At 72.5% G+C, this 56,997-nt stretch carries 52 protein-coding genes (2 of these 52 cut by a window edge); 32 read left to right on the forward strand and 20 right to left on the reverse strand.

Features of this window, described 5'->3' with window-relative positions; all coding sequences use genetic code 11:
* Both HOO61_RS09350 and HOO61_RS09355 read left to right on the forward strand, forming a co-directional pair.
* Window positions 1-800, forward strand: partial view of a universal stress protein gene (locus tag HOO61_RS09350; protein ID WP_172258448.1) — the 3' portion only. Its footprint begins 31 nt before the window's first position; the window shows 800 of its 831 coding nt (coding positions 32-831); its start codon lies off the left edge, out of view; the stop codon is at window positions 798-800.
* A gap of 34 nt (window positions 801-834) precedes the next feature.
* Window positions 835-1,677, forward strand: coding sequence for a hypothetical protein (locus HOO61_RS09355; protein WP_172258449.1), 843 nt, complete (start codon window positions 835-837; stop codon window positions 1,675-1,677).
* On the opposite strand, the gene HOO61_RS09360 is transcribed toward HOO61_RS09355, so the two are convergent.
* From HOO61_RS09360 to HOO61_RS09395, 8 genes are all read right to left on the reverse strand, one after another.
* Window positions 1,655-3,346, reverse strand: a complete 1,692-nt coding sequence (locus tag HOO61_RS09360) for a copper resistance protein CopC (protein ID WP_172258450.1) — start codon at window positions 3,344-3,346, stop codon at window positions 1,655-1,657. The genes HOO61_RS09355 and HOO61_RS09360 overlap by 23 nt on opposite strands.
* Window positions 3,343-4,077: a YcnI family protein gene (locus HOO61_RS09365; RefSeq protein ID WP_172258451.1), complete on the reverse strand. Its 735-nt coding sequence runs from the start codon at window positions 4,075-4,077 to the stop codon at window positions 3,343-3,345. Before HOO61_RS09365 ends, HOO61_RS09360 begins: the two co-directional genes overlap by 4 nt.
* 60 nt (window positions 4,078-4,137) lie before the next feature.
* A complete protein-coding gene (locus tag HOO61_RS09370) occupies window positions 4,138-4,680 on the reverse strand; it encodes a hypothetical protein (protein ID WP_172258452.1) in 543 nt (180 codons plus the stop codon).
* Window positions 4,681-4,723: 43 nt separating this feature from the next.
* Window positions 4,724-5,125 carry a DUF1707 domain-containing protein gene (locus HOO61_RS09375; RefSeq protein ID WP_172258453.1) on the reverse strand — a complete coding sequence of 134 codons (402 nt, stop codon included), beginning with the start codon at window positions 5,123-5,125 and terminating at the stop codon, window positions 4,724-4,726.
* Window positions 5,126-5,142: 17 nt separating this feature from the next.
* Entirely contained in the window at window positions 5,143-5,859 is a 717-nt protein-coding gene (locus HOO61_RS09380; protein WP_172258454.1) for a PadR family transcriptional regulator, read from the reverse strand.
* Between the two features lie 157 nt (window positions 5,860-6,016).
* Window positions 6,017-7,501, reverse strand: coding sequence for a hypothetical protein (locus tag HOO61_RS09385; protein ID WP_172258455.1), 1,485 nt, complete (start codon window positions 7,499-7,501; stop codon window positions 6,017-6,019).
* A gap of 87 nt (window positions 7,502-7,588) precedes the next feature.
* Window positions 7,589-8,302, reverse strand: a complete 714-nt coding sequence (locus HOO61_RS09390; protein WP_172258456.1) for a peptidase E — start codon at window positions 8,300-8,302, stop codon at window positions 7,589-7,591.
* Window positions 8,303-8,352: 50 nt separating this feature from the next.
* The gene (locus HOO61_RS09395) at window positions 8,353-9,555 is read right to left on the reverse strand and encodes an LCP family protein (protein ID WP_172258457.1); all 1,203 of its coding nucleotides are present in this window, start codon (window positions 9,553-9,555) and stop codon (window positions 8,353-8,355) included.
* Between the two features lie 25 nt (window positions 9,556-9,580).
* On the opposite strand from HOO61_RS09395, the gene HOO61_RS09400 reads away from it, so the two are divergent.
* The 9 genes from HOO61_RS09400 (at window position 9,581) to HOO61_RS09440 (ending at window position 21,559) form a co-directional block, all read left to right on the forward strand.
* Entirely contained in the window at window positions 9,581-10,087 is a 507-nt protein-coding gene (locus HOO61_RS09400; RefSeq protein WP_172258458.1) for an acyl-CoA thioesterase, read from the forward strand.
* A 112-nt stretch (window positions 10,088-10,199) separates the two neighbouring features.
* Window positions 10,200-11,759, forward strand: a complete 1,560-nt coding sequence (locus tag HOO61_RS09405) for an LCP family protein (protein WP_172258459.1) — start codon at window positions 10,200-10,202, stop codon at window positions 11,757-11,759.
* A gap of 31 nt (window positions 11,760-11,790) precedes the next feature.
* Window positions 11,791-12,720, forward strand: coding sequence for a glycosyltransferase family 2 protein (locus tag HOO61_RS09410; RefSeq protein ID WP_367650100.1), 930 nt, complete (start codon window positions 11,791-11,793; stop codon window positions 12,718-12,720).
* Window positions 12,717-13,637 carry a glycosyltransferase family 2 protein gene (locus HOO61_RS09415; protein WP_172258460.1) on the forward strand — a complete coding sequence of 307 codons (921 nt, stop codon included), beginning with the start codon at window positions 12,717-12,719 and terminating at the stop codon, window positions 13,635-13,637. The genes HOO61_RS09410 and HOO61_RS09415 overlap by 4 nt, the downstream gene beginning before the upstream one ends.
* A gap of 36 nt (window positions 13,638-13,673) precedes the next feature.
* Window positions 13,674-14,894, forward strand: a complete 1,221-nt coding sequence (gene glf, locus HOO61_RS09420; RefSeq protein WP_172258461.1) for a UDP-galactopyranose mutase — start codon at window positions 13,674-13,676, stop codon at window positions 14,892-14,894.
* The gene (locus HOO61_RS09425) at window positions 14,891-16,915 is read left to right on the forward strand and encodes a glycosyltransferase (protein ID WP_172258462.1); all 2,025 of its coding nucleotides are present in this window, start codon (window positions 14,891-14,893) and stop codon (window positions 16,913-16,915) included. Before glf ends, HOO61_RS09425 begins: the two co-directional genes overlap by 4 nt.
* Window positions 16,916-16,922: 7 nt before the next feature.
* Window positions 16,923-17,831, forward strand: coding sequence for an ABC transporter permease (locus HOO61_RS09430; protein WP_367650101.1), 909 nt, complete (start codon window positions 16,923-16,925; stop codon window positions 17,829-17,831).
* The gene (locus HOO61_RS09435; RefSeq protein WP_172258463.1) at window positions 17,831-18,601 is read left to right on the forward strand and encodes an ABC transporter ATP-binding protein; all 771 of its coding nucleotides are present in this window, start codon (window positions 17,831-17,833) and stop codon (window positions 18,599-18,601) included. The genes HOO61_RS09430 and HOO61_RS09435 overlap by 1 nt, the downstream gene beginning before the upstream one ends.
* A 240-nt stretch (window positions 18,602-18,841) precedes the next feature.
* A complete protein-coding gene (locus HOO61_RS09440; RefSeq protein ID WP_172258464.1) occupies window positions 18,842-21,559 on the forward strand; it encodes an FG-GAP-like repeat-containing protein in 2,718 nt (905 codons plus the stop codon).
* A 21-nt stretch (window positions 21,560-21,580) separates the two neighbouring features.
* On the opposite strand, the gene HOO61_RS09445 is transcribed toward HOO61_RS09440, so the two are convergent.
* The 4 genes from HOO61_RS09445 to cofD are packed head-to-tail and all read right to left on the reverse strand — an operon-like array spanning window position 21,581 to window position 25,169.
* Window positions 21,581-22,312, reverse strand: a complete 732-nt coding sequence (locus HOO61_RS09445; protein WP_172258465.1) for a TIGR03089 family protein — start codon at window positions 22,310-22,312, stop codon at window positions 21,581-21,583.
* A 10-nt stretch (window positions 22,313-22,322) separates the two neighbouring features.
* A complete protein-coding gene (locus HOO61_RS09450; RefSeq protein WP_172258466.1) occupies window positions 22,323-23,060 on the reverse strand; it encodes a DUF3105 domain-containing protein in 738 nt (245 codons plus the stop codon).
* 52 nt (window positions 23,061-23,112) lie between these two features.
* Complete coding sequence (cofE, locus tag HOO61_RS09455) at window positions 23,113-24,132, reverse strand: coenzyme F420-0:L-glutamate ligase (protein WP_172258467.1); 1,020 nt, start codon at window positions 24,130-24,132, stop codon at window positions 23,113-23,115.
* Window positions 24,129-25,169: a 2-phospho-L-lactate transferase gene (gene cofD / locus HOO61_RS09460; RefSeq protein WP_172258468.1), complete on the reverse strand. Its 1,041-nt coding sequence runs from the start codon at window positions 25,167-25,169 to the stop codon at window positions 24,129-24,131. The genes cofE and cofD overlap by 4 nt, the downstream gene beginning before the upstream one ends.
* A 145-nt stretch (window positions 25,170-25,314) precedes the next feature.
* Here cofD and HOO61_RS09465 point away from each other — a divergent pair, with 145 nt between their 5' ends.
* The 3 genes from HOO61_RS09465 (at window position 25,315) to HOO61_RS09475 (ending at window position 29,940) form a co-directional block, all read left to right on the forward strand.
* A complete protein-coding gene (locus HOO61_RS09465; RefSeq protein WP_056605988.1) occupies window positions 25,315-25,572 on the forward strand; it encodes a WhiB family transcriptional regulator in 258 nt (85 codons plus the stop codon).
* Window positions 25,573-25,646: 74 nt separating this feature from the next.
* A complete protein-coding gene (locus HOO61_RS09470; protein WP_172258469.1) occupies window positions 25,647-28,562 on the forward strand; it encodes a glycosyltransferase family 2 protein in 2,916 nt (971 codons plus the stop codon).
* Window positions 28,555-29,940 (forward strand): DUF5719 family protein, encoded by a 1,386-nt coding sequence (locus HOO61_RS09475; RefSeq protein ID WP_172258470.1) that lies wholly within the window; start codon window positions 28,555-28,557, stop codon window positions 29,938-29,940. Before HOO61_RS09470 ends, HOO61_RS09475 begins: the two co-directional genes overlap by 8 nt.
* Before the next feature lie 8 nt (window positions 29,941-29,948).
* Here the strand turns inward: HOO61_RS09475 and HOO61_RS09480 are convergent, their stop codons facing one another.
* Window positions 29,949-30,386 carry a metallopeptidase family protein gene (locus HOO61_RS09480; protein WP_367650102.1) on the reverse strand — a complete coding sequence of 146 codons (438 nt, stop codon included), beginning with the start codon at window positions 30,384-30,386 and terminating at the stop codon, window positions 29,949-29,951.
* A 49-nt stretch (window positions 30,387-30,435) separates the two neighbouring features.
* Here HOO61_RS09480 and HOO61_RS09485 point away from each other — a divergent pair, with 49 nt between their 5' ends.
* From HOO61_RS09485 to HOO61_RS09495, 3 genes are read left to right on the forward strand one after another with little or no spacing between them, the layout of a single operon-like run.
* A complete protein-coding gene (locus tag HOO61_RS09485) occupies window positions 30,436-30,798 on the forward strand; it encodes a DUF3499 domain-containing protein (RefSeq protein ID WP_172258471.1) in 363 nt (120 codons plus the stop codon).
* Between the two features lie 36 nt (window positions 30,799-30,834).
* The gene (locus HOO61_RS09490) at window positions 30,835-31,005 is read left to right on the forward strand and encodes a Trm112 family protein (protein WP_367650132.1); all 171 of its coding nucleotides are present in this window, start codon (window positions 30,835-30,837) and stop codon (window positions 31,003-31,005) included.
* Between the two features lie 35 nt (window positions 31,006-31,040).
* A complete protein-coding gene (locus HOO61_RS09495; protein WP_172258473.1) occupies window positions 31,041-32,072 on the forward strand; it encodes an SIS domain-containing protein in 1,032 nt (343 codons plus the stop codon).
* 9 nt (window positions 32,073-32,081) lie between these two features.
* On the opposite strand, the gene HOO61_RS09500 is transcribed toward HOO61_RS09495, so the two are convergent.
* Complete coding sequence (locus HOO61_RS09500; RefSeq protein ID WP_172258474.1) at window positions 32,082-32,432, reverse strand: HIT domain-containing protein; 351 nt, start codon at window positions 32,430-32,432, stop codon at window positions 32,082-32,084.
* A 77-nt stretch (window positions 32,433-32,509) separates the two neighbouring features.
* Complete coding sequence (locus tag HOO61_RS09505; protein ID WP_172258475.1) at window positions 32,510-33,202, reverse strand: isochorismatase family cysteine hydrolase; 693 nt, start codon at window positions 33,200-33,202, stop codon at window positions 32,510-32,512.
* 212 nt (window positions 33,203-33,414) lie between these two features.
* On the opposite strand from HOO61_RS09505, the gene HOO61_RS09510 reads away from it, so the two are divergent.
* The 12 genes from HOO61_RS09510 to HOO61_RS09565 all read left to right on the forward strand — a co-directional run bounded on the left by HOO61_RS09510 (window position 33,415) and on the right by HOO61_RS09565 (window position 48,815).
* Complete coding sequence (locus HOO61_RS09510; protein WP_367650103.1) at window positions 33,415-34,023, forward strand: GNAT family N-acetyltransferase; 609 nt, start codon at window positions 33,415-33,417, stop codon at window positions 34,021-34,023.
* Between the two features lie 109 nt (window positions 34,024-34,132).
* Complete coding sequence (locus HOO61_RS09515) at window positions 34,133-35,248, forward strand: DUF808 domain-containing protein (protein ID WP_172258476.1); 1,116 nt, start codon at window positions 34,133-34,135, stop codon at window positions 35,246-35,248.
* 92 nt (window positions 35,249-35,340) lie between these two features.
* Window positions 35,341-36,792, forward strand: a complete 1,452-nt coding sequence (gene ahcY / locus HOO61_RS09520) for an adenosylhomocysteinase (protein ID WP_216658764.1) — start codon at window positions 35,341-35,343, stop codon at window positions 36,790-36,792.
* Window positions 36,793-36,845: 53 nt separating this feature from the next.
* Window positions 36,846-37,544 (forward strand): MtrAB system response regulator MtrA, encoded by a 699-nt coding sequence (gene mtrA / locus HOO61_RS09525; RefSeq protein ID WP_172258477.1) that lies wholly within the window; start codon window positions 36,846-36,848, stop codon window positions 37,542-37,544.
* A gap of 16 nt (window positions 37,545-37,560) precedes the next feature.
* Window positions 37,561-39,156, forward strand: a complete 1,596-nt coding sequence (mtrB, locus tag HOO61_RS09530; protein WP_172258830.1) for an MtrAB system histidine kinase MtrB — start codon at window positions 37,561-37,563, stop codon at window positions 39,154-39,156.
* A 38-nt stretch (window positions 39,157-39,194) separates the two neighbouring features.
* A complete protein-coding gene (locus HOO61_RS09535) occupies window positions 39,195-40,913 on the forward strand; it encodes a GerMN domain-containing protein (RefSeq protein ID WP_172258478.1) in 1,719 nt (572 codons plus the stop codon).
* 58 nt (window positions 40,914-40,971) lie between these two features.
* Complete coding sequence (locus tag HOO61_RS09540; protein ID WP_367650104.1) at window positions 40,972-41,676, forward strand: ComF family protein; 705 nt, start codon at window positions 40,972-40,974, stop codon at window positions 41,674-41,676.
* Window positions 41,677-42,111: 435 nt separating this feature from the next.
* Window positions 42,112-42,726: a ribosome-associated translation inhibitor RaiA gene (gene raiA / locus HOO61_RS09545; RefSeq protein ID WP_172258479.1), complete on the forward strand. Its 615-nt coding sequence runs from the start codon at window positions 42,112-42,114 to the stop codon at window positions 42,724-42,726.
* 56 nt (window positions 42,727-42,782) lie between these two features.
* Window positions 42,783-43,463 (forward strand): response regulator, encoded by a 681-nt coding sequence (locus HOO61_RS09550; RefSeq protein WP_367650106.1) that lies wholly within the window; start codon window positions 42,783-42,785, stop codon window positions 43,461-43,463.
* Window positions 43,464-43,465: 2 nt separating this feature from the next.
* The gene (locus HOO61_RS09555) at window positions 43,466-44,701 is read left to right on the forward strand and encodes a winged helix-turn-helix domain-containing protein (protein ID WP_253942239.1); all 1,236 of its coding nucleotides are present in this window, start codon (window positions 43,466-43,468) and stop codon (window positions 44,699-44,701) included.
* Window positions 44,702-44,783: 82 nt separating this feature from the next.
* Window positions 44,784-45,446 (forward strand): hypothetical protein, encoded by a 663-nt coding sequence (locus tag HOO61_RS09560; RefSeq protein ID WP_172258480.1) that lies wholly within the window; start codon window positions 44,784-44,786, stop codon window positions 45,444-45,446.
* A gap of 54 nt (window positions 45,447-45,500) precedes the next feature.
* Window positions 45,501-48,815 carry a BTAD domain-containing putative transcriptional regulator gene (locus tag HOO61_RS09565; protein WP_172258481.1) on the forward strand — a complete coding sequence of 1,105 codons (3,315 nt, stop codon included), beginning with the start codon at window positions 45,501-45,503 and terminating at the stop codon, window positions 48,813-48,815.
* 30 nt (window positions 48,816-48,845) lie between these two features.
* Here HOO61_RS09565 and HOO61_RS09570 read toward each other — a convergent pair whose 3' ends face one another.
* A complete protein-coding gene (locus HOO61_RS09570; protein ID WP_172258482.1) occupies window positions 48,846-49,517 on the reverse strand; it encodes a hemerythrin domain-containing protein in 672 nt (223 codons plus the stop codon).
* A 186-nt stretch (window positions 49,518-49,703) separates the two neighbouring features.
* Between HOO61_RS09570 and secA the strand changes: the two genes are divergently transcribed.
* Window positions 49,704-52,544: a preprotein translocase subunit SecA gene (gene secA, locus HOO61_RS09575; RefSeq protein WP_172258483.1), complete on the forward strand. Its 2,841-nt coding sequence runs from the start codon at window positions 49,704-49,706 to the stop codon at window positions 52,542-52,544.
* A gap of 35 nt (window positions 52,545-52,579) precedes the next feature.
* On the opposite strand, the gene HOO61_RS09580 is transcribed toward secA, so the two are convergent.
* Both HOO61_RS09580 and HOO61_RS09585 read right to left on the reverse strand, forming a co-directional pair.
* Window positions 52,580-53,098 (reverse strand): Rv3235 family protein, encoded by a 519-nt coding sequence (locus HOO61_RS09580; RefSeq protein ID WP_172258484.1) that lies wholly within the window; start codon window positions 53,096-53,098, stop codon window positions 52,580-52,582.
* A complete protein-coding gene (locus HOO61_RS09585) occupies window positions 53,095-53,781 on the reverse strand; it encodes a LysM peptidoglycan-binding domain-containing protein (protein WP_172258485.1) in 687 nt (228 codons plus the stop codon). Before HOO61_RS09585 ends, HOO61_RS09580 begins: the two co-directional genes overlap by 4 nt.
* 192 nt (window positions 53,782-53,973) lie before the next feature.
* On the opposite strand from HOO61_RS09585, the gene HOO61_RS09590 reads away from it, so the two are divergent.
* Entirely contained in the window at window positions 53,974-54,978 is a 1,005-nt protein-coding gene (locus HOO61_RS09590; RefSeq protein WP_172258486.1) for a hypothetical protein, read from the forward strand.
* Between the two features lie 9 nt (window positions 54,979-54,987).
* Window positions 54,988-55,524: a hypothetical protein gene (locus HOO61_RS09595; protein WP_172258487.1), complete on the forward strand. Its 537-nt coding sequence runs from the start codon at window positions 54,988-54,990 to the stop codon at window positions 55,522-55,524.
* A gap of 8 nt (window positions 55,525-55,532) precedes the next feature.
* Here HOO61_RS09595 and HOO61_RS09600 read toward each other — a convergent pair whose 3' ends face one another.
* Window positions 55,533-55,862: a sec-independent translocase gene (locus HOO61_RS09600; RefSeq protein ID WP_172258488.1), complete on the reverse strand. Its 330-nt coding sequence runs from the start codon at window positions 55,860-55,862 to the stop codon at window positions 55,533-55,535.
* 43 nt (window positions 55,863-55,905) lie between these two features.
* Window positions 55,906-56,997: the 3' portion of an Mrp/NBP35 family ATP-binding protein gene (locus tag HOO61_RS09605; RefSeq protein WP_172258489.1), read on the reverse strand. It continues 69 nt past the right edge of the window; the window shows 1,092 of its 1,161 coding nt (coding positions 70-1,161); its start codon lies beyond the right edge, outside the window; it ends in the stop codon at window positions 55,906-55,908.

Consider the following 56,997-nt stretch of genomic DNA (forward strand, 5'->3'; position numbering starts at 1 on the left):
TCCTGGTCGCCTACGACGGCTCACCCGAGGCCGAGCTGGCCCTCGGCTGGGCGGCGGAGGAGGCGCGCGGCACCGGTCGCGGCCTGCACGTCGTCGCCATCGACGACGCCCTCACGTCGCCGTGGGGTGCCGAGACGGTGCACCGTGGCGAGGAGGCGCTGGCCGGCATCGAGAAGACGCTGGGGGACCTCGACGTCGTCGCCGAGACGCGGGTCGGTCACGTCACCGGTGAGCTGCTCGGCGCCGCGGCGTCCGCCGACCAGGTGGTCGTCGGGAGCCGCGGGCACGGCCGGGCGGAGGACCTGCTCGTCGGCTCGGTCAGCCAGCACCTGGCCCGGCACGCGCCGTGCCCCGTGGTCGTCGTACGCCCCACCCGCGGGTCGGACCCACGCATCGTGGTCGGCGTCGACGGCTCGTCGGCGAGCTCGGCGGCGCTGGAGTACGCCTGCCGGCGTGCCGAGCGGACCGGGGCGCGCGTGGTCGCCCTCCACGCCTGGCGCACGCACGCACCGTCCACCGACGTCTTTAGCAGCGACCCCCGGGCGCTCAAGGGGCTGGCGCACCGCGAGGTCCTGCTCGCCGAGAGCATCGCCGGGCTGCGCGTCGACCACCCGGACGTCTTCCTGGAGCAGGAGGCCGTGCCGGTGGCGCCGGTGCCGTGCCTGGTCGACGCCTCCCACGACGCCTCGCTCGTCGTGGTCGGCTCGCACGGGCTCGGCTTCTTCGGCGGCCTGCTGCTGGGGTCGGTGAGCCAGGCGGTCCTGCAGCGCGCGGAGTGCCCGGTCGCCGTGGTGCGCTGACGGCGAGCAGGGAGGCGCTCGGCATACTGGCGCCGTGCTGCGCTACGCCCTCCCGCTCGTCCTGTCCGGCGCCCTGCTGGCGGGGTGCAGCTCCAGCGACGACGACGCGGTCGGCCAGGTCGACGCGGGTCACACGCACGCCCCCGGCCAGGGCCACACGTCGCTCGCTGTCGGTGACGGCACCCGGGTCAGCGAGGTCGGCTACTCCCTCGCGGGCCTGCAGGTGCGCGAGCGGCGCGACGGCATCGGGGAGCTCCGCTTCCGCATCGACCACCACGACGGCGAGCCCGTCACCGACTACGTCGAGGAGCTCACCAAGGAGCTGCACCTCTACGTCGTCAACGACGACCTGACCGTCTTCCGGCACCTGCACCCCACCCGGGCCGAGGACGGCACGTGGACCGCGCCCTTCGACGTGCCCGACGCCGGCGGCTACCGGGTCGTCACCGAGTTCATCGCGGTCGACGAGGGCGGCAACGGTGACCACGTCGTGCTCGGGCGCCCACTGGCGCTGGCACCGGGTGACCCGGGTGACACCGCAGCGGAGGACCGGGCGGTGTCGGTGTCGGTCTCGGAGGCCCCGACCACGGGCCCCGACGGCGAGCTGCGGCTCGTCGTCCGCGACGCCGAGGGCCGGCCCGTCGAGCTCGGCACCTACCTCGGCGCCTACAGCCACGTGACCGGTTTCCACCGCGACACCGGCGCCATGGTGCACCTGCACCCCCTCGCCGCTCCGAAGGTCACCGAGGCGGGCTCCGAGCTGACCTTCCACGCCGAGATCGACGACCCCGGTGGCTACCGCCTGTTCGCGCAGGTGCGCGTCGACGGGTTCCTGCACACGGTGCCGGTGGAGCTCACGGTCGCACGCTCAGCGTGAGCGTCGTCACCGGGTTCTCGAAGCGGCTCAGCGCGATGCCCACCTGCACGTCCCACTGGCCGGCACGCGGCACCACCACCTCGCCGCGATAGGTGCCGGCGGCGACCGGGGTCACCACGACCGTGCCGAGGTCGAGCCCCTCGGTGCGCAGGGAGACGACCGGGGTCGTGGGCGGGTCGTACGGCTCGCCCGCCGCGTCCTGGACCTGCACGAGGAGGGTGTTGGAGCCCGTACGCCGCGGGTCCATTACCGCGAGCACGCGCAGGTCGCCGACCGAGGCCGAGCCGACCCCCGTGGTGCCGGACGCGGCCTCGACCTGCGCGGGGCGTGGGGACTGGTTGACCAGGAACCCCGTGACGCCGAGCAGCGCGACGAGCAGGACCGCCTCGACGCGGACGGCCCGCGTGACCACGGCGGCGGCGCGCTCGCGATCGCCGTGGCCGGAGGCGCGGGCGACGGTCGGCAGGGTGCGCCAGCGGTTCCAGCCACCCAGGGCCGCGACAGCCAGGGCGATGGCGACCTTGCCGAGGAGCAGCCAGCCGTAGCGGGTCTCGACCAGGCCGGACCACGACCCTACGATGCGCCATCCGAGCAGGGTGCCGGTGGCGGCGACCGCCAGCAGCAGGCCGCCGGCGAGGGTGGAGAACCGGGCGAGCGTCGTCGCGGCGACGACCTCGCGACCGGCGAGCGCATGCAGTGACAGCACCAGCCCGACGAGCCCGCCGAACCACGTCGCGCCCGCGAGGAGGTGCAGCACGTCGGCTGCGACAAGCAGGGGCGACGGCTCGTAGGCGCGGGTGTGCCCCACCACCGACGGGCCTGCGAGCGCCAGCGTCGCGCCTCCGGCCAGCAGCCAGCCACGCAGGCGGTCGGGCGGGGCCTCGGAGGCCGCTCCCGCCGCGAGACCCAGCCCGACCAGCACCAGGGCTGCGCTCAGCAGCTCGTTGCGCACCAGCCCGGGGTCGAACGCCGACACGATGTCGGAGAGCTCGAGCCCCTGCCCGTAGACCGCTGCCACCGGGAGCTGCAGGACGATGCCGGCCGCCCCCGCGCCTGCGGCGTACAGGAGGAGCCGGCGCAGGCGGGCACGCGTCCGGGTGCCGGCCCAGGTGCGGGGGAGGACCAGGGCGAGGAACAGGGCGAGTCCCGTGGCGAGCAGCAGGCCGACGTAGGTGATGACGGTGACGACGTCGCGGACCACGGTCACGCCGGCCGAGGAGGTCTGGGGCTCCGGGGGCGCCGACACCGACGCCGAGGGTGCGCCCACCGAGAACGTCAGCGCACCCGAGATGGGGTGGCCGTCGCCGGAGAGCACGTTCCACGACACGACGTAGGTGCCGTCGGAGAGGTCGGCCGCGCCGCTGAGCCCGACGGTCACCTCGGTGCCCCCGGCACGGGAGGTGGCCTCGACCTCCTCGCCCGCCGCGTCGTACACCGCGATCTCCTGCGACGTCAGCCGCACGGGCTCGTTGAAGGTCAACGTGACCGTGTCGGGCGCCGTCTCGACGACGGCTCCCTCGGCCGGGTCGGAGTCGATCAGCTCGGCGTGCGCCGAGGCCGGTGCGGCCCCGAGCACGACGAGCGCGAGCGCGACCAGTGCGGCAGCGACCCGAGCCCACCCCGCGGGGAGGGCCGGGTGCCGCCGCACCGGTCGCGCCGGCGACGTCACGAGGACGAGCGCGTCCGGGCGAGGGCGAGGCCGCCGGCGGCCAGGCCGAGCAGGCCGGCCACGAGACCGATCCAGCCGAGGGCCGGCGAGGTGTCGCCCGCGTCGGCGGCTGCCTCGGTGGACCCCTCCGCGGTCGCCTCCGCCTCGTCGGCGGCGGGCTCCGCTGCAGCCTCGTCACCGTGGCTGCCCGCCTCGGCGGCCACGATCTCGAAGGCCGGCGCCGGGCTCTCGAGCTCGTCCGGGTCCTGGCCGTCCGCGGGGACCTCGACCCAGCCGGTCTCGCCCTTCTGGCAGGTCTGGATCGTCGGGAAGCTCAGCGTCTCGCCCTCGGCGTCGGGCAGCTGGAAGGACAGCTCGAACGCGTCACGCTGCCCGTCGGGGAGCGGCGTGGTGGCGGTGTAGACGATCGAGGCGGTGCGCTCGGTGACCTCGTTGCCGTGGGCGTCGGCCACCGGCTCGTCGAGCTGCTCGATCGTCTTCTCGACGTCGTAGAACGGGTTTCGGCTCGGCGTCACCGACAGCACCGACTCGGGCACCTGGATCTCGAGCCTGGTGGTGGGCGAGCCCTCGCAGCCGTGGCCGACGCTGAAGGTGACGACGGTGTAGGCGCCTGCCGCGGCCGTCGACGGCGTGGCAGTGACGTGCGCGCCCGCCGGCGCGGCGAACGAGAGGGCGACGGCGGCGGTGGCGGCCGGGAGCGCCGCGAGGCGCGCGATCGTGCGGATGGACATGTCTCTCCTGAGGTGTGGTGCGGGTCTGGGGTCGGGTGACCACCCGGGCCCGGACCGGGCTCAGGTGGGCAGGACCGCCAGCGGCGGACCGCGTCTCGGTGCGACGAGCAGGAGGACGAGCGAGGAGCGTGCCGCGGCACGGGGCGACCGGCGCCGTACGCGGGTGGCGACCGGGACCGCCGCGTGCGCGCGGAGGGAGACGGCGTACGACGCCGCGCGCCGCCCGGCCCACCACAGCAGCGCCGTCAGCAGGGTGACGAAGGCGTGCGCCCCGACCATCTGCCACGACCAGCCCTGGCCGGGAGCGTCGGCGACGGCCGCGTGTTCGTGGCCGGTGACCAGGCCGAAGGACTCGTGCACGCCGAGCTGCGCCAGCGCGACCGCCGGCAGCAGGGCCCAGCCGGGCACGTCGCGTCGGAAGACCAGGAGGCTCGCGCCCAGGACCACGGCGGCGACCAGCGCCAGTCCGGGACCGGTGGGCACGTCACCGCCGGCCCACGTGTGGGCCGTGGCGGCCCCGGTGACGGCGACGGTCGTCGCCGCGACGGCGCGGGCGAGGGCGTGCGGGGCGCGTGCCCGCTCCACCCTCGCCTCCCACGTCACGCGCTCATCGTCGCAGACGGGAGCGCCCTACGGGTGGCTCGGCCTACCAGCCGTGCGAGCGCCCGTGGCGCCGGTAGTCGGCGCGACCCGGCGGGGGCGGCGCGAACGGACCGCGCCTGCGGTGCATGAACCACATCAGCGGGAAGATGAGCAGGAACAGCGGCGCCTCGGCGATCACGCTCAGCACGATGAGCACGGCCAGGATCGGGAGCAGCGGCAGCCGGGAGCGCGAGCCGGGCCGCGCCGGCGCGCGGACCGGCGCGCGCGCCGGCTGCGCCTGGGGCCGCGGCAGGTCGCTGAAGAGCACCGCCAGGTCGGCGCGGGTGCGCGCCGTCCAGATCGCGTCGAGCCGCTCGTCGTACTCCTCGTGGTCGAGGCGCCCGTCGGCGTAGTGGGTCGCGAGGTCGGCCATCGCGCGCTCGCGATCGCTGTCAGAGATGCGCATGCGCGGGTCCGGCACGCTCATCGCTCAGCGTCCCGTCCGTCCGCGAGGATGCCGTAGAGCCGGCGGCGGGTGTCGACCAGGACGTCGAGGGCGGCCTTCTTCTGCTGGTCGGACCCCTGCGTGGCCAGCTGCCAGACGGCGCTGACGACCTGCCCGATCTCGCTCTTGATGTCGGCGTGGCCGGACGGCTGGTCCGCCGGCGCCTGCTCGGTGCGGGCGAAGGGCGCCCACACGGCGGCCAGCTCGGTGCCGTTCTCCTCGGCCCAGGCCGCGCCCGAGTCGCTCAGCCGGATCGTGCGGCGCCCGTGCTCGTCGTCGGACTCCACGAGGCCCTCGTCCTGGAGCTGCTGGATGGTCGGGTAGACCGAGCCGGGAGAGGGGCGCCACTCGCCGTTGCTGAGCTCGGCGATCTCCTGGATGACCTGGTAGCCGTTGATCGGCTCGTCGGCCTTCCGCGCGCGGTGGAGCACGTCGATGATCGCGGTGCGGACGTCGCCGCGACGTACTCGTGGGCCCCGCTGCTGCGGGCGCTGCTGGGCGGTGGCGAAGCCGAAGATCTCGCCGAGCCACGGCGGGGGACCGCCGCGGTGCCCGCGCCCGCCGCCGGAGAACGCCTGCCCCCAGCTGCTCCAGTCAGACGTCCCGCGCGGCCGGCGGTAGTCCGGCTCGCCGCCGTTGCCCTGGTTGTTCTCGTCGTTGCCGGGCCAGTCGGCGCCGGGCCATTGGTGTCCCATGTCTGCTCCCTCGGGTCTGTGTGAGATGTCATCGGGGCGGTACGTCGTGACCTATCGCTGACGTATCGCGATATATCGCGAGCGTACGCCGAAGGTTGAGGTCGGACAAGGGGGATCACCCCGGGACCGACCCTGAGATCGGTCCCGGCCGCCGCGGCTAGGAGGTTCGGTAGGCGACTGGTGCCGTGAAGTAGAGCTCTACCCCGTCCTGGATGGCCTCTGCCATGGCTGTGCCCTGTTGCTCGGGGAGCCGGTGCGTCCCCGTGTGGTCGACGAGGAAGGCCTGGCCGTGGGGCGTGCGCCAGAGGTGGCGTCCGGGGCCGACGACGCGCGTGGTGTACCCGCCGTGGGTCTTGGTGCGGTGGTGGCGTCGGCGCAGGGGGCCGGAGTTGTGGGGGCCGGTCTGGCCGGGTGGTCCGGTGTCGTCGTAGGGGATGGCGTGGTCGTAGTCGACGCCGTCGCGGGTGGCGGTGCGTGGGGTGAAGGGGAAGCAGTCGCCGCCGGTCTGGACCCAGACGTGGTCCTTGACCGCCTCGGGGTGCTCGTAGGCGTCGACGCGGCGGCGCTGGGCGAGGTCGAGGACCGGGGTGAGGGTGACGTCGCCGTTGCCGAGGACCTCGTGGAGCTGGCGTACGTCGATGGGGCCCACGCCTTCGACCCGGGCGATGCCCTTCCCGGTGCGGAGGGCGTCGTCGGTGAGGTGGACGAAGAGGCGTCCGCGGCCGCGGAGCATGGCCAGCGTGCGGGCGGGGAGTGAGCAGAGCCGGTCGATGGTGTCGGCCATGTGGTCGGGCGCCCACGCCGGCTGCTGGGGCTCACCGGGCTCACCGGGCTCGCCGGTCTCGGTGTCCGTGTCGGTGTGCTCGCCAGTCTGGGTGTGTTCGAGGAGGAGCTTGAGGAGGTCGACGGGTCGGGCGAGCCAGCCCAGCGCGAGGGAGCGGAGCTCGTCGTGGTTGTGGTCGTGACCCATGGTCTCGGCGAGGATTTCGGCGACGCGGTCGACCATGGCGTCGATCCAGACGGCGTCGCCGGCGGTGATGTGGGCGATGATGTGGCGGTAGCCGAACTCGTCGGCCCGGGAGAGGCGCACGTAGCGCTCGTGGCGGGATCGTTCTTGCTCGGCGCGGTGGGTCTCGGGGTCGGCCTCGATGACCTTGGCTCGGGCGATCTCGAGAACGGTGGACGGGGCATGGCCGGCGATAGCCTTGGCGACCGCTCGGTCCACGCGACCGACCTGCTCGGACAGCAGCGAGCGGGAGAGGACGGCGACCTTGCGCGCCACCCACGGCTCGCAGTCGCCGGCCTCGACGACTGCCCAGGTGCGGGGGAGCCGGTGCGCGAGGTCGAGGCCGTCGGCGATCAGCGCCCGCGTCGTCGCCGGGTGCGTCTCACGCGCCATGGCCAGCTCGGGGATGGCGTGGTCGCGGACCGTGGGGGTGCCGTCACCGCCGGGCGTCACCATGGGATCGCGGTCGTCGCGCGGGTGTCCGTGGGCAACGGCCCACTGGACCGCGAGCCGGATCTCCTCCACCTCCGCCAGGCGACGGGCCCGAAGTGCGCTGGTGGCGAGGGCCAGCACCTGCTTCGCAGTCGCCTCGTCGGCCGCCGGGGGCGGCTGCGACTGAAGGGCGGGTGACGACATGCCTCATTCTATCGAACATATGTTCGTACGACAAGGTTCGAACAGGTTGGGGATCGGGCAATCGCGGCAGAGCCGGACGCCCACGGATCACGTCCCGAGGAATCGGACAGGGACCGGTGCTTCGACGGCAACGCCGTCCGTCTCGTGAACCTGGAACGCCCGCGCTCCCGCCCGGGACGACACCGCATCTGCGAAGTTCCCATTGCGGAAGAGAAGGGCGCAGCCGTCATCGGCGGCGTACCCACCGGGTAGGCGTCCTGAAGACACGAGGGCGAGATACGTACTCCGTCGGTGCTTTTCCCCGCCGTAGTGGGGACACGCGCTCCCAGTCAGCATGCCCAGGCCGTCGCTCAACGGCTGCAAGTCGTTGACATTGAATGAGTCGGTCACCGAGGCTTCGAACCAGCAGTTCATTCCCGCGCTCAGCCCGGCGAGGATGACACCCGCGCTCAGCGCCTCGGCGAGAATCGCGTCGAGTCCGTGCATGCGCCACAGCGTGAGCATGTTTGCGGTGTTTCCACCGCCGACATAGATGACGTCCTGCGAGAGGACGAACGTGCGAAGGTCGGCGTGCTCTCTCTTGAACAACGACAGGACCGAGGCACGGGCGCGCGGTGCGGCAAAGGCCCGCTCGAACCGCTCGATGTAGCCGTCAGAGTCGCCGCTGGCAGTCGGCAAGAAGCACACCTTGGGCATACCTGAGCGAGGTACGAGCGACAACAGGAAGTCATCCAGAAGGGGGTTGTCCGGCTCCATCGAGAAGCCGCCACCGCCCATTGCCAGGATGGTTCCCGTAGTCATCGGCCGATCGTAGGTCCACACATCGACGGGTCAGCGCCACGCCACGACGCCTACTGGCGGACGCGCCCCGTCGGCGTGCAGGCCTTCCCGGGGACCTGGGAGTCCTCGATGATCGCGTTGAACAGCGCCGGGGCCCGGTCGGGATCGGCGACGAGCCGGTTGGGGTCGCTGGGTGCGGGCAGGTTGGGCATCGTGCACGTCTTGCTCTCGCCGGTCATCGCGAGGGCGAAGCGGCCCATGTCGACGGGGTTCATCTCCTCGTCGACCCGGATCGCGCCCGAGGCCGCCTCGTTGATCCGCCAGTAGCGCACCGGGTTGACGAACGTCCACGGTGTCATCGCCTCGTCGCCGAGGGCGCTGATCACCTCGCGCTGCCGGGCCACCCGGTCGAGGTCGCTCAGGGCGGTGACGTAGCGCGAGCGGGAGTAGCCGAGCGCCGTCAGCCCGTCCACCTCCTGGCAGCCCTTCTCGATGTCGAGCCGGGCGCGGGGGTCCTTCATGTCCTGCTTGGGACAGATCTCGACGCCGCCGAAGGCGTCGACGGTGTTGATCACGCTGCCGAAGCCGAGCTCGACGTAGTGGTCGATGTGGATGCCGGTCAGCGCCTCCACCCGCTGGACCAGCAGGGGCGCCCCGCCGCTCGCGAAGGCGGCGTTGATCATCTGCGTGCCGCCGTCCGGGACCTCGACGAGGGTGTCGCGCGGGATCGACATCATCGTGCGACCCCCGGATCCGGTGTGGAGGACGATGATCGTGTCGGTGTTGGTGCCGCCGCGCTCGGGGGTGTCGAGCACCTCGCGCTGCTCGTCGGTCAGGTCGTCGGCCTTGTCTGAGCCGACGATGAGGTAGTTGGTGCCGGGCTGGTCACCGGGCCGGTCACCCGAGGGCGTGGCGTCGACCTTGTCGATCGTCGTCCAGTGGTAGAGCGGGACACCGAGCAGGTAGACGAGCAGCAGGATCAGCACCAGGGGAACCACGCCGAGGCGACGGCCCCACCGGCGCTTCTTCTTCGGCCGCGGCGGCGGGGCCGCGGCCGGCGTACGCGTCGGGGAAGGGGGCTGCCCGCCCGACCCGCGCGCCTCGCGGCGGGCCACCGGCATCACCCGGGTCTCGTCGGCCCGGCCGCCCGGCCGCTGCGCCTCAACGCGCTGCGTGGCGTCGCTCGGCGGGTTCTTGGACTGGCTCCCGTAGAGCCAGTCGTACTCGGGTGTTCCCTTCTCGGGCACCCCGGAGCCCTGCGGACGATCAGCCATGGGCGAAGACGCTACCGTGCGGCCCATGAGCGAGCTCAGCACGGCGCGCCCCACGTCGTACAGCCGGGTGAGCCTGGGGATCATGGCGCACTCGAGCGAGGCGAACCTGCTGGGCAACGTGCACGGCGGCGAGATCATGAAGCTCGCCGATTCCACCGCGGGTGCGGTCGCCCACCGGCACAGCGGGGGACCGGCCGTCACCGCGGCGATGGACGAGATGACCTTCCTCGCCCCCGTGCACGTCGGCGACATCATCAAGACCTACTCCCAGGTCAACTGGGCCGGACGGTCGTCGATGGAGATCGGCGTCCGCGTGGAGGCCCAGCCGTGGGGCAACGCCAGCGACGAGCCGGTCCACGTCGCCAGCGCCTACTTCGTCTTCGTCGCGATCGACGAGGAGGGCCACCCGCGGCCCGTCCCGCCGCTGGAGACCGAGACGCCCGGCGACGTCCGACGTCAGCGCGAGGCCGAGATCCGGCGCGCGCACCGGCTGGCGCGCAAGACCGAGATCGACCGGGGCCGCGAGGAGTGACGGAGGCGCTGGTTCCCTGACCTGCCGCCCACGGCGCGTCGTGGGCCGCTGGGACGGGTGTGACTGGTGATACTGGGCGGGCTGACTTCCCCCAGCAGAGAGAGGCCCCCCGATGCCGTCCGCCCCGCCCCCCGGGTCGCACCAGCAGCGGTTCACCACGCTGGACCGCGCCCAGCGCGTCCGGTTCCGCCGCGCGGTGACGCTGATGCTGATGACCCTCGTCCTCCCGGGATCGGCGCAGCTGGTGTCCGGCAAGCGCCGCGTGGGCCGCATCGCGCTCTGGACCTGGCTCACGCTGCTCGTCGTCGGCCTCCTCGCTGTCGTGACGTCGTACTTCTGGCACGGGCTCGCCTTCTGGGCCGGCACCAGCACGGTGCTGCTGCAGGTGCTGCGCCTGGGCCTGATGGCGCTGGCCGTCGGCTGGGCCTACCTCTTCGTCGACGCCTGGCGGCTCGGCCAGCCCCTGACCCTGCAGCGCCAGCACCGGCTCGCGGTCGTCGGCGTCAACGGCTTCCTGTGCTTCAGCGTCGCCGGGGCGCTGCTCTTCGGGGCCCACGTCATCGGCGTGCAGCGCGACTTCATGCTCTCGATGTTCGGCGACGGCAAGGCCGTCGGCGCCCACCACGGGCGCTACAACGTGCTGCTCATGGGCGGCGACGCCGGTGCCGGCCGCTGGGGTCTGCGACCCGACTCGATGACCGTCGCGAGCATCGACGCCGAGACCGGCAAGGCGCTGCTCATCTCGCTGCCGCGCAACATGCAGAACTTCCCGTTCCCCGAGGGCTCGGTGATGGGCGAGCAGTTCCCCGACGGTTTCGACGAGGAGGGGATGTACCTCAACGGCCTGGCCACCTGGGCGCTCGACCACGCGGAGCTGTTCAAGGGCTCGAAGCACCCCGGAGTCGACGCGACCATCGAGGGCGTCGAGGGGATCACCGGCCTGGAGATGAACTACTGGGCGATGGTCAACCTCGAGGGCTTCAAGGACCTCGTGGACGCCGTCGGGGGCGTCGAGCTCAACGTCCGTCAGCGCATCCCCGTCGGCCTGCCGCACGACTCGTTCTTCCGCTACATCGAGCCCGGCACGCGCACGCTCAACGGCATGGACACCCTCTGGTTCGCCCGGGCACGCCACGACTCCGACGACTACTCGCGCATGGCGCGACAGAAGTGCGTGATGAGCGCGATGCTCCAGCAGGTCAGCCCGCAGGACGCCCTGCGCAACTTCGAGAAGATCGCCGGGGCCAGCTCGGCGATGGTCTCCACCAACGTCCCGCGCGGCGAGGTGGACCGCTTCGTCGACCTCGCACTCAAGGCGAAGAGCCAGAAGATCGCCACGCTCTCGCTCGTGCCGCCCATGGTCAACACGGCGAACCCCGACATCGACGAGGTGCACGCCAAGGTCGCGGCGGCCATCGCGAAGGCGGAGGGCCGTGCGCCCGAGAAGACCGCGGAGGCGACCGCCGAGACGACCGCGGAGGCGGCCGAGGGGGAGTCCGCCGAGACCACCGCCCCGGCAGCCGGGTCGCCGGCTCCGGAGCAGGGCGCCGCCTCGACCCCGGCCGCCCCGGCGACCCCGAGCACGCCCCCTGCCGTCGCGGGCGGGTCGGTCGGCTCGCTGTCCACCGGCTACGCCGCCAACCAGTCGGAGGACCTGGGCGCGGTTTGCTGAGCGCGGCTGTGGCGCCCCTAGTGTGTACGCCGTGACCACCGGACCCCTGCCTCGCATCGTCGCGGTCGTGGTCACCTTCAACCGTCTCGCGCTGCTCCAGAAGCTCGTGGCGCGGCTCGGGCAGGTCGACGGGCTGGCCGAGGTCCTGGTCGTCGACAACGCCTCCTCGGACGGCACGGGGGAGTGGCTCGCCGCCCGCCCGACGACCGGCGAGGTCCCGCTCAGCGGACGCACGCTCAGGACCAACCGCGGCGGTGCCGGCGGTTTCCACGACGGCCTCGCCTGGGCGATCGACCGCGGCGCCGACCTGGTCTGGCTGATGGACGACGACGGGCTGCCCGACGTCGACTGCCTCGACCAGCTGCTGCTGGAGACCGACAACCTCGACTTCTGGGGCCCGCTGGTCGTCGACGAGGCCGACCCGGGGCGGCTGGTGTTCCCCATCCGCCTGCCCGGGAGCACCCGCGTGGTGCACGCCGTCGACGACGTACGTCGTGCAGCGAAGCGGGACCGCATCGACGGGATCGTCATCCCCTTCAACGGCGTCCTGGTCACCAAGGAGCTCGTCGACCGGATCGGGCTGCCGCGCGAGGAGTTCTTCATCTGGGGCGACGACCACGAGTACCGCCTCCGCGCGGAGGAGGCCGGGGCCCGCGTCGCCACGGTGGTCACCGCCACGGTGCGCCACCCCAGCGTCGGCAACCTCGGCACGCCGATGATGTTCGGTCGCACGACCTACAACGACTCGCCGAGCGACCTCAAGCACTACTGCATGGCCCGCAACAACCTGGTCAACCTGCGCGACTACCGCGGTCCGCTGCACGCGCTGGCCTTCGTGGTGAAGACCGCGTGGTTCTACGCCTTCACCCGCCCCAGCCTCTCGCGGCTGCGGCTCAGCGCCAGCGCCATGCGCGCCGGCATCGCGGGTGACTTCGACGGCCACCGGAGGTTCCTGTCGTGACCGACCCGGCCGCGCCCGAGACGGTGGCGGTCGTCGTGGTCACCTTCAACCGCGCCGACCTGCTCGCCGGGATGCTCGACGGGCTCGCCGCCCAGACGCGCCGTCCAGACGCGGTCATCGTCGTCGACAACGCCAGCACCGACCACACCCGCGAGGTGCTCGCGGCGCGCACCGACCTGCCCCTGCACGTCACGCACCACCCGGACAACATCGGCGGCGCGGGCGGCTTCCACCTCGGCGTGCGGGCGGCGTACGACGCCGGGTGGGACCGGGTGTGGCTGATGGACGACGACGTGGTCCCCGCCCCCGGCTGCCTCGAGGCGCTGATGGCGGTCGACGAGGACTGCCTGATCGCCGTGCGCGAGGACCTCGCAGGCGCGCTGGTGGAGAAGGCGGCCGTCGAGTTCGACCTGCGCAACCCGCTGGCGATCAAGCCCAAGCGGTCCACCGTCGACAGCACCTTCGCCGACCGGGCTTCGATGCCGGAGCTCGTCGAGGTCCACAACGTCGCCTTCGAGGGCTTCATGGTCCGCCGCGGCGTGATCGAGGAGATCGGCTTCCCGGACCCGTCCTTCTTCATCTTCTACGACGACGCGGAGTACGCCGTCCGCGCCCGCCGCGCCGGCCGCCGGATCTGGGCGGTGCGCGACGCCGTCCTGGTCCGCCAGCTCGACTTCAACCAGCAGCACGACCTGTCGGGGTGGAAGGGCTTCTACATGTACCGCAACCTCTTCGTGGTGCACCTCCGCCACGGGGAGAACGTGCTGGTGCGCCTCAAGCCGTGGCTGATCACCCTCGTCGTGGTGCTGCTCAGCCCCGTGCGCGGTGGTCGGGCCGAGGCCCGCAACGTGATCCGCGCCATGGCCTCCGCGCGGGGCATGCGCCGCCTGACGGCTTCCGCCCGCCCCCCTCGATAGACTCACCCCGCGTTTCTCACCCAAGGAGTTCATCCCTTGTCCCAGGGCCCCACGACCGACACCGACCACACCCCCGACCAGCTCCCCGATCTCGTGATCGTCGGCGCCGGCCTGTTCGGTCTCACGATCGCCGAGCGGTGCGCCGAGGAGCTCGGTCTCCGCGTGCTCATCCTCGAGCGTCGTCACCACCTCGGCGGCAACGCCTACTCGGAGCGTGACCCGGAGACCAACGTGGAGGTGCACAAGTACGGCGCGCACCTGTTCCACACCTCCAACGAGCGCGTGTGGGAGTACGCCAACCGGTTCACGTCGTTCACCGACTACCGGCACCGCGTGTTCGGGAAGTACCAGGGGCAGGTCTACTCCCTGCCGATGAACCTCGCGCTCATCAACCAGTTCTTCGGCAAGTCGCACACGCCCGACGAGGCCCGCGCGCTGATCGCCGAGCAGTCCAGCGAGATCGTCACCGAGGACGCCTCCAACCTCGAGGAGAAGGCGATCAGCTTGATCGGGCGCCCGCTCTACGAGGCGTTCATCAAGGGCTACACCGCCAAGCAGTGGCAGACCGACCCCACCGAGCTCAGCGCCGACATCATCACCCGCCTCCCGGTGCGCTACACCTTCCAGAACGGGTGGTTCAGCGACACCTACGAGGGCCTGCCCACCGACGGCTACACGGCGTGGCTGACCAAGATGGCCGACCACCCCAACATCGAGGTCCGCCTCGAGACCGACTTCTTCTCCGTCGCCGATGACTACAAGGGCAAGGTCCCGATCGTCTACACCGGCCCGGTCGACGAGTACTTCGGCAATTCCGAGGGCCGCCTGTCGTGGCGCACCGTCGACCTCGAGGAGAGCGTCGTCGACACCGACGACTTCCAGGGCACCGGCGTGGTCAACTACAACGACCAGGACGTGCCCTACACGCGCATCATCGAGTTCAAGCACTTCCACCCCGAGCGGGAGAAGACCCACCTGCCCGGCAAGAGCGTGATCGTCCACGAGTACAGCCGCTTCGCCGAGGAGGGCGACGAGCCCTACTACCCGGTGAACACCGCCGACGACCGCGCCAAGCTGCTCAAGTACCGCGAGCTGGCGAAGGCCGAGCCGATGGTGCTGTTCGGCGGCCGCCTGGGCACCTACAAGTACCTCGACATGCACATGGCCATCGGTGCCGCCCTGTCGATGTACGACAACAAGCTCAAGCCGCACTTCACCGAGGGCGCCGAGCTCACGAGCGGAGGCATCGACGCATGAGCACCACCACAACCACCACCCGTCTGCTGCAGCGGCAGATCCTCCCGGTCGACCGCGACCCCGACACGTTCGCGCTCTACGTCGACCTGGAGGAGGCCCGCCTCGACACCAGCCGGCACGAGGTCGGCGGCAACAAGGCCGCCAAGGACCTCAACAACGCCGCGATCCGGCAGTCGACCTCCACCGGTCGCAAGCTGCGCCCCGACCAGGTCCTCTCGCGCACGGCCGTGCGCGCCCAGCCGGGCCAGATGGTCTCCTTCGGTACCTACTTCAACGGCTTCCCGGCCTCCTACTGGCGCCGCTACACCGTCGTCGACGAGGTCACCCTGACCGTGCAGGTGCGCGGCGCCGGCACCGTGGTGACGGTCTACAAGTCCATGGCCGCGGGCCACAACCAGGTCGTCGACTCCACCACCGTCTCGTCCGACGAGGCCGAGACGTTCGCGTTCGAGCTGACCCTGACGCCGTTCGTGGACGGCGGCTGGTACTGGTACGACATCGTCGCCGGCGACGACGGCGCCGTGGTCGAGTCGGCCCGGTGGACCGCCGAGGTTCCCGAGGACCGCGCCCAGCACGGCACCGCCGACATCTGCATCACCACGATGAACCGGCAGGACTTCTGCGCCAAGCTCCTCGGCCAGATCGCCGACGACGAGGACCTGCGTCCCTACCTCGACACCGTCCAGGTGGTCGACCAGGGCAGCAAGCCCCTCGTGGAGTCCACGTACTTCCCGGCCGCGCAGGAGTCGCTGGGCGACCGGCTGCGGGTCATCGTGCAGGGCAACCTCGGCGGGTCGGGCGGCTACGCCCGCGGCCAGCTCGAGAGCATCCGCAAGGGCACGGCGACCTACGCGCTCATGATGGACGACGACGTGGTCTGCGAGCCCGAGGGGATCATCCGTGCGGTGACCTTCGGCGACCTCGCCAAGCGGCCCACGATCGTGGGCGGCCACATGTTCAGCATCTACTCCCGCTCGCGCCTGCACTCCTTCGGCGAGATCGTCCAGCCCTGGCGCTTCTGGTGGCAGACCCGCCTCGACGGCTACAGCGACTGGGACTTCGCGGCCCGCAACCTGCGCTCCGCCCGCTGGCTGCACAAGCGCGCCGACGTGGACTTCAACGGCTGGTTCTCCTGCCTGATCCCGCGGGTCGTGCTTGAGGAGGTCGGCCTGTCGCTGCCGCTCTTCATCAAGTGGGACGACTCGGAGTTCGGCCTGCGCGCCAAGGAGGCCGGCTACCCGACCGTGTCCTTCCCGGGCGCCGCTGTGTGGCACGTGCCGTGGACCGACAAGAACGACGGCGTCGACTGGCAGGCCTACTTCCACCACCGCAACCGCATCATCGCCGCGCTGCTGCACTCGCCCTACGAGCGCGGTGGGCGGATGGTCCGCGAGTCGTTCAACCACCAGGTCAAGCACCTCGCGTCGCTGCAGTACTCCACCGCCGAGCTGCGTCACCTCGCGATGGAGGACGTCCTGGCGGGTCCGCACGCCCTCCACGGTGAGCTCGCGACGAAGCTTCCCGAGGTCAACGCCTTCCGCAAGCAGTTCGTCGACGCGCAGCTGCACGTCGACCGCGACGAGCTGCCGCCGGTGCGGCGCAAGAAGCCGCCCAAGAAGGGCAAGTCCGACATCGAGATCCCCGGTCGTCTCAGCACGCTCATCGGCGCCGGGCTCGCCCCGATCCGGCAGCTGCGCCCCATCCGGTCGATGTCGCGCGACTACCCCGAGGCCGAGCTCACCGCGATGGACGCCGCGTGGTTCAACCTGGTCAAGTACGACTCGGCCGTCGTGTCGATGAACGACGGCAGCTCGGTGGCGCTCTACCGCCGCGACCCCGAGGAGTACCGCGACCTCCTCAAGCGGACCGTCGCGATCCACCGACGCTTCCACCGTGAGTGGCCCGCCCTGGCCCAGCAGTACCGCGACGCCCTCGGCGAGATCACCTCGCCCGAGGCGTGGGAGAAGACGTTCGCCCCCTGGACCGACGGCTCCGACCGCGCTGCGGGCACGACCGAGTGAGCCGCCCGTGAGCACGACAGCCCCCGGCCCGGCCCGGCGTACGACGGCCGAGCTGGAGGCCCTGCCGCTGGCCCCGCCCGCGGCCACGGGCCTGAGCGAGGTCGTACGCCGTCGCTACCTGCTCGGCATGCTGGTGCGCAACACCATCAAGTCGCGCTACCAGGGCACCGTGCTCGGCTGGGTGTGGAGCTACCTGCAGCCGGCCATCCGGTTCTGCATGTTCTACTTCCTGTTCCAGGTGATGATCGGCCGCGGCGCCGGGATGGAGAACTTCGCCATCCACCTGTTCGCCGGCATGGTGATCGTGCACTTCTTCACCGAGACCTTCAACGGTGGCACCCAGTCGCTGGTCCAGAACAGGTCGCTGATCACCAAGCTGCCGGTGCCGCGCGAGATGTTCCCGGTGGCCCGCATGCTCGTCGCCGGCTGGCACACCATCCCGATGCTGGTGATCCTCGTGGTGCCGTGCGTGTTCCTCGGGTGGCGCCCCGACCCGGTGGGGATGGCGGCGGCGCTGCTGGGCTTCACCCTCACGGCCGCGCTCGGGCTGGCCCTGGGGCTGCTCTTCAGCGTCGGCAACGTCTTCATGCGCGACATCGGCAAGGTGGCGCAGACCCTCACCCAGTTCGTCACCTTCAGCGTGCCGATGATGTACCCCTACACCCTCGTGCAGGAGCGCTTCGGCGAGCCGATCGCGACCTACTACCTGTGGAACCCGATGGCCGAGGCCGTGCTCCTGATCCAGCGCGGCTTCTGGACCGGCACCACCAGCGACCCCGAGGCGACGGCCGCGGTGCACCTGCCCGACCACCTCTTCACCCGCGGCCTGGTGATGACGGCCATCGCGTTCGTGCTGCTGGTGCTGGCGCAGCGGATCTTCGCCCGTCTCGAGGCCCGCGTCCCGGAGCGTCTGTGATGACGACCATGATCCAGGTGGAGAACGCCACCAAGGCGTTCACGCTGTCCTACCAGCGCTCGCTCAAGCAGACGGTGCTGGCCAAGGCCCGCGGCCGCAAGACCCACGACTCCTTCAACGCCGTCGACGACGTGAGCTTCAAGGTGCACGAGGGGGAGTCGGTCGGCCTGATGGGCCTCAACGGCTCCGGCAAGTCGACGCTGCTCAAGCTCATCAGCGGCGTGATGCGTCCCGACAGCGGCTCGGTGCTGACGCGCGGCCGGATCGCGGGTCTGATCGCGACCGGCACCGGCTTCGACAACAACCTGAGCGGGCGGGAGAACCTCTACCTGAACGCGGCCATCCTTGGGATGTCGCGGGCCGAGACCGACCGCAAGTTCGACGAGATCGTCGACTTCGCCGACCTCGGGAAGTTCCTCGACACCGAGGTGGCCTACTACAGCTCCGGCATGAAGGCACGCCTCGGGTTCTCGGTCGCGGTCAACGTCGACGCCGACATCTTCATCGCCGACGAGGCCCTGGCGGTGGGGGACCGGCCGTTCAAGCGCAAGTGCAAGCGGCGCATGGACGAGATCGTGCGCTCGGGCGTGACGATGTTCTACGTCTCGCATGCCCCCGGCTCCGTCCGCAACCTCTGCGACCGGGTCCTGGTCATGGAGAGCGGGCGCCTCGGCTTCGACGGCGACGTCGAGGAGGGCATCCGCTACCTCCACTACGACGAGGGCGACGACGACCAGGGCGAGGACGACGGCCTCGGCGCCGACATCTAGGCAGCCCAACCCCAGCCCGCCCCCGAGCGGTGTGTGAGACACGTTTCGACCGCAGAAAACGTGTCTGACGCACCGCTCGAGGCATTTTCGGGGCACAATCGGTCAGAATTACACCGGTGTAACGGCGTGTCGAGTGGAAATTACAGCGTTGTAGTTACTCAGAAACCCTTCCGTGACTGATGTGACTGGTGTGAAACTCCTGCCTTGTGTGACCTTCCCCCACACAGCAGGAGTCTTGTCATGCGTCCTCTTCAGGCCCGCCTCGTCACCCTCTGCCAGCAGGTGCTGGCCCTGGGTGTCGTGCTCGTCGTGCTCACCCCCGCCTCCGGTGTCGTGTCCCTCGACATCGTGGGGGAGACGCCCGGTGCCCCCGCCGCCACGACCGCCCCCGCGGCGCTCATGTCGGCCACCGTCCCCACCGCGGCGGTGACGCCGACCGTGACCGAGGTGCCGCTGACCGGGGAGTCCGGCGGGTTCGCCGGGCTGCGGGGACGCACGGTCGCGGGCGGGGCCTCGGAAGCACGCGTGGTCAGCACGCCGCAGCCCGTGGACGCCTTCGGCGCGGTCGGGGTCACCTGGGCCAGCGGCGAGGAGCTCGAGGAGGACCAGATCACCCTCCGCGTCCGCACCCGCGAGGGCGAGGAGTGGAGCGCCTGGGAGGACCTGGAGTACCACGACGAGCACGGGCCCGACCCGGACAGCGCGGAGGCCGCGGCCGCCCGTCCCGGCACGGAGCCCACCTTCGTGGGCGACGTGGACGACGTCCAGGTCGAGGCCCGCACCGACGGCGTCGCCCTGCCCGACGACCTCTCCCTCGCCGTGGTCGACCCGGGGTCGGCCACGAGGACCGAGACCGAGGCGCCGGCCGATGCCGCGAAGAGCGACCCCGGTGCGTCGTACGACGAGGAGTTCGCGCAGCAGGAGGGCACGGACGCCGCCTCCGAGGGCATCACGCTCCAGGCGGCGCGCACGCAGGCCGTCGCGCAGCCCACCATCTTCTCGCGGGCCCAGTGGGGCGCCGACGAGAGCATCCGCAACAAGAGCGCCCTGCGCTACGGCTCGATCAGCGGCGGCTTCGTCCACCACACGGTCAACGCCAACGACTACTCCGAGGCCCAGGTGCCGGCGCTCCTGCGCAGCATCTACGCCTACCACGTGAAGTCGCGGGGCTGGAGCGACATCGGCTACAACTTCCTCGTCGACCGGTTCGGCCGGATCTGGGAGGGCCGCTACGGCGGCATCGACCGTCCGGTCGTCGGCGCCCACACGCTCAACTACAACGACTACTCGTTCGCGATGTCGGCGATCGGCAACTTCGACACCGTCCAGCCGCCCGACGTGATGCTGCGTGCCTACGGTGCACTCTTCGCGTGGAAGCTGTCGCTGCACGGGGTCAACCCCGCGTCGACGTCGCAGAAGATCGGTCGCGGCACGTTCCAGGCGATCAACGGCCATCGGGACGCGGGTTCGACGGCGTGCCCCGGCAAGTACCTCTACGCCCAGCTGCCGCTGATCCGGACGTATGCGTCCCAATCGGCGCCGGCGGTCCCGCCGCCCCCGCCGACCGAGGTCCCGATCGCCGAGCCCGCGCCGCAGAACAACCTCGACGCCTCGCCGTACCCCGACCTCGTCGTCCGCCGCGCCTCCGACGGCCGTGGCCTGGTGCTGCCGACCGGCGGCCTCACGTCCTTCCAGACCCGTACGGTCGTGGGCAAGCGCGGCTGGGACAAGCGCGCAGACGTCCTCGTCTCGCCCGACCTGACCGGGGACGGCTTGCCCGACCTGGTGACGGCGGACAAGTCCGGCGACGTCCGGGTCCGCGCCGGCAAGGGCAACGGCAAGTTCGGCAAGACCACGCGCAAGCTGCGGCTCCGCGGCTACTCGCTCGTCACCGCCGCCGGCGACATCAACGGCGACGGCCGCAACGACCTGGTGGCCCGGTTCAAGGGTCGTCTCGCCACCCTGCTCGGGACCGAGAAGGGCGGCTTCGCCCGCAAGGTCACGCGCAAGGGCTACGGCAACTACCGGCAGGTCGTCGGTGCCGGGGACGTCAACGGCGACGGCCGCGCCGACCTGCTGCTGCGCACCAAGAACCGCCTCTTCCTGCAGACGGGCTACGGCACCGGCCGGTTCGCCGCACCCAGGCGCGTCGCCGGGAAGTGGAGCGGCTACAACCGGGTCGTCGCCGGTGACTTCAACGGCGACGGACGCTCCGACCTGGTGGCCCGGACGTCCAAAGGCAAGATGATGCTGATGCCCGGACGCGGCGACGGCACCTACGGCGCCGCGCTGGGGCCGGCCACCAACCTCAAGACGATGCGCTTCATCACCGGCGCCAACATGGTCGGCGGTGCCGGGGCGGATCTGATCGGCGTCTCCGGCAAGCAGCTCGTCGTGGTCGCCAACCGCGACACCTTCGAGCTCGGCGCGCCGATCGACACCGGCGTCTCCTTCGCCGGCATGGACACGATCCTCAACGCCGGCGACGTCAACCGCGACGGGTTCGGCGACGTGCTCACCCGCGACGGCTCGGGCCAGCTGTGGTTCTTCGCCGGCACCGGCACCGGCACGCTCGCGGTGGGCACCGTGCTCGGCCAGGGCTGGGGACCGGTGCAGGGCCTGAGGGCGGTCGGCGACGTCACCGGCGACGGGCTCCCGGACCTCATCGGCACCCCGAGCGGGAGCCGGCTGACGGTCTGGCCCGGCAACGGCGCCGGCGTGGGCGCCGGCATCCTCGTCAAGGGTGGCGTGGTCCCCGCGCCGGCCGGGCTCCCTGCCGACCTCTCCGGCTTCGACTGGGTGCTGGGCGTGCAGGCGATGACCCTCAAGGGCTCGGCCGACTACGTCGTCCGGGACCGCGCGAGCGGAGTGGCGTACCTCTACTCCGGTCGCAAGTCCGGCGTCTCCGACCCGCGGGTGCTGGGCGAGGGACTGGGGGCCTTCGACCTGGCCGGGTGAGGCGGCGCGGGAGCAGCGCGATCAGGCCCGGGCAGTCGCCCGTTCGGCGTCGTGGACGTCGTCGAGGCGAGCCGGGTCGGGGTTGCGGACAAGGACCAGCGAGCCTCCTCGTCCGAGGGGCTCGGTGAAGGTGGCCATTCCTGGTGGGGAAGCCGGGTCGGCCACCGAGAGAAGACGGCCGCCGTCGGTGAGATCACTCCCGACGGCGGCCGTCAGGTCGTGCGGGCGGTCGGCGGGCGGCCCGAAGAGCTGCTGCTGGGTCAGCGCGTCGGTCGCGGGGTCGTCGCCGGTCGGCGGGTCCCACGCGGTGAACCCGTCGGGCTGCGACCAGATCTCGACGCCCACGTCGAGCACGCCGGCCGGGAGCGCCTCGGCGAACCGCACGCCCAACGGGCGCAGGCTGCACGCCAGCACCGGGATGGTCCCGGCGCGGGGCGCCCAGGCCCCGAGGCCGTCGGGGCCGCACACCACGGCGTCCGGCTGGTCGGAGGTGGTGACCCGCAGGCCGAGCGTCCACGCCGCGCCCAGGAACACCGGCGAGAGCCAGTGGGGCGGGAGGTCGATGCGCAGCGACATGCCGCGCTCGAGGTCGGCGACGTCGCTCAGCAGTCCGGAGGCCTTGGCCACCCAGTTGGCGTACGTCGTCACCGACAGCTCGACGCGTTCGTCGCTCGCGTGGTCGTAGAACGTCAGCAGCGGGCGTCCGGGGTCGCGTCGCAGCTGGGCTGCGAGCACCTCGGCGAAGGTCGTCACGAGTTGTGCCTCAGACGGCGTTGGGCTCCGGGGAGTCCATGTAGGGGTAGTCCTGCATGAAGGTGTCCAGCGCGGCGCCGCTCACCTCGGAGCAGTACTGCCAGACGCCGACCTGCTTGGTCGGGTCGGTCTCGCCGACACCGCCGAGCGACCAGTGGGTGAGGGCGACGTGCTGGCCGTCGGGGAAGTCCTTGCCGTCCTCGGAGGTCCACGGCACGGCCTTGAACTTGTCGCGCAGGTTGTCGGTGCCCTCCAGCTTGGAGGCGATGCCGCGCAGCACGTCCATCTGGTCGGAGTCGTCGGCGATGGTCTCGTCGTACCAGAGGATCGTGAAGCCGTGCTCGAGGTTGTGCACCAGCTCGCCGAGCTCGGGACGGTCGGAGGCGGTGTAGAGCTTGCGCTCCATGCTGTCCCACATGTTCCAGTGCTGGCCGAAGGCCGGCGGGGCGTCGGGGTAGGTCATCGGCGTGCCGACCTCGACGTGGTCCTGGCTGCCCTCGGCCGACTTGGTCGTGACGTCCTGGCAGACCGACGCCTTCGCGCCGATCTCACCGAGCGAGTCGGAGGCATAGGCCCGCAGGTCCCACCAGTCCTTGATCGGCTTGAACGCCGCGGCGCCGACGATCAGCACGGCGACGAGGACGCACACGCCCACGATCGCCAGCCCGCGCCGGTTCTCGCGCTTGGACTGCTGGGAGCGGATGGAGTCGATGACCGCCTGACGGTCGGTCTTTGCCTGCTTGGCCACGGTGCTCGGTGTCTCTCGGTCGAGTGCTGGGTCGGTCCTGCGGTGGGAGAGTCTACGTAGTCACGGGTGAGACGTGGCACACGACGCCTGCCACCGACTCCTCCCAGCGGCGGATCCGCCACCCGTTCGCGAAGCAGACCGCCGCCACGGCCGTGCGGTCCGACCCCTCGGGCAGCCGCAGCTCGTTGCGGTCGGGGTCGCCGTCGAAGGTCAGCGACAGCGTCGAGGTCATCGATCGACCACGCCCGACGACCCGCCCCACCTGCGTCTGGAGCTCGGGCAGGTCCACCGGCGCCCCGAAGGGAGCCCGGTCGGACTCGTCCCCGGCCAGGGCGCGTACGACGGCCTCGCGGGCGCCCCAGCCGAACAGGTCCCCGCCCTCGGGGCGCACGAGGGACGCGGCGCCGGGGCCGTCATCCCCGGGCGGTAGCACGAGGTCCGCGCGCCCGCGCACGACGGCGACCGGCCGTCCCGCCAGCTTGCCCTGCGCGAGCTCGGCGGCACCCGCGATCTCGTCGGCCACGGCCGGGAGGGTGACGGCGAGGGGGTTGCCGTGGGGGTCGGTGCGGCCGGCGAAGTCCTCGGCGACGAGCAGGCCGGCGGCGCCCACGGCGAGGTCGGTCTGCCCCTCGCGCCACGCACGACCCGACGTGTCGGTGACCACGACACCCACGTTGGTCCCGGTGCGCCGGAGGACCTCGCGGCGCAGCGACCGGGCGGAGGCGTCGGGGTCCACGGGGAGCAGCACGACCGAGTCGGCGGGCACGTTGGACGCGTCGACACCGGCCGCCGCCATGATCAGTCCGAGACGGTTGCGCACGATGCGCACGGGGCCGCGCTGCGCCACGACGCGGACAGTCTCCTCCTCGACCGCGGTCTCGCGGTCGCCCACCCGGGTGCGTCCCTCGGCCTTGCTGACCACCTTGCTGGTCACGCAGACCACGTCGCCGTCGGCCAGGTCGGCGCCGTCGCCGAGCGCGGCGAGCACGAGCGCGGCCAGGTCGTCCCCGGCTGCGACCTCGGGCATCCCGTCGGGCGCCCACACCTCGAGCCGGCCCACGGGGGCGCTCATGCGGGGTCGATGACGAGCGAGACGGCGGCCGCGGCCATCGCCGCGGTGGCGTCGTCGCCGGACATCATCAGCGGCACGGCCGCGGCCCGGATCCCGGCTTGGTCCAGTCCGGTCAGCTGGTCGGCGTCGCGCTCGTCGACCAGCCAGCCGTCGAGCACCCCGCCCGCGGACCGGGCGCCGTAGTGGGCACCGACGGCGCCGGCGCTCACCTCGACCCCGATGCTGGTGAGCATCTGGGCGGCCATGCCGTGCACGTGGGAGGGGCCGACGATGGGGGAGAGGCCCACCACGGGGGCGGACGTCGCGCGGACCGCGTCGCGGATGCCGGGCACCCCGAGGATCGTGCCGACCGAGACCACCGGGTTCGACGGAGGCAGGACGACGAGGTCGGCCTCGCCGATGGCCTCGAGCACGCCGGGGGCCGGGGTCGCGGCCTCCTGGCCGACCACGAGCACCGCCTCGGCCGCCACTGCGGCGCGCAGCCGCACCCAGTACTCCTGGAAGTGGATGACCCGCCGCCCGCTGGGGCTGTCGGGGTCGGCCACGGCCACGTGGGTCTCGACCCGGTCGTCGCTCATCGGCAGCAGCCGCACCGTGGCGCCGTGCACGGGCGTGAGCCAGCGTCGGCACAGCGCCTCGGCGACCTGGGACAGGGTGTAGCCGGCCTCGAGCATCTGGGTGCGGACCAGGTGGGTCGCGATGTCGCGGTCGCCGAGGCCGAACCACGTCGGCTCGACGCCGTACGCCTCGAGCTCGGTGCGCGCGCTCCAGGTCTCGTCGCGGCGGCCCCACCCGCGCTCGACGTCGATCCCGTCGCCGAGGGTGTACATCACGGTGTCGAGGTCGGGGCACACCTTGAGGCCGTGGACCCACCAGTCGTCGGCGGTGTTGGCCACGACGGTGACCTCGGTGTCGGCGGACCCGCCGGCGACGACGCCCGAGCGCAGGCCGTGCAGGAGTCCCTGGAGGAAGCGGGCCCCGCCGACGCCGCCGGAGAGGACGGTGATACGGCGGAGCGTGGACGCGGATGATGACATAGGAACAGCCTGCCGGAAGCGGAATGGCCATATCAGATCCGGGCTTGACTTGCGGGGTACGACAGGCATGTAATTCCCACAGTGTCGTTAGGTTGTTTCCAGTGTCTCGTCCAGTTCTGAAAACAGGGTCGAAAGGGCGTCAGCCATGAGAGCAGAACTGTTTCTTCTCGAGCCCGAGGGCGAGGAGTTCGGTTGGCAGGACCGCGCCTTGTGCGCGCAGACGGACCCCGAGGCGTTCTTCCCCGAGAAGGGCGGCTCCACCAGGGAGGCCAAGAAGGTCTGCCTGACGTGCGAGGTCCGCGACGACTGCCTCGAGTACGCGTTGATGAACGACGAGCGCTTCGGCATCTGGGGCGGTCTGTCCGAGCGCGAGCGCCGCAAGCTCAAGAAGCGGGCCGTCTGAGCCTCCGCTCCACCTCCGTCGCTCCACCCCGTCGGCATTTCGGCGGCTCGGGGACCCGTCGCTAGGGTGCTCCGGTGATCGTCACAGCGCTTCTCGTCAGTCATGACGGGGCGCGGTGGCTCCCAGCAGTCCTGACCGGTCTGAGCGGGCAGACCCTCCCGGTGGACCGTGTCGTGGCCGTCGACACCACGAGCCGTGACGACAGCGTCGCCCTCCTCCGTGACGCCCTCGGCGAGCAGGCCGTCGTCGACGTGGTGCCCGGGTCGACCAGCTACCCCGCCGCGGTGCGCCACGGCCTGGACCTGGCGCCGCCCTCCGAGGCGTCGGGCGACGACGAGTGGGTCTGGCTGCTCCACGACGACAGCAACCCTGCTCCGACGGCGCTCGCCGAGCTCCTCGACGCTGCCCGGGAGCACCCGACGGTGGCCATCCTCGGCCCCAAGCTGCGCGAGTGGCCCTCGCTGCGCCGCCTCCTCGAGGTCGGCCTCACGATCACCGGCACCGGACACCGCGAGACCGGTCTGGAGCGCGGCGAGTACGACCAGGGCCAGCACGACGAGGTGCGCGAGGTGCTCGCGGTCAACACCGCCGGCATGCTCGTGCGGCGGTCCGTGCTCGAGTCCCTGGGCGGGCTCGACGAGGACCTGCCCATCTTCGGCAACGACATCGACTTCGGCTGGCGCGCCGCGCTGGCCGGTCACCGCACCCTCGTCGTGCCGCAGGCCGTGGTCTTCCACGCCGAGGCCGCGCACCGCGGGATCCGGCGTACGCCCCTCACCGGGCGCCACACGCACTACCAGGAGCGCCGCGCCGCCCTCCTCACGTCGCTCGCCAACGTGTCCTCGCGCGGGTTCGCCTGGCAGTACGTCCGGCTCTTCCTCGGCTCGCTGCTGCGCGTGGTCGGCTTCCTCGCCGTGCGCTCGGTGGGGGAGGCGCTGGACGAGCTCGCGGCAGCGCTGTCCGTGCACGGACGCCCTCGGCAGCTCCTCGCCGCGCGACGCGAGCGGGCCCGGTTGCGGCAGGGCGACCCCGCCGACGTACGGCGCCTGCTCGCCCCGTGGTGGCTGCCCTACCGCCACGGCCTCGACTTCGTCACCGACCTCGTCTCCGCCGCGACCAATCAGGCCTCCGACGTCGCCGAGCGGCGCCGCATCGCCCGGGCGGAGTCCGCGCCGGGAGGTGGACCGGCCGCGCGCGACGAGCGCCGCGGTGCCGGCACGTCGAACGACGACGAGGACGCCTACCTCACCGACACCGGCTTCGTCGCCCGCTTCTTCACCAACCCGGTCGCCGTGGTGCTGGCGCTCTTCGGCGTGCTGGCGGTGCTCGGCGCGCGCGAGGCCTTCGGGACGATCACCGGCGGCGCGCTGTCACCGGTGCCCGACGCCGCGGCGGACTGGTGGCGGCTGCACGTGTCGAGCTGGCACCCGCTCGGCACCGGCACCGACGTGCCGGCCCCGGCCTACGTGCTGCCGTTCGCGCTCGCCGCCTCCGTCCTGCTCGGGAACACCGGTGCCGTCGTCTCCGGCCTCATGCTGCTCGCGGTCCCCGTAGCGGCGTGGGGCGCGTGGCGCCTGCTGAAGGTGGTGGGGCGGCTCGTCGACCCGCTGGGGCTGCCGCGGTGGCTGGTGGTGTGGGGCGCGCTGACCTACGCCCTCGTCCCGGTCACCGCCGGAGCCTGGAGCGAGGGCCGCTTCGGGACGGTCGCGGTCGCCGCGCTGCTGCCCTGGACCGCGCACGCCGCACTCGGCTTCGTCGACCCGGACCGCGACCGACGCTGGCGCGCCGCCTGGCGCACGGCCGTGCTCCTGGCCCTCGGCGCCGCGTTCGTGCCCGGCTTCTGGCTCTTCGCCCTGCTCGCGACCGCGGTCGTGCTCGGATCGGCGGCCGTCATCGCCCCGCGCCTGCTGCGCGAGCGCGACAGCTGGGGCCCGCCGGTGGTCGCCGTGGCCGCGACACCCGTGCTGCTCGCGCCCTGGCTGCTGCCGCTGCTCACCACCGGCTCCGGGGCCGGGCTGCTGCTGGAGGCGGGACGCCTCACCGTCGACCAGGTGACCTTCGGCGGCCTCGTGACCGGCCGGCTGAACGACCTCGGTGCGCCGGGGTGGCTCGGGGCAGTGCTCGGCCTGCTGGCCGTCGCGGCCCTCATCCCGCGGAGCACGCGGGTGCCGGTGCTCATCTGCTGGCTGGTCGCGCTGGCGGCCGCCGTCGTCTCCGGCGTGCTGTCGCACGTGACCCTCGACCTCCCGTCCGTGACCACCCGGCCGAGCCTCGGACTCTTCGTGGTGATCCTCCAGGGCACCTGGGTCGTGGCGGTCGTGCTCGGGGCCGACGCCTACCTGCGGCGCCTCGCCGACCACCACCCGTGGTGGCAGCGCGGTCTCGCCGTCGCGCTCGCCGTGGTGGCCGCGGCCGTGCCCCTCGGCGGCCTCGGCTGGTGGCTGACCGCCGAGCAGGACGACGTCCTGGCCCGCGACGCCGAGCAGTCCGTCCCGGTCTACATGCAGCAGAGCTCGCTGCTCGGCCAGGAGCACGGTGTGCTGGTGCTGTCGGGGTCCGTGGACGACGGCGTCACCTACCGCATCCGCCGCGACGACGGCACGACGGTGGGGGAGGACGAGATCCTCACCCTGGCCGACGAGGACGCCGGGCTGACCAGCGACGTGCGCGACCTGGTGTCCGCGCCGACGCCCACCGTGGTGGCCGACCTGGGGGCACGCGGCGTGGAGTACGTCGTCCTCGCCTCGCCCGCCGACGGTCGGATCTCCTCGCTGCTCGATGCGACCGCCGGGCTCGAGCAGGCGAGCGCCGAGGACCGCACCACCCGCGCCTGGCGTGTCGACCGGCCCCTCGACCCGGCGTCCCTCGACGGTCCGAGCCCGTGGTGGCGCACGGCGCTGCTCGTCGTGCAGGGCCTCGCCGTCGTGCTCGCGCTCGTGCTCGCCGCCCCGACCGTCCGACAGCGCCGGGAGGGGGACCGCGATGCCTGAGCCCACAGAAGGGGGTCGCCGTCGCGCGGCCGAGACCACCCGCACCCGCCCGTCGCCGGTGACGATCCTCGCCGTGCTCATCCCGCTGCTCACCGTCGCGGCCCTCGCGCTGGTGCGACCGGCCGAGCAGGCGCCGTCGTCCTTCGCCCCCACCGAGGCACCCCTCGACCGCGTCACCGCCGTCTGCCCTGCGCGCCTGCCCGGCGCCGACGAGGTCCGCATGGGGACCACGGCGCTGGCCTCGGGCGAGCTGGCGCTACGCGTGGGACGCCGGGAGGACACGCAGGAGCTGTCCGGGGGCGTCGCGTCCCGCACCGAGCGGCAGTACGTCGTGGTCAACGGCAGCGGCGAGCTGGCCCCGGGGCTCGTCGCATCGCGGTCCGGCGGCGGCTCGGCGACCGGGTGCGACCAGCCGACGCCCGAGCGGTGGTTCACCGGCGTCGGTGCGTCGGCCGAGCACACCTCCACGCTCACCCTCATCAACCCCGACCGCGGTCCCGCGGTCGCCGACGTCACCGTCTGGGACGGCAGCGGGCTCGTCGACGTGCCCGCGCTCCGCGGCGTCCGCGTGCCGGGCGGCCGGTCCACCTCCTTCGACCTCTCGGACGTCGTGCCCAACCGCGACGCGCTGGCCGTGCGGGTCGCCGTCTCGCGCGGCCGGCTCGCGTCCAGCGTGGTCGACGTGGTCGACCCGGTCGGGCGCGACCGCCCGGTCCGCGAGTGGCTCCCCGCGCAGTCCGCGCCCGCCGCGACGTCGTACGTCGCCGGGATCGGCACGAGCGCCGCCGACCGTGTGCTCACGCTGGCCAACCCCGGTGACAGCGAGGTGCGGGTCGCGCTCGAGCTGGTCAGCGAGGAGAGCGAGTTCGCCCCGTCGGGGGTCGAGGAGGTGAGCCTCGACCCGGCGACCGTCACCGAGGTCGACCTCAGCGGCGTGCTGCGCGGGCGCAACCTGCAGGGCGTGCAGGCGCTCCGGCTCGAGGCGACCGGGCCGGTCACCGCCACGCTCCGCACCCGGACCGCGACCGACCTCGCGCTGACGTCGGCGGGGTCGTCGGTCGAGGGCGACGCAGCCGTCGCCCTGCCCGCCGGGGCCAAGCGCGTCGTCGTCACCGGCGCGACCGCGCCGGGCGTGGTGGTGCTCCGGGCCTGGGACTCCAATGGCGACGCGGTGGTCCGCGAGCGCCGTGTCGAGGTCGACCCCTCCACGGCGGCGCGCATCCGGGTGCCCGACGAGGCGGTGCTCGCCCAGCTGGGCGTGGAGCGCACCAGCGCGGTCCTGTCCGTCGAGGTCAGCGACAGCGGACTCTCGGTCCTCCCGCTCGCGCAGCTCGGGACGACCAGCGAGGTCGCGGACGTGCGTCCCGCCCAGCGGTAGGCCGGACGCTAGTCGGCGTACCTCTCGTCGACCTGGCCCGGCGTGAGGTTGAGCAGCTCGGCCAGCTGCTCCACCACGACGGTGTGCACCATGGCCTCGAGCTCGTCGCGCGAGGTCGACCGGTGCTCGATCGGGCGGCGGAAGATGACCAGCCGGGTCGGCTCCTGCCCCTTGCCGCGCACCAGCGACGACAGCGGAACGGTCTCGTCGGGCCAGTCGTCGGGGAGCATCGGCGCGTCCTCGACGGCGTACTCCACCAGCCCGAGGTGGCTCTGCCACCGCTCGTCCAGCGGGGTCACCACGTCGAGCACCAGCTGGTCGAAGCGCTGCCGCGCGGTCCGCAGTGCCGGCGTGCCCGGTCGCTCGGGCAGCACGCCCGGTCCGCGCATGCCGCGGCCCCGCCTGTCCCGCGTCCGGCGCCTCGCCTCGCCCGCCTCGATGTCCACGCCGCGAGCCTAAGCGCCCCGCGTGTGTCCGGCGGGTAGCGTCGGCGCCGTGAGCCTTGCCCGTCGTTGTTCGCGGACGGCGTGTGGCCGTCCTGCGGTCAACACGCTGACCTACGTCTACGCCGACCAGACCGCCGTCCTGGGGCCGTTGGCGACGTACGCCGAGCCGCACGCCTACGACCTCTGCGAGGTGCACAGCGAGCGGCTGTCGGCCCCGCGCGGGTGGGAGGTGCTCCGCCTGGCGCCCGACCCCAAGGCCCAGGGGCCGAGCAGCGACGACCTGCTGGCGCTGGCCGACGCGGTCCGCGAGGCGGCCCGCCCCGCCCCGGCGCCGGTGCCGCTGCACTCCACCGACGACCCGACCCGCGGCTCCAAGCGCGGTCACCTGCGGGTCCTCGCGCCCACTGACTGACGGTGCCCGGCACCCCCTAGGATCATCGGCGTGAACATCGACCAGCAGCTGCTGAGCATCATCGTCTGCCCGGCCTGCCACGGCGAGCTCGCACCCACGACCTCCGGTGGTGGCGACGAGCTCGTGTGCCAGGGGTGCGGCAACGCCTACCCGGTCCGCGACGACATCCCGGTGCTGCTGGTCGACGAGGCCCGCAAGCCCGCCTGACGACGCTTCCGCCCGACGACCCCGAGGAGCTGGCCGTGGCGACCTGGTTCGACGAGGCCCGGCTGGACGACGCCGGGGTGCTGGAGACGGTCGACCTCCGGCTGCGCACGCTCGCTGAGAGCGGTGCGCGCGTGCGTCGGGAGGCCCACGAGTCCGCTGAGGCGACCGCCGAGGCCATCGCGCGGGGTCGTGACGAGGCCCGGCCACGGGCGGTGATCGCGGCCGGCCCCGACTCCCGTCTGCTCCGCGCCGTGCTCGAGCCGTGGTGCCCGGTGCCGTTCGTGGCGTGGCCCAACCCCGGCCTGCCCGGGTGGGCGGGAGCCCTCGATCTCGTCGTCATGCTCGCGCCCGAGGGCAACGACCACGGGTCGGCGTCGGCCGTCGCCGAAGCCGTACGCCGCGGCGCCCAGGTGGTGGTCGCGTGCCCCGAGCGCTCGCTCGTGGGGGAGCACGCCGCCGGTCGGCACGTGACGTTGCTGCCGACCGTGACGGGCGACCAGCTCGCGACGGCGGTCGTCGTGCTCGACTACCTCGCGCACGTCCACCTCGGCCCCCAGGCCGACGCCGAGTCGGTCGCGGCCTCGCTCGACCGGGTCGCCGAGGACTGCTCGCCGCACCGCGACCTCGCCGTCAACCCCGCCAAGATGCTGGCCATCGCGATGGCCGATACCAACCCGCTCGTCTGGGGCGGCTCCGTCCTGGCGGCCCGGGCGGCCCGCCGGCTCGCCGAGTCGCTGCGTCGTACGACCGGCCGGTCCGCGCTCGCCGGCGACGCGGAGCACCTGCTCCCGGTCATCGAGGCCACCCGGCCCCACGACGTCTTCGCCGACCCGTTCGCCGACGAGCCCGGCGACCTCCGACCGCTGCTGCTCATCCTCGACGACCGGTCCGACGACCCGGTCGTGCGCGAGCAGACGGGCACGTTGAAGGCCGCCGCCGCGCGCCACGGCGTACGGGTCGAGGTGCTCGAGACCGACGCCGACGCCGAGGTCGCGCGCTACGCCTCGCTGCTGCTCACCGGCACCTACGCCGCGGAGTACCTCCGCGTCGGGCTCGTCGAGGACTAGCCTCGGCGCTCAGCGCACCTGCGGGCCCGAGTGCACGTGGACGTGGAGGTGCTTGGAGTCCTGGTAGGTGCCGAGGTTGGTCAGCACTGCGGCCGCGCCGTGCTTCTCCTCGACCTCACGCGCGAGCCGCTGGACGACCCCGAGGAGCGCTCGGACGTCGGCCTCGTCGCCCGGCCCGATCGTGGTGAACGAGGCGATGTGCCGCTTGGGCACCGCCACGAGGTGGACCTGCCAGAACGGCCGTGTGTGGTGGTAGGCGAGAACCAGGTCGTCCTCGTTCACGACCTCCAGCGGGACGGCACGGGGGATCGCCACGTCGCAGTAGAAGTCGTCGCCCGTGTAGGCGCTCGTGTCGTTCATCGAGACATCCTCGCAGCGGATCAACACAGACAGTTCGTGGAGATTTTGAGTCATCAGGTGACTCGGATCTTCCACGATCAGCGCGTCGCGCGCTTCCCGGCGGCGATCAGGTCGAGCACGTCGTCGGTCGGGCGCACGTCGCCGTAGGAGCGGTGGACGACGTGGAGGGTGGCGTTGTGGTCCTGGTCGCGCATGGCGGCGCACGCGTCGGCGACCAGGATGACGCGCAGCCCGGCGGTGCTCGCGTCGCGCACTGTGTGCTCGACGCACACGTTGGTGACCGTGCCCGTGACGACCAGCGTGTCGACGTCGCGGGCCGCGAGGAGGTCGGGGAGGTCGGAGGAGCCGGGGGACCAGGCGCTGCGTGCGGTCTTCTCGACGACGAGGTCGTCCGGGGCGACCGCGAGCGAGGGGTCCGGCCGCGACCTGGGTGGACCGTCGCCGCCCGAGCGGGCGTAGCGCTCGGCCACCTCGTCACCGAAGAACTCCCGGTCCTTGGCGCTCGGCGGTGCGTAGCCCGGCACCACCCACGCCACGACGCCGCCCGCCGAGCGGAGCGCAGCGGCCAGGAGGTTGACCCGCGGCACCACACCGCGGACGTACGCCGACTCGCGGACGAAGAACGGCACGATGTCGACCACGACCAGTGCCGTGCGTCGCGGGTCGAGGTGCTCGAAGGCGTGGCGGCGGCCCCGGCGGTCCTCGTGCCTCTCGAGCTCCCGCTCCTCGACGAACCAGTCGTGGTCGGCGGTGTCGACGGGCGAGGTCATCTGCCGAGGCTAGTGTCCGGGCATGTCACGTCCCGTCATCCGCGAGATGCGCGTCGCGGCATCGACTGCTTCGTCATCCTTCGTGGTGACACCGTCGCCGGCTTCGCGGCGACCAGCGGGTCCGAGCTGAAGCACGCCGGCGTGGCCGTCGAGGAATGGGGGAGCGGCCGTTCCTGAAGCAGATCGACCGGAAACCGACCTAGCGTGGACCCGTGACGACGTACACGACCCGGCTCCTCGCCCCCGACACGTGGGACGACTTCGCGGCGCTGGTCGAGGCGAACAACGGCGTGTGGGGCGGGTGCTGGTGCATGGGCTTCCATCCAGAGGGCTTGGGCGGCACGTCAGAGGAGCACCGGGCGGCGAAGGAGAAGCACACGCGCGAGGGCACGGTGCACCAGGTCCTCGTCTACGACGGTGACCAGGCGGTGGGGTGGTGCCAGTTCGGCAGCCCGGCGGAACTCCCGCACATCAAGAACCCGAAGGCCTACGAGAAGGACCTCGAGGAGCTGCCGCGTTGGCGGATCGGGTGCATCTTCACCGGCAGCAAGCACCGCGAGCGGGGCGTGGCCCGCGCAGCGGTCACCGCTGTCCTCGAGGAGATCAGGCAGCGCGGCGGGGGAGTCGTGGAGGCATATCCCGAGCAGGTCGTCGACCGGAAGCCGCAGCGCGGGGCCTACCTCCACACCGGGCCGGAGTCGCTCTACGAGGATCTCGGCTTCGCCCGCGACCGCCAGATCGCGAAGTGGCGCTGGGTGGTGCGGCTGGAGGTGGGGGCCTTCGGTCCGCCAGGGCAGTCAGACCCGCGCCGGCTGCGGTGAGCCCCGTCGTGGCGACGTACACCTCGACGGCGGCGCCGTACGTCGCGCACGGCGCCGATAGGCTGGCCCGGCCACACCTCACGTGTCCCACGACCCCGAAGGATCGCCCATGGCCGGCGGACTGTTCGCCCTCCTCGACGACGTCGCCGCCCTCGCGCGCATCGCAGCAGCCAGCGTGGACGATGTCGGCGCCGCCGCTGGTCGGGCGAGCATGAAGGCCGCGGGGGTGGTGGTCGACGACACCGCCGTCACCCCGCAGTACCTCCACGGGTCCCCGGCCGCTCGCGAGCTGCCGATCATCAAGAAGATCGCGATCGGCTCGCTGCGCAACAAGCTCCTCTTCATCCTGCCCGCCGCGGTGCTGCTGGGGCAGTTCCTGCCGCAGCTCCTGCCCGTGATCCTGATCTTCGGCGGTGGCTTCCTCGCCTACGAGGGAGCCCACAAGGTCTGGGAGAAGGTCCGAGGCCACGAGCCCGTGGCAGAGGAGGCGGAGGGACAGCTCACCAGCACGGGTGAGCTGAGTCCCGAGCACGAGGCGAAGACGGTTGCCGGTGCCATCCGCACCGACTTCATCCTGAGCGCCGAGATCATGGTCATCGCGCTGAAGGAGGTCGTCAGCTCCGACCCCGACGCCAGCATCTGGATGCGCGCCATCGTCCTCGCAGCCGTCGCCGTGCTGATCACGGTCCTCGTCTACGGCGTCGTCGCGCTGATCGTGAAGATGGACGACGTAGGCCTCCACCTCGCGGAGAAGCCCTCGAAGGGCTCACAGCGACTCGGCCTCGCCCTGGTCTCCGCGATGCCGCGCCTGCTCACGGCGATCTCGCTCATCGGCACGCTCGCCATGCTGTGGGTCGGTGGCCACATCTTCCTGGTCAGCCTCTACGAGATCGGCGGCCACGACGGGCTGCTCGAGGGTACGGCGGTCGGCGACGCGCTGCACGCGCCGTACGACCTCATCCACCACTGGGAAGAAGAGGTGCACCAGGCAGTGGGCGGGGCTCTCGGCTCCATCCTCGGCTGGCTGCTCAACACGGTCCTGTCCGGGCTCGTCGGACTGGTGGTGGGCGGGATCGTCCTGGCAGTCCTCCACGCCTTCGGGATCGGCGGCGGGCACGGTTCGGGCCACGCCGACGAGCACGGTGACGGGCACGCCGACGAGCCCTCCGACGAGCAGGCCACCAAGCGCGTCGACCCGCCCGCCGAGGATTCCCCGAATCGCTGACGAGCGTCCTACCCTCTTCTGGTCCGCGCGGGAGATCCCGACGACGCACAGATGTGCGGCGCAGACGGCTCCACCACACCAGGAGACAACCGATGGACTTCAACGTCGCCGACCTCAACCTCGCTGCCTACGGCCGCAAGGAGATCGAGCTCGCCGAGCACGAGATGCCGGGCCTGATGGCCATGCGCGAGCGCTACGGCAAGGAGCAGCCCCTCAAGGGTGCGCGCATCGCCGGCTCGCTGCACATGACGATCCAGACCGCCGTGCTGATCGAGACGCTCGCGGCCCTCGGCGCTGACATCCGCTGGGCCACCTGCAACATCTTCTCCACCCAGGACCACGCGGCCGCCGCGGTCGTCGTCGGGCCCCCGTCGAAGGGCGGCACGCCCGAGGACCCGCAGGGCGTCCCGGTCTTCGCCTGGAAGGGCGAGACCCTCGCCGAGTACTGGGACGAGGCGGAGAAGGTCTTCGACTTCGCCGAGGGCGGCCCCAACATGCTGCTCGACGACGGCGGCGACATCACGATGCTGCTGCACCTCGGCGTCGAGTACGAGAAGGCCGGTGCCGTGCCGTCGCAGGACTCCACCGACAACGAGGAGTTCAAGGAGGTGCTGCGCGTCCTGGCCCGTTCGCTCGAGTCCGACCCGCAGCGCTGGACCCGGCGCGCGCCGCTGGTCAAGGGCGTCTCCGAGGAGACCACGACCGGTGTGCTGCGCCTCTACGAGCGGTTCAAGGAGGGCACCCTCCTCTTCCCGGCGATCAACGTCAACGACTCGGTCACGAAGTCCAAGTTCGACAACAAGTACGGCTGCCGCCATTCGCTGGTCGACGGCATCAACCGTGCCACCGACGTGATGATCGGCGGCAAGGTCGCGGTCGTCTGCGGCTACGGCGACGTCGGCAAGGGCTCCGCGGAGTCGCTGCGCGGCCAGGGTGCCCGCGTCATCGTCACCGAGATCGACCCCATCTGCGCGCTGCAGGCCGCGATGGACGGCTACGAGGTCAAGCGCCTCGAGTCGGTCGTCGAGACCGCCGACATCTTCATCACCACGACGGGCAACTTCGACATCATCACCGTCGAGCACTTCCACAAGATGAAGCACCAGGCGATCGTCGGGAACATCGGCCACTTCGACAACGAGATCAACATGGCCGGCCTGGCCAAGATCCCCGGCATCGTCAAGGACGAGATCAAGCCGCAGGTCCACCAGTGGATCTTCCCGTCCGAGGACGGCAAGCCCGGCAAGAAGGTCATCGTGCTGTCCGAGGGCCGCCTGCTCAACCTGGGCAACGCCACCGGGCACCCGTCGTTCGTGATGTCGAACTCCTTCACCAACCAGGTGCTGGCCCAGATCGAGCTGTTCGCCAAGGCCGACGACTACGAGCTGGGCGTGCACGTGCTGCCCAAGCACCTCGACGAGGAGGTCGCCCGGCTGCACCTCGACGCCCTCGGCGTCGAGCTGACCGAGCTCACCAAGGAGCAGGCCGCCTACCTCGGCGTCCCGGTGGAGGGCCCCTTCAAGTCCGACCACTACCGCTACTGAGCGGCACCGGCGTTCCGCTGAGGTCGGTCATGGCGCCCCAATAGACTGGCGCCATGACCGACCTCGCCGAACCCGCACGCGGCAGCGTGCTCGTCGTCGACGACGACGCCTCCCTGGCGGAGATGCTCTCCATCGTGCTTCGCCAGGAGGGGTTCGACAGCCGCATCGTGGGCCGGGGTGACGTGGCCCTCGACGCGTTCCGCGACTACCGGCCCGACCTGGTGCTGCTCGACCTGATGCTCCCCGGCAAGGACGGCATCGACGTCTGCAAGGAGATCCGCGCCGAGTCGGGCGTGCCGATCGTGATGCTCACCGCCAAGGGCGACACCGTCGACGTGGTCGTCGGCCTGGAGTCCGGCGCCGACGACTACATCGTCAAGCCGTTCAAGCCCAAGGAGCTCATTGCCCGCGTCCGTGCGCGCGTGCGCCGCAACGACGTCACGCCCGACGAGGGCCTGACCATCGGCGACGTGTCGATCGACGTGGCCGGCCACTCCGTGACGCGCGGGGACGAGGCGATCAACCTGACCCCGCTCGAGTTCGACCTGCTCGTGTGCCTGGCCCGCAAGCCGTGGCAGGTCTTCACCCGCGAGGTGCTCCTCGAGCAGGTCTGGGGCTACCGGCACAGTGCCGACACCCGGCTGGTCAACGTGCACGTCCAGCGCCTGCGCTCCAAGGTGGAGCACGACCCCGAGAACCCGGAGGTCGTCGTGACGGTGCGCGGCGTGGGCTACAAGGCCGGCAAGTCCTAGGGGTCCACGGGTGAGCATGCGCGACCGGCTCCCACCGGTGATGCGGCACGGGCCCGCCTTCTGGCGGCGCTCGGTGCAGGCGCGTGTCGTGGTCAGCACGGTCCTGCTCTCGGCGGCGGTCGTGGGCATCGTGGGCTGGTTCCTCATCCAGCAGACCCGCGAGGGGCTGCTCGACCACCGGGTCGAGGCCGTCGTGCAGGAGGCCGAGAGCGAGACCGAGGCGGCCCGGGCGGCGCTGGCTGCGGCGTTCGGTGTCGATGTCGACGAGTCGGCCCAGCAGCAGGCCCTCGTCGAGCCGCTCCAGACGCGGGGCGCCACCGCCGGCTTCGCCGTCGTGCTGTCCCCGCCGATCGACGAGGGGGTGCGCCTGGCCGACGGTGGTGCGAAGTTCACCGAGGGCCTCGAGCTCTCCAGCGTGCCGGAGTCCATGCAGGCGCGCTTCGACTCGCTCTCCCCGACGGCGTGGACCTACACCGACATCCAGACCAGCCGGCCGATCCAGGGCCTGCCCGAGGGGCCCGGCATCGTCGTCGGCAGCCAGGTCCGCCTGCCCGCCGACGACAACACCTACACGCTCTACTTCCTCTACCCCCTGGCCGAGCAGCAGGAGACGCTCGCCCTGGTCTCGCGGGCGATGCTCATCGCCGGCGTGCCGCTGCTGCTGCTCGTGGCCGGCCTCACCTGGCTGGTGACCCGGCAGGTGGTGACCCCCATCCGGATGGCCCGTCGCGTGGCCGAACGCCTCGCCGCCGGGCAGCTGCAGGAGCGGCTCCGCGTCACCGGCGAGGACGACCTGGCCCGCCTGGCCACGTCGTTCAACCAGATGGCGTCCAACCTCCAGAAGCAGATCCGCCAGCTCGAGGAGCTCAGCCGGCTGCAGCGCCGCTTCGTCTCCGACGTGTCCCACGAGCTGCGCACCCCCATCACGACCGTGCGGATGGCCAGCGACGTCATCCACGACGCCAAGCCCTTCCTCGACCCGGTGACCGGTCGCGCCGCCGAGCTGCTGCAGAAGGAGCTCGATCGCTTCGAGACGCTGCTGGCCGACCTGCTCGAGATCAGCCGCTTCGACGCGGGCGCCGCCGTGCTCGAGACCGAGGACGTGGACCTCCTCGACGTGGCCCGCCGCGTGGTCGACATGACGTCGGCGCTCGCCGCCCAGCGCGACACCCGCGTGGTGCTGCACGACCCCGGTACGCCCTGCGTCGCGGAGGCCGACGTACGCCGCGTGGAGCGGATCGTGCGCAACCTCGTCACCAACGCCATCGACCACGCCGAGAGCCGCGACGTCGAGATCTTCGTCGGCGCCGACCTCCAGTCGGCCGCGATCGCGGTGCGTGACCACGGCGTGGGGCTCGGGCCGGGGGAGTCGGCGATGGTCTTCAACCGGTTCTGGCGCGCCGACCCGGCCCGGGCCCGCACCAGCGGCGGCACCGGCCTCGGCCTGTCCATCTCGCTGGAGGACACCCACCTGCACGGCGGCTGGCTCCAGGCGTGGGGCCGCCCCGGCGAGGGCGCCCAGTTCCGGCTCACCCTGCCCCGCCAGCTCGGCACCCAGCTGCGCCACTCGCCGCTGCCGCTCGTGCCGGTCGACGCCCGGGAGACGGCGTGAAACGCCTGCTCGCACCAGTGCGCACCTCGGCTCGGGTCGTGGGCGCGGTCGTGGCCGCGTGCCTGCTCGCCGGCTGCGTGCAGATGCCGACCTCCGGCCCGGTGGAGGAGGCAGAGGGGACCGGCGTCGCCGAGGACGTGCCCGGCATCTCCTTCGACCCCCGCCCCCCGCAGGCCGGCCAGGCCACCTCCGAGATCGTCGACGGCTTCTTCGAGGCCATGACGGCCACCCCGGTCAGCGCCCGCGTCGCTCGTCAGTTCCTGTCCCGCGAGGCGGCCGAGGAGTGGGTCCCGGAGCAGCAGATCATCACCTACTCCGAGCTCGGTGACGTCACCGCCGGCACGTCGGTGCGCGTGGCGATGACCGACGTCAACCTCTACGACGCCCGCGGCGCCTGGCAGCGCACCCGCGCCGGCGCCACCTTGTCGATCGGCCTGGTCAAGGAGGACGGCGAGTGGCGCATCGACGAGGTGCCCGACGCCCTCGTCGTCCCGGAGTCGTGGTTCGACGACTGGTACGAGCGGGCCTCGCTCTACTACTTCGACCCGACGACCGAGGTGATGGTCCCCGAGCCGGTGTTCGTGCCGCGGGGCGAGCAGCTCGCGTCCTCGCTGGTGCGTGGGCTGCTCACCACCACCTCGGCCGACCTCGACGACGTCGCCCGCAGCTACTTCCCGCCCGGCACCACCCACGGCCTGTCGGTCCCGATCGTCTCCGGCGTCGCCGAGGTCTCCCTGTCCGGCGACCCCGACGCGGTGGACGAGCTGACGACGGAGCGGATGCTGGCGCAGCTCGTGTGGACGCTGCGGCAGGAGCCACGCATCGGCGCCGTGCAGCTCAGCATCGGCGGCCGGACCATCGTCGGCCCCAGCGGCTCCCCGCAGGTGAGCCTCCAGTTCGGCAGCGCCTACGACCCCAACGGCGTACCCGCCAGCACCGACCTCTACGCGCTCGACCGGGGCCGGGTGGTCACCGGACGCATGGGTGAGCTCGCACCCACCCTCGGTCCGCTGGGGCAGGAGGACCCCCCCGTCGACCTGCGCTCGATCGGGGTCAACCTCGCCGGCTCGCGGGTGGCCGGCACCACCGCCACCGGCTCCGAGCTGGTGGTCGCCCCGACGGAGGCGCCCACGGGCGAGTTCGCGACCGTCGTCGCCGGCGCCGTCGACCTCGCCGCTCCGCACTGGGACTACCGCGACCGGATCTGGGTGCTCGACCGCAACGGTGGACGGGCCCGGGTCATCCAGGTCGCCGACGGGGTCGCCGGGGAGGTGACCGTGCCGGGCCTCACCGGCCGTCGCCTGAGCGAGCTGATCGTCTCGCGCGACGGCAGCCGGCTGGTGGCCGTCGTGCGCCGGGGCTCGACCGACCGCGTCGTCGCGGTCCGGATCCGGCACGACGCCGCCGGTGCCGTCGTCGGCTTCACCCGGCCGCAGTCCCTCTCGCTGCCGACCGAGGACACCGCCCGCATCCGCGACGTCGCCTGGCGCTCGCCCACGACCGTGTCGGTGCTGCGCGACATCATCACCGACGACCTCGCGCAGGTGCGCACGGTCTCCGTCGACGGGGCTCCGGGCGAGATCTCCACCGGCGGCGCGACGAGCCTGCGCGGACGCCTCCGCACGCTCGTGTCCACCCCCGTGGACCTCGTCGAGATCTACGCCGTGGCGGGCCGGTCCGTCTTCAGCCTGACCCGGCCCGAGCGTGAGGTGCCCGACCTGGCCCCAGGGCTGACGTCGCTCACCTACGTCGGCTGATCCACAGGCGGCACGCGGGCGGTTGTCGTCGTACGACGCCTCCTGCTGGCATGGACGCGTGCTCGACGAGGCCCTCGACCTGTTCCTCGGCAGCCGGTGCGTGGGGTGCGACCTCCCAGGCCGGATGCTGTGCCCGACCTGCCGCGCGGCCCTGTCCGGCACCGCGCAGGTGGCCTGGCCGACGCCCGTCCCCGAGGGGCTGGCGACGCCATGGGTCGTGGAGGCGTACGACGGAGCGGTGCGCGCGCTGGTGGTGGGCCACAAGGACCGTGGCCAGTGGGGCCACCGGCGGGTGCTCGGCGACCTCCTCGCCCGGGCGGTCCACGGTGCCGCCGCCGACCTGGACCCGCGCGTGCCCCTGCTGCTGGTCCCGGTGCCGTCGCGGCCGGGCGCGGGCCGGCGACGGGGCTACGAGGCCACGGCGGCGCTGACCCACGTCGCCGCCGCGCGGGTACGCCGCCACCGTCCCGCGGTGGTCGCGCCGCTGCTCGTCTCACGGGGCGCCGCCGACCAGGCCGGTCTCGACGCCGGCGGCCGGGCCGCCAACATGGCCGGTTCGATGCGCTGCCCGTCCCCGTCCCTCGCCCGCCTCGGGCGTCGGCTCCGGCACGCCCACGTCGTGGTCTGCGACGACGTGCTGACCACCGGTTCGACCGCCCGCGAGGCGCAGCGGGCGCTCGAGGCGGTCGGTCTGCCGCCCGTCGCGGTCGCCGCGGTGGCCGCCACGAGACGGCGCGGACCGGCCGTCCCGCCCGACAGGTGACCCCGCGGTTGGCCCGGGGCGGTGGAGGGGCTAGCGTCTTGTCATGGAGTCCGCCCGGGTCCGTGGTTGCGTCACGGAGAGGGCTGCGCGCGGCACCGCGAGGTGCGTCGCCAGGCCAGACCCGTGGCAAGCCGATGCCAGTCGCAGGCGAAACGGTCCACGTAAGTCCCCGGGCACCGCGCTGTCCTGCAGCGCGCTGTCCGGCGGACGATCACGGTGCGGCTTAGAAGTAAGTCCTGCCCCGTCTCCGGCGCCAGATGTGCCGGATGCCGGGAGAAGGCCAGTAGTGACGGAGAAGTTGCGAACGCTTCAGCAGGCGGTTGTGGGGTCGAAGACCAGGTCGGCCGGGCGGGCTCCATCCCACCCTGCCCCGGCGGGTGTGCCGCCGCGGCGAAATGGAGGGGTGCGGACCGTTCGCTAGTTGAGGAGGTTCACATGGAGGTTGTGGTCACGGGACGGCACTGCGAGGTGTCCGACCGGTTCCGCGAGCACGTGTCCGAGAAGCTCAGCCGCCTGGAGAAGCACGATCACCGGATCATGCGCGTCCAGGTGGAGGTCGAGCTCGAGAAGAACCCCCGCCAGCACGACCGGTCCACCAAGGTCGAGCTCACCGCGTTCTCCAAGGGGCCGGTGATCCGTGCGGAGGCTGCCGCCGAGGACAAGATGGGGGCCCTCGACCTGGCCCTCGACAAGATGCAGGCCCAGATGCGACGCGCCGCCGACCGGCGCCGCGTGCACAAGGGACGCAACGACCACGTCTCGGTCGGTGAGGCGCTGGCCGCGATGCCCGAGCTCGAGGACACCTCCGGCGACGAGGACGACGTCGTCGAGCGCAAGGTCGGGCCGATCACCGTGACCGGCGACGGCCCGCTCGTGGTGCGCGAGAAGTCCCACGCCGCGGTCCCGATGACGCTCGACCAGGCCCTCTACGAGATGGAGCTCGTCGGGCACGACTTCTACCTCTACGTCGACAAGGAGAGCGAGCGGCCGGCCGTGGTCTACCGCCGGCGCGGCTACGACTACGGAGTCATCTCCCTCGAGGTCGACTGACCCGAGACCGAGGCGACCCCCTGCCAACGGTCACGCGCGCATGACATGATGCGCGCGTGACCGAGGCAACATCCGCTGGGAACGAACCCGTTCGTGTCCTGGTCGTCGACGACCAAGAGCTCTTCCGCCGTGGCCTCATCATGCTGCTGGGCGGTGACATCGACATCGAGGTCGTCGGCGAGGCCGCCGACGGCATCACCGCCACCGAGCTGGCCATCACCACAGCGCCCGACGTGATCCTGCTCGACGTCCGGATGCCGCGACGCACGGGCGTCGAGGCGTGCCGCGCGATCAAGGAGGCCGTGCCGGCCACCAAGATCATCATGCTCACCGTCTCCGACGAGGAGGCCGACCTCTACGAGTCGGTCAAGAACGGCGCCGCCGGCTACCTCCTCAAGGACTCCTCGATCGAGGAGGTCGCCCAGGCCATCCGCGTGGTCAACGAGGGCCAGTCGCTGATCAGCCCGTCGATGGCGGTCAAGCTCATCGACGAGTTCAAGCAGATGTCGAAGCCCGAGCGCGAGCAGGGCCCCGCCCTCCGCCTCACCGAGCGCGAGCTCGAGGTCCTGCGGCTGGTGGCCAAGGGCCTCAACAACCGCGAGGTCGCCAAGGAGCTCTTCATCTCCGAGAACACCGTGAAGAACCACGTCCGCAACATCCTGGAGAAGCTGCAGCTCCACTCCCGCATGGAGGCCGTCATGTACGCCATGCGCGAGAAGCTCCTCGACCTGCCCTGACCTTGGAGTCGCTCACCCGTCTCCAGGCGCGCCGCGTCGCCCTGGCCGCGCAGGGCTTCACCGACCGGTCGCACGCCACGCCGACGATGGCGACGCTCGACCGCACGCTGGCGCGCACCGGGGTGCTGCAGGTCGACTCGGTCAACGTGCTCCAGCGCGCCCACTTCATGCCGCTCTACTCGCGGATGGGGCCCTACGACGTGGAGCTGCTGCGACGCGCCCAGCACGGGACGCCCCACCGCCCTCGCCGGCTGGTCGAGTACTGGGCACACGTCCAGGCGCTGATGCCGGTCGAGCTGTGGCCGCTGATGCGGCACCGGATGGAGTCCTACCGCGCCGAGCGTGGCAAGTGGGGCTTCTCCGCCGACGCGACGCTCGAGCCGCAGGTGCTCGACGCCGTGCGCGACCGTGGACCGGTCACCGCGCGCGACCTCGAGGACGAGCTCAGCACCGGCCCGCGCACGAAGGAGCACTGGGGGTGGAACTGGTCGGAGGCGCGCAAGGTCCTCGACTACCTCTACCTCGTGGGCGAGGTCGCCATCGCCGGGCGCAACAGCCAGTTCGAGGTGCTCTACGACGTGCCCGAGCGGGTGCTGCCGGCCGCCGTCCTCGCGGCACCGACGCCGACGCCGCAGGAGGCCGTCACCGAGCTCGTACGCCGCGCGGCCCGCTCGCACGGCGTCGCGAGCAGCGCGTGCCTGGCCGACTACTACCGCCTGCGCCTCCAGCCCGCGCCCGGGAAGGCGAGCGTGAAGGTGGCGGTCGACGACCTCGTCGAGGCCGGGGAGCTCACCCCTGTGGCCGTGCAGGGCTGGAAGCGCCAGGCCTACCTGCACCGCGACGCCCGTGTGCCGCGACGCGTGGCCGCCCGCACGCTGCTCAGCCCCTTCGACCCGGTGGTGTGGGAACGGTCCCGGGCGGAGGCGCTCTTCGGCTTCTTCTACCGCATCGAGATCTACGTCCCGGCCGACAAGCGCGTGCACGGCTACTACGTCCTGCCGTTCCTCCTCGGCGACCGGCTGGTGGCCCGGGTGGACCTCAAGGCCGACCGGGCCACGGGGCGCCTGCTCGTCCCCGGCGCCTTCGCCGAGCCCGGTGCTCCGGAGGAGACCGCCGACGAGCTGGCCGCCGAGCTGCGACGGCTCGCAGGCTGGCTCGGTCTCGACGACGTGGTGGTCGGCGGGCGCGGTGACCTGGCACCGGCACTGGCGGCTGCGTCGACCGCCGCCGCACGCTGACGGTCGCTGCCAGCCGACGTCAAGCGTCCTGCAAGCGGTGGCCGGGACGGTGGTGCGACCACCGACTCGAAAGGTCCCTCTGATGTCCTTGTTCCGCACCCACGGCTGGCGCCTCCTGCTCGTCGCCTCCGGCGTCCTGCTCGCAGCCGGCGGCCCCATGCACCCCGCCGCCGACGGCTCCGACACGCTCCGTCAGGAGCTCGCCACCATGACCGCCGACGAGCAGTGGGTGCCCGGGCACACGCTCGTGGCCGTGAGCACCGTGCTGCTGGCGCTCGGCCTCTGGGCCGCGGTCCGCTCACGTGCCTGGCCCGCCTCGATCCAGCGCACCCTGACGATCGTCGCGGTGATCGTCTCGATCTACGTCATCGAGACCCTCTTCCACCTCGCCGCCGTGGTGGACTCCGAGGAGCTCGCGCACGGCCACGCCGCACCGGTCGCCATGACCCACATCGGCCTGGCCACCGTGCTCTACCCGGTCACCGGCTGGGCCATCGTCCTCCTCGCCTGGTCGTTCGGGCGCGTGTGGACCGGCTGGCGACGAGGCATCGCCCTCGTCGGCGTCGTGGCGGGCCTCGCGCACGCCTTCTCCGTCCCGCTCACCATCCTGTTCCCGCGGGCCGAGCTCAGCCCGGTCTTCGCCGTGGCAGGCATCGCGCTGGCGCTCTTCTCGCTGGCCACCGGCCTGGCCGGCGCTCCCGGGCGGCGCACCGCCTCGGTCCCGGAGCCGGCGCTGGTCGGCTAGACGTACCCGAAATCCGACAAGACCCGGACCTGCCGCGCCACCTAGGGTGGCCGCGTGCAGGTCCGGGTGCTGGGCGATGTCGAGGTGGAGGTCGCCGGTGGGCTCGCCGACCTAGGCGGGCCCAAGCCGCGCGCCCTGCTCGCGCTCCTCGTGGCCGCCGTCGGACGACCCGTCCACGTCGAGCTGCTCATCGACCAGATCTGGGGCGAGGACCCGCCCGCCCGCGTCGAGGCGTCCCTGCAGTCGTACGTCGCCCGCCTGCGCCGCTCGCTCGAGCCCGACCGGGCCCCGGGGTCGGCCGCCACGCGGCTGCGGACGCACGCGGCCGGCTACTCGCTGGCCGTGGACGAGCAGGGCGTCGACGCGAGCCGCTTCACCTCGCTCCTGCACGACGCCCGCCGGGCCGACGACGACAGAGCCACGGCCCTGCTGACGGACGCGCTCGGGCTGTGGCGCGGGGACGCGTACGCCGGCGTGGACACGCCGTCGGTGCGCGCGGAGGCGACGCGGCTGGAGGAGCTGCGGGCGGGTGCCCTGGCACGGCTGTGGGAGCTGCGCCTGGGACGCGGCGAGCACGACCTGGCCGTCCCCGAGCTCGAGCGCCTCGTCGGGTCGAACCCGCTGCAGGAGCGGCTGTGGTGGCTCCTCGCGCTCGCGCTCTACCGCTCGCACCGGCAGGGCGACGCGCTCGCCACCCTCCGCCGGGCGCGCGAGCACCTCGCCGACGAGCTCGGGGTGGACCCCGGACCGGAGCTGCGGCGGCTCGAGGAGCTGGTGCTGCGGCAGGACCCGCAGCTCGACGCGCCGCTGGTCGCCGCGCCGGCGGCGCCGTCGCCCGCGCCGGTCGTCGACCCGGCACCCGCCGCGGCGGTCGACGACCCACTGCTCGGCCGCGAGGACGCCCTCGCCGCCGTCGCCCCGGCGTTCTCCGGTGCCGCGGCCGGGCGGGGTCGGGTTGTGGTCGTCGGCGGCGAGCCGGGGATCGGCAAGACCCGACTGGCCGAGGCGGTCGCCGAGCTGGCCGCGGCACAGGGGTTCCGCGTCGGGCGCGGGCGCTGGGACGCCGAGGGGTCGCCACCACTGCACGCCTGGTCGCGCGCGCTCGGTCAGGTGCTGGGAGCGGAGTCGGTCCGCGACGTGCTCGGCCCGGCGGCCGGCGCGACGGACAGCCCCGGCGACGCGGCGTCGGTCAGCCTCCGGCAGGCCGACGAGGTGCTCGACGCGCTGGGCGCCGGGGCGCCCGTCCTCCTCGTGCTGGACGACCTCCACTGGGCTGATGCGGAGAGCCTGCGCCTGCTGCGCCGGGTCGCCGGCGGACTGGAGGAGGTGCCCGCGGTGCTCGTCGTCACCACCCGGGTCGCGCCCGCCGACGTCGGCGAGGGCCTGGCCGAGGCGCTCGGCGTGCTGGCCCGCCTCGACCCGGTGCGGGTCGACCTCGGTGGGCTCGGGGTCGACGCCGTCGCTGCCTGGGCGAGCCGCCGCTCGGGCCGTCACGTGACCGACGACGTCGCGGCCCTGCTCCGCGACCGCACCGACGGCAACCCGTTCTACCTCACCGAGCTGGTCCGGTTCCTGGTGAGCGAGGGAGCGCTCGGGGACGCCGGCGCGCCGGCGTGGCGCGCCGTCCCCGGCGGGGTCCGCGACGTCGTACGCCAACGCTCCCGGCAGCTGCCGGCGAGCGCCGTCGACGTGCTCGGTGCGGCGGCGGTCGCAGGGCGGAGCTTCGACGTCGCGGTGCTCGACCTCCTCACCGGCGACGCCGCGGGCGTGGCCGATGCGATCGAGGGGGCCCAGGTCCTCGGCCTCGTCGACGAGGAGGGACCCGGTCGCTACCGGTTCACCCACGCCCTGGTGCGCGACGCCCTCGACGAGGCGCTGCCGGCGCCGGTGCGCGCCCGGCTGCACGCCCAGGTCGCCGCCGCCCTCGAACGCGTGTGGGCCGGCCGCGTCGGGGAGGTCGCGGCAGACCTCGCCGAGCACTACCGTCTCGCCGGTCCTGCCCACGCCCGCTCGGGCTGGGTGCTCGCCCGGCGTGCGGCTGCCGAGGCCGTGAAGGCGTCGGCGTACGACGAGGCGTTGCGGATGACCACCCTCGCCACGGAGCTGCAGGCGATGGACCCGACCGCCGAGGCCGTCGAGCGCGAGGACGTCCTCGTCGCCCACTCCCGCGCCCTGGTCCGCACCTCGCGAGCCGTGCAGTCGTGGCCGCCCGTGGAGGAGGCCGCCCGCTCCGCCCTCGACCGCGGGGACCCGCGGGCCGCGGCGGACGCCCTGCTCTCGGTGACCGAGGGGGTCGTCTGGGGGTGGCGGGTCGCCCCGGAGTACGACGACGACGCGATCGCGCTCTGGCGCACGGTGCGCGACCTCCTGCCCGCCGACGACGTCCTCACGCGGGCGCACCTCACGGCCGCGCTCGCCGCCGAGCACCTGCACAAGCCGGGCGCCGTCGAGGAGTCGACCAGGCTGGCCGACGAGGCGATCGCCGCGGTGCGGCGCTCGGGTCGCCGGGGCCAGCGCGAGCTGACCGTGCTGCGCCTGGCCCACCGGGCGCTGCTCCGTCCCGAGCTCCTGCACCACCGGATGCCCCTGTCGGACGAGATCGTCGAGCTCGCCGCCACCGAGGGCCAGCCGCTCGACCACGCGGTCGCCCTGTCCAGCCGCGCCCAGGACCGCGCCGAGCTGCGCCGGCTCGACGACGCCCGCTCCGACGTCGTACGCGCCCACGAGATCGCCGAGCGCCACCACCTGTCCACCAACCTCATGGTCACGGGTTGGTGCCTCGCGCTGCGGGCCCAGCTCGACGGGCGCCTCGACGACGCGGAGCGGATGATCGCGGAGGGGGAGGCGCTGCAGGCGACGATCGCCGAGTCGGGCAACGGGATCGGGTTGTGCCAGCTGTGGCAGCTGCGCGACCTCCAGGGCCGGCTGGCCGAGCTGGAGCCGATGCTGCGTGGGCTGCGCGGGTTCCACCCCGCCGTGCGCGAGGGGCACGCCCTCGCGCTCGCACGCACCGGTCGCCTCGACGAGCTGCGCACCCTGCTCGGGAGCTGGGGCGAGCAGCCCGAGCTGGTCCGCGACTACCTGTGGCTGTACCTGGTCCCGCTGCGCGCCGAGGTGTGGGCCCTCCTCGGCGACCGCGACGCCGCGCGCGACCTCCACGACGCCCTGGTGCCGTACGCCGACCGCCTGGCCATCGCGGTCCCGGTGGGGTTCCACGGCAGCATGCGCCTCACCCTCGGCCGGCTGGCCGCCGTGCTGGGCGACACCGCCGCCGCACGGACGCACTTGCTCGAGGCGCGCCGGGTGCACGACGAGCTGGACCTGCCGGCCTGGGTGGCGCGCACCGAGGCCGAGCTCGCCCGCCTCTGAGGGCGTCGCGGTGCGACCGTCGGCCCCCGCTCAGGGAGTGGCGGTGCCGTGCACGGCGAGGGCGTGCCGGCGGAACGCCCGGCGCGCCAGCCTCGGCAGCAGCCACCGGACGGGACCGGGAGCGTCCCCGATCATCGACGCGAAGACCTCCGGGTCGCCCTCGTGCTGGAACATGCCGAGCGCCAGCAGGCCGTCCTTGCGCGGCGCCTCGCGGCGCGCCACCTCTCCCATGTGGTCCCACTCGGCCTGGGTCACCGTGCGGGCCGCGATCGGTAGCAGGCGCTGCTCTTCTGCGTCGAGGTGCTCAACGAGGTGGACGTAGAGGGTGTCGAACAGGTCGGCCAGCCGGGCCGCGGTGGCGGCGTCCGCGTCGAGGGTCCAGCGGGGGAGCAGGGTGCCGATCTCCCCGATCAGCCCGTCGACCCGCTCGTGCTGCGACTCCATCAGGTGCACGATCGGTGCCAGCTCGTCGGGCACCCGCTCGAGCAGCAGCGGCCACAGGACCCGGTCCTCGACGGTGTGGTGGTGGTGCAGCGCGCGTGAGAGGAAGTCGAGGTGGTGCCCCACGACGCGGGAGCGGGCGGTGTCGCCGTCGGCGACGCCGCGGAGCAGGCCGCCGGCGAGGCGGTGCTCGCGGCGGAAGAAGGTGTGGAGGGTGTTCATCACCCGGGTGTCGGTCTGCAGTGCTGCGGTGGCGCTCACGATGTGCTCCTGCGGTGCCCGGCCGCCCGGCGGGTCCGGGCGACTCGACCTCCACGGTGCGGCGCATCGCTTGCAGACGACTTGTCGACCGGTTGCAGGGCCGGTCGTGACCCGACCGCGGGGCCCCTCACGGGGTCGACGCAGCCGAATCGCCCGGGCTGGAGCCGGTGGGTACAGTTACCACTCGTGCCTGCCATCATCGACAAGCTCCTCCGCATCGGCGAGGGCAAGATCCTCCGCGAGCTCGAAGCCGTCTCCAAGGCTGTCAACGCCATCGAGGACGACTTCGTCAAGATGACCGACGACGAGCTCCGCGGGATGACCGACGAGTTCCGGGAGCGGCTCGCCAACGGCGAGACCCTCGACGACCTCATGCCGGAGGCCTTCGCCACCGTCCGCGAGGCGAGCAAGCGCGTGCTCGGCATGCGCCCCTTCGACGTGCAGGTCATGGGTGCGGCCGCCCTCCACCTCGGCAACATCGCCGAGATGAAGACCGGTGAGGGCAAGACCCTCGTCGCCGTGCTGCCGTCCTACCTCAACGCCCTCGAGGGCAAGGGCGTCCACGTCGTCACGGTCAACGACTACCTCGCCAAGTTCCAGTCCGAGCAGATGGGCCGCGTCCACCACTTCCTCGGCCTGACCACCGGCGTGATCCTGCCGTCGATGCGTCCCGCGGAGCGTCGCGAGGCCTACGCCTGCGACATCACCTACGGCACCAACAACGAGCTCGGCTTCGACTACCTCCGCGACAACATGGCGGACTCGGTCGCCGAGTGCGTCCAGCGCGGCCACAACTTCGCCATCGTCGACGAGGTCGACTCGATCCTCATCGACGAGGCCCGCACCCCGCTCATCATCAGCGGCCCGACCCAGGACGAGGTCAAGTGGTACGCCGAGTTCGCCAAGGTGGCGCGCTCGATGGTGCGCGACACCGACTACGAGGTCGACGAGAAGAAGCGCACCATCTCGGTGCTCGAGCCCGGCATCACCAAGGTCGAGGACCACCTGGGCATCGACAACCTCTACGACTCGGTCAACACCCCGCTCATCTCCTTCCTGAACAACTCCATCAAGGCCAAGGAGCTGTTCCGCAACGACAAGGAGTACGTCGTCATGGACGGCGAGGTGCTCATCGTCGACGAGCACACCGGCCGCATCCTGGCCGGTCGCCGCTACAACGACGGCCTGCACCAGGCCATCGAGGCCAAGGAGGGCGTGACCGTCCGCGAGGAGTACCAGACCCTCGCCACGATCACCCTGCAGAACTACTTCCGCCTCTACGACAAGCTCTCCGGCATGACCGGTACGGCCATGACCGAGGCCTCCGAGTTCGACAAGATCTACAAGCTCGGCGTGGTCCCGATCCCGACCAACCGCCCGATGCAGCGCGTCGACAACGTCGACCTCGTCTACCGGACCGAGGAGGCGAAGTACGAGGCCGTCGCCGACGACATCGCCGAGCGCCACGAGAAGGGTCAGCCGATCCTCATCGGCACCGTGTCGGTGGAGAAGTCGGAGTACCTCTCCAACCTGCTCAAGAAGCGCGGCATCCCGCACACCGTCCTCAACGCCAAGCAGCACGCAGACGAGGCCAAGGTCGTCGCGCTCGCCGGCCACAAGGGCGCCGTCACCGTCGCCACCAACATGGCCGGCCGAGGCACCGACATCATGCTCGGTGGTTCCGTCGACTTCCTCGCCGACCAGGAGCTGCGCAAGCAGGGCCTGGACCCGGTCGAGTCGCCGGAGGACTACGACGCGGCCTGGCCCGCGATGGTCGAGCGGATCAAGGCGCAGGTCTCTGCCGAGCACGACGAGGTCCGCGAGCTCGGCGGCCTCTACGTCGTCGGCACCGAGCGGCACGAGTCGCGCCGCATCGACAACCAGCTCCGCGGTCGTTCCGGTCGTCAGGGCGACCCGGGTGAGTCCCGGTTCTACCTGTCGCTGCAGGACGAGATGATGCGGCTGTTCAAGTCGGAGTGGGTCGACCGGATCCTCACCGTGCTCAAGGTGCCCGACGACGTGCCGATCGACGCCAAGCGCGTCAGCAACGCGATCGCCGGCGCGCAGGCCAACATCGAGTCGCAGAACTTCGAGTCGCGCAAGAACGTGCTCAAGTACGACGACGTGATGAGCCGTCAGCGCGAGGTCATCTACGCCGAGCGCCGCCGGGTGCTCGAGGGCGCCGACCTCGGCGAGCAGATCCGCGGCTTCCTCGACGACGTGATCGCGGGCTACGTCCGCGGCGCGACCGAGGGCTACGCGGAGGACTGGGACCTCGACGGCCTGTTCACCGCGCTCAACCAGCTCTACCCGGTCGGTCTGACCAAGGAGGGCGTGGTCAAGGAGGCCGGCGGCGTCGAGGGCCTCAGCCGAGAGAAGCTGATCGAGGACCTGCAGAAGGACGTGCAGGAGGCCTACGACCGCCGCGAGGACGAGATCGGCGAGGAGGTCCAGCGCGAGCTGGAGCGTCGTGTCGTGCTCTCCGTGCTCGACCGCAAGTGGCGCGAGCACCTCTACGAGATGGACTACCTGCGCGAGGGCATCTACCTGCGTGCCTACTCCCAGCGCGACCCGCTCGTGGAGTACCAGCGCGAGGGCTTCGACATGTTCGCCGTGATGATGGACGGCATCAAGGAGGAGTCGGTCGGCTTCCTGTTCAACCTCCAGGTGGAGGTCGAGGACGAGGAGGACGTCGACACGTCCGACGAGTCGGTCCTCGCGGCGGCGCCTCAGGCCGCGCCGCAGGTGTCCGCGGCCACGCCGCAGATCGACTTCGCGCAGGCCCAGTCCCACGCGCCCACGATCCGGGCCAAGGGCCTCGACCGGCCCAGCCGCCCGCAGAACCTGTCCTACAGCGCGCCGTCGGAGGACGGCGAGGCCGAGGTCCACGCGGCTCCGTCGGCCGAGGACGACCCGTTCGCCGGCGTCGGTCGCAACTCGCTGTGCCCGTGCGGGTCCGGACAGAAGTTCAAGCGCTGCCACGGTGCCCCGGGCGGCGCCACCGGTCGCGCGACCATGGGCGGCTGACCACCCCGGCTGACCATCACCGCTGGTTGAGCAGCTCAACCCCAGGTGATCGCGACGCACTGCCAGCGATCGCGCACGACCTCGAACCGTGCGGCGACCGCGCGTGAGCGCCGGCCGTAGCGCACGTGGGCGCTCGCCTCGACCGCGTCGCTGCGGATCAGGGCGGTGCGTACGCCGACCACGACCGGCCGCGCCGGGTTGGGTCCCCGGACCCGGCCCGGTGCGAGGCCGCCCGCCGCGGTGACCGCGCGGGCGCGCCCGGACAGCGCGTCGAAGACCTCCGGCACCGTGTGGCGCAGCAGCTGGGCGACCGGGCGGTCGCCGGCGGCGATCTCGACCGCGGCCTGCAGGTAGCGGCCGACGAAGGCGTCCACCTGCTCGCGCGAGGCGCGCTCGAGGTCGGCCAGGTCGCTCGCGCGGGTGCTGCGGAGCCGCGGCCGCGGGGGAGCGGTGCGCGGCGTCAGGTCCAGGGCGAGTGCCCCCTGGACGCTGGCCATGCTGGCGTCGGGCCGGAGCACGATGACCTCGGCCTCGGCGGTGTCGGGTGTGCTCATCGTCGTTCTCCGTCCTGGTCGGTGTCGGTCGGTGCGGCAGCAGGTGCGTCGGTGGCCGGCAGGCGGAACGCCTGGCCCGGGTGGATCAGGTCGGGGTCGTCGCCCACGACGTCGTGGTTGTGGCGCCAGATCGCCCGCCAGCGGGACTCCACGTCGGTGTCCGGCGCCGGATGCGCGCGAGCGATGGACCACAACGAGTCGCCGGCCCGGACCACGTAGGTGTCGGGAGCCGTCGGGCGCGCGACGGGGATGCCGGGGGTGCCGGTGGCGGCGTTGGGTGCGGTGGCCCGCGCGGCCCGCAGTCCGGCCGGTGCGGCCGGCCGCTCCGGGAGCGGGAGCCCGACGAGCACCTCAGCACCGTCGCCACCCGCGGCCTGCGCCGGGACGGCTGTGCCGGCCACCACGGCAGCGCCGCACGCGAGCAGGACCAGGCGCCGCGTGGCACCTCCGCCCCGAGGCTCCCTGCCCGCCACGAGCTCGACCACCGCCACCGAGGTGACCAGCCAGAGCCAGCCCAGCGACAGGGCGAGCGCGGTGGCGCACCCGGCGACGATCACGTCGGCCGTCTGCCGGGGAGCCGCCCCTGCCGCGTCGGGCCACGCCCCGGGAACGGACACCGCCGCGGCCGCCGCGGCGACCGTCACCCCCAGCCAGACGGCGTACGGCCGAATGGTGTGAAGCATCCCCCGAGACATCACGCTATCCTTCCGTTTGCGTGCGTTTGCATCATTCAACGAACGTTCGTCGACGATGTCAACGGCTCTTCCACAGGGCTTCGGGGCGTCGAGCAACCGATGGGGCCGTTGAGACGTCTCCCAGGGTGAAGGGGGACGAGGACGATGAGGTGCACGACGACACGAGCCCGGATCGGGGCAGTGGCTTCTGCAGCGCTGCTCGCCGCGACAGCCGGGTGTGGGGAGCAGCGGGGCGGCGACGCACCCGCGGCCGCGGAGCCGACGGGACAGACGGCAGAGCAGGAGACGGGGCAGGAGACGGGGCAGGGGGCCGGGACGGCGACGGGCGTCCCGCTGGTGGTGGGACACGAGCTCCACGTCGGAGGCGTCCAGGTGCCCGGGGAGTGGTTCACCGCGAGAGGACGCGGCACCCACTGGGTCGGCCTGCGTGCCGACCGCACGTGGTGGTGGGGCTACGACGCGGAGCCCCAGCGGATCGACGGCCAGATCGACCAGTCCGTCGTCATCTCACCCGGCGGCGGCTACACCGCACACGTGCTGACCGAGCCGGGCAACAGGTGGAGGCTGGTGGGTGCCGACACGGAGTGGGCAGGGGAGGGCTTCGGCGCGGTCGACCTGCCGCGTGGGGAGATGAGCCCTGCGCCGCGCGCCGTCGCGGTCACCGACGACGGGCTCGTCGTCGCCCGCGGGCCGCGCTTCCAGTGGCTCTGGCGGCCGCTGGTCGACAACGCGACCGTCGACCTGGCCGAGACCGCGCCCGGGCAGGTCGTCATCGGCAGCACGGATGTCGGCCTGGTGGCGAACGAGGGCAGGTACGACCGGACCGACGGTCAGCAGGGCGCGCCCTACCTCGCCGGGCTCGCCGAGGACGGCACGCTGACCCGGCTCGGTCCGGTGCCGACCCACGACGCCCTGGAGGCCAGCGACCAGTGGCTGGCCTACGTGCTCCCGGGCACGACGGGCGGCGAGGCCTGGGGACCCGCCGAGCTGCACGTGCAGCGTCGGGACGGCTCCGACCAGGGCGTCCTCACCGCGCCGGACGGCTGGCGCTTCGACGCTGCAGACCTGCAGTGGGAGACGGCCGACGAGCTGCTCGCCGTGCTGGTGTCGCCTGACGGTGACGGGGCACTCGCCCGCTGCCGGCCCGCGACGGAGACGTGCGAACGGGTGGACCTGCCTGACTAGGCTCGGCCCATGTCCTGGGAGCACGACCTGTTCGCTCTGCTCGACGACCTCGAGGGCCAGGCCGCGGCGGCATGGGAGGCCGACCGCGAGGCCGAGCTCGCCGACCGGGCGCGCACCGAGTACGGCTCCGTCACGCTCGCCAGCCGCTTGATGGCCTCGCGCGGACGCGGCGTGTCCCTCGACCTCCCGCACCTGGGCCGGCTCGAGGGCCGGCTCGCCCGGGTGGGGGAGGAGTGGTGCCTGCTCAGCGGGACCGGTCAGGACTGGATCGTCCCGCTCCGTGCCGTCACCGGCGTACGCGGCGCGAGCGAGCGCTCGGTGCCCGAGGTCGCCTGGTCGCCGATCGACCGCCTCGGCTTGCGCGCCGCCCTGCGCCGCCTCGCGGACGCGGAGGCGCGCTGCCTGCTGCACCTGGCCGACGGCACCCGCCACGAGGCGTACGTCCTGCGCGTCGGCGTCGACTTCCTCGAGGGGCGCGCCACCTCGGGTGAGGTCTTCCTCGTGCCGTACGCCGGCCTGGTCGCCGTGCAGAGCCGCGACGACTGACCCGAGCGTCAGGTGGCCTCGACGTCGTAGGGCGGGACGTGGCCCTCGGGGAGCGCGGACTGCTTGGCGGCCTCCGCCTGCTCGCGGTCGACCTCGGCCATGGCCTCGGTGATGTGCTTGCGGACGATCGTGCGGGGGTCGAGGTCGCGCAGCTGGAGGTCGGAGTACTCCGGGCCGAGCTCGTTGCGGAGCTCGTCGCGGGCGTTGGTGGCGAGCCCGCGCGCCCGGTGGAGCAGCTGCGCGGCCTGCCGGGCGAGGTCGGGCAGCTTGTCCGGACCCAGCACGACGACCGCCACGAGGGCGATCACGGCCAGCTCGAGGAGCCCGACGTCGAACATGACTCAGAACCTACTGCCTGCCCGGAGCGGTGGTCGGACGTGGTCAGAACTTGCTGGACGGGGTGAGCCCGAGCTGCATGCCCGCCAGCCCGCGGCCGCGCCCCGACAGCGTCTGGGCGACCCGGGTGAGCTCACGCGCGGCGTGGGCGGACGGGTCGGCCTCCACGATGGGCTTGCCGACGTCACCGCCCTCGCGCAGGGAGATGTCGAGCGGGATCTGGGCGAGGACCGGTACGTCGTAGCCGAACCGTCCCGACAGCGTCGCCGCCACCCGCGCACCGCCGCCGCTGCCGAAGACCTCGAGCCGGTGGTCGTCCTCGGCCGGGCAGTGGGGGCAGGGGAGGTAGCTCATGTTCTCGATCACGCCGACGACCCGCTGGTGCATCATCGACGCCATCGTGCCGGCGCGCTCGGCCACCTCGGCCGCCGCCTCCTGCGGGGTCGTGACGACGACGACCTCGGCGCTCGGCAGGTGCTGGCCGAGCGAGATCGCCACGTCGCCGGTGCCGGGGGGCAGGTCGAGCAGCAGGGCATCGAGGTCGCCCCAGTAGACGTCGGCCAGCATCTGCACGAGTGCGCGGTCGAGCATGGGGCCACGCCAGGCGACGACCTGGTCGCGGCGGGGCTTGAGCATGCCGATGGAGATCACCGAGACGCCGCTGGGCGTGGGCACCGGCATGATCAGGTCGTCGACCTGGGTCGGCCGGGTGTCCGCGACGCCGAGCATCGCCGGCACCGAGTGACCGTAGATGTCGGCGTCCACGATGCCGACCTTGAGGCCCTGGGCGGCCATCGACAGGGCGAGGTTGACCGTGACCGACGACTTGCCGACGCCGCCCTTGCCGCTGGCGATCGCGTAGACCTTGGTGAGCGAGCCGGGCTGGGCGAAGGGGATCTCGCGCTGGGCGCGCCCGTCGCTGAGGATCTCCTTGAGGCCGGCGCGCTGCTCGGCGGTCATCACGCCGAGGGTGAGGTCGACCGACGCGACGCCGGGGACCTTCGTGACGGCGGCGGTGACGTCGCGGTTGATCGTGTCCTTGAGCGGGCACCCCGCCACGGTCAGCAGCACGTGGACCGCGACCGCGCCGTCCGCGGCGACCTCGACGGAGTCGACCATCCCCAGGTCCGTGATCGG

The organism is Nocardioides sp. zg-1230, assembly GCF_013155335.1.
GTDB lineage: Bacteria > Actinomycetota > Actinomycetes > Propionibacteriales > Nocardioidaceae > Nocardioides.

What these genes read in the sequence shown, in the direction of transcription:
- mtrA (WP_172258477.1), top strand. Translation starts at nt 36,846, where the DNA reads ATGACCGACCTCGCCGAACCCGCACGCGGCAGCGTGCTCGTCGTCGAC.
- HOO61_RS09375 (WP_172258453.1), bottom strand. Translation starts at nt 5,125, where the DNA reads ATGCGCATCTCTGACAGCGATCGCGAGCGCGCGATGGCCGACCTCGCG.
- raiA (WP_172258479.1), top strand. Translation starts at nt 42,112, where the DNA reads ATGGAGGTTGTGGTCACGGGACGGCACTGCGAGGTGTCCGACCGGTTC.
- HOO61_RS09595 (WP_172258487.1), top strand. Translation starts at nt 54,988, where the DNA reads ATGTCCTGGGAGCACGACCTGTTCGCTCTGCTCGACGACCTCGAGGGC.
- HOO61_RS09400 (WP_172258458.1), top strand. Translation starts at nt 9,581, where the DNA reads ATGAGCGAGCTCAGCACGGCGCGCCCCACGTCGTACAGCCGGGTGAGC.
- HOO61_RS09385 (WP_172258455.1), bottom strand. Translation starts at nt 7,501, where the DNA reads ATGTCGTCACCCGCCCTTCAGTCGCAGCCGCCCCCGGCGGCCGACGAG.
- HOO61_RS09440 (WP_172258464.1), top strand. Translation starts at nt 18,842, where the DNA reads ATGCGTCCTCTTCAGGCCCGCCTCGTCACCCTCTGCCAGCAGGTGCTG.
- HOO61_RS09395 (WP_172258457.1), bottom strand. Translation starts at nt 9,555, where the DNA reads ATGGCTGATCGTCCGCAGGGCTCCGGGGTGCCCGAGAAGGGAACACCC.
- cofD (WP_172258468.1), bottom strand. Translation starts at nt 25,169, where the DNA reads ATGTCATCATCCGCGTCCACGCTCCGCCGTATCACCGTCCTCTCCGGC.
- ahcY (WP_216658764.1), top strand. Translation starts at nt 35,341, where the DNA reads ATGGACTTCAACGTCGCCGACCTCAACCTCGCTGCCTACGGCCGCAAG.
- HOO61_RS09380 (WP_172258454.1), bottom strand. Translation starts at nt 5,859, where the DNA reads ATGGGACACCAATGGCCCGGCGCCGACTGGCCCGGCAACGACGAGAAC.
- HOO61_RS09580 (WP_172258484.1), bottom strand. Translation starts at nt 53,098, where the DNA reads ATGAGCACACCCGACACCGCCGAGGCCGAGGTCATCGTGCTCCGGCCC.
- HOO61_RS09600 (WP_172258488.1), bottom strand. Translation starts at nt 55,862, where the DNA reads ATGTTCGACGTCGGGCTCCTCGAGCTGGCCGTGATCGCCCTCGTGGCG.
- HOO61_RS09505 (WP_172258475.1), bottom strand. Translation starts at nt 33,202, where the DNA reads ATGACCTCGCCCGTCGACACCGCCGACCACGACTGGTTCGTCGAGGAG.
- HOO61_RS09585 (WP_172258485.1), bottom strand. Translation starts at nt 53,781, where the DNA reads ATGCTTCACACCATTCGGCCGTACGCCGTCTGGCTGGGGGTGACGGTC.
- HOO61_RS09435 (WP_172258463.1), top strand. Translation starts at nt 17,831, where the DNA reads ATGACGACCATGATCCAGGTGGAGAACGCCACCAAGGCGTTCACGCTG.
- mtrB (WP_172258830.1), top strand. Translation starts at nt 37,561, where the DNA reads ATGCGCGACCGGCTCCCACCGGTGATGCGGCACGGGCCCGCCTTCTGG.
- HOO61_RS09465 (WP_056605988.1), top strand. Translation starts at nt 25,315, where the DNA reads ATGAGAGCAGAACTGTTTCTTCTCGAGCCCGAGGGCGAGGAGTTCGGT.
- HOO61_RS09500 (WP_172258474.1), bottom strand. Translation starts at nt 32,432, where the DNA reads ATGAACGACACGAGCGCCTACACGGGCGACGACTTCTACTGCGACGTG.
- HOO61_RS09365 (WP_172258451.1), bottom strand. Translation starts at nt 4,077, where the DNA reads ATGTCCATCCGCACGATCGCGCGCCTCGCGGCGCTCCCGGCCGCCACC.
- HOO61_RS09390 (WP_172258456.1), bottom strand. Translation starts at nt 8,302, where the DNA reads ATGACTACGGGAACCATCCTGGCAATGGGCGGTGGCGGCTTCTCGATG.
- HOO61_RS09560 (WP_172258480.1), top strand. Translation starts at nt 44,784, where the DNA reads ATGTCCTTGTTCCGCACCCACGGCTGGCGCCTCCTGCTCGTCGCCTCC.
- HOO61_RS09405 (WP_172258459.1), top strand. Translation starts at nt 10,200, where the DNA reads ATGCCGTCCGCCCCGCCCCCCGGGTCGCACCAGCAGCGGTTCACCACG.
- HOO61_RS09475 (WP_172258470.1), top strand. Translation starts at nt 28,555, where the DNA reads ATGCCTGAGCCCACAGAAGGGGGTCGCCGTCGCGCGGCCGAGACCACC.
- HOO61_RS09515 (WP_172258476.1), top strand. Translation starts at nt 34,133, where the DNA reads ATGGCCGGCGGACTGTTCGCCCTCCTCGACGACGTCGCCGCCCTCGCG.
- cofE (WP_172258467.1), bottom strand. Translation starts at nt 24,132, where the DNA reads ATGAGCGCCCCCGTGGGCCGGCTCGAGGTGTGGGCGCCCGACGGGATG.
- HOO61_RS09425 (WP_172258462.1), top strand. Translation starts at nt 14,891, where the DNA reads ATGAGCACCACCACAACCACCACCCGTCTGCTGCAGCGGCAGATCCTC.